Origin of the sequence: Paracidovorax avenae ATCC 19860, assembly GCF_000176855.2 — a bacterium.
Taxonomy (GTDB): domain Bacteria; phylum Pseudomonadota; class Gammaproteobacteria; order Burkholderiales; family Burkholderiaceae_C; genus Paracidovorax; species Paracidovorax avenae.
The window spans coordinates 4,701,150-4,756,635 of sequence record NC_015138.1 but is presented as its reverse complement, the minus strand read 5'-3'; the positions used below and the strand labels follow the sequence as shown (position 1 = coordinate 4,756,635).

52 protein-coding genes and 1 pseudogene (2 of these 53 only partly in view) are annotated in these 55,486 nt (G+C 70.6%); 35 read left to right on the top strand and 18 right to left on the bottom strand.

All coding sequences use genetic code 11. The annotated features are described in order from the left end of the window. Together ACAV_RS20670 and ACAV_RS20665 are read right to left on the bottom strand one after the other, a co-directional pair. A protein-coding gene (locus ACAV_RS20670; protein ID WP_013596530.1) for a RidA family protein crosses the window boundary here: on the bottom strand, positions 1 to 159 show its beginning. It extends 258 nt beyond the left edge of the window; the window shows 159 of its 417 coding nt (coding positions 1–159); the start codon lies at positions 157 to 159; its stop codon lies beyond the left edge, outside the window. Beyond that, on the bottom strand, positions 156 to 1,142 hold the full coding sequence (locus ACAV_RS20665) for a Bug family tripartite tricarboxylate transporter substrate binding protein (protein ID WP_013596529.1): 987 nt from the start codon (positions 1,140 to 1,142) through the stop codon (positions 156 to 158). Before ACAV_RS20665 ends, ACAV_RS20670 begins: the two co-directional genes overlap by 4 nt. A gap of 252 nt (positions 1,143 to 1,394) precedes the next feature. Between ACAV_RS20665 and ACAV_RS20660 the strand changes: the two genes are divergently transcribed. Together ACAV_RS20660 and ACAV_RS20655 are read left to right on the top strand one after the other, a co-directional pair. Then, a complete protein-coding gene (locus tag ACAV_RS20660) occupies positions 1,395 to 2,027 on the top strand; it encodes a flavin reductase family protein (protein ID WP_013596528.1) in 633 nt (210 codons plus the stop codon). Positions 2,028 to 2,041: 14 nt separating this feature from the next. After that, a complete protein-coding gene (locus tag ACAV_RS20655) occupies positions 2,042 to 2,851 on the top strand; it encodes an IclR family transcriptional regulator (RefSeq protein ID WP_013596527.1) in 810 nt (269 codons plus the stop codon). Here the strand turns inward: ACAV_RS20655 and ACAV_RS20650 are convergent. Together ACAV_RS20650 and ACAV_RS20645 are read right to left on the bottom strand one after the other, a co-directional pair. Continuing rightward, on the bottom strand, positions 2,845 to 3,693 hold the full coding sequence (locus tag ACAV_RS20650) for a 3-hydroxybutyryl-CoA dehydrogenase (protein WP_013596526.1): 849 nt from the start codon (positions 3,691 to 3,693) through the stop codon (positions 2,845 to 2,847). The two genes, ACAV_RS20655 and ACAV_RS20650, sit on opposite strands and share 7 nt — an antisense overlap. Positions 3,694 to 3,776: 83 nt before the next feature. Continuing rightward, entirely contained in the window at positions 3,777 to 4,742 is a 966-nt protein-coding gene (locus tag ACAV_RS20645) for a LysR substrate-binding domain-containing protein (protein WP_013596525.1), read from the bottom strand. A 123-nt stretch (positions 4,743 to 4,865) separates the two neighbouring features. Here ACAV_RS20645 and ACAV_RS20640 point away from each other — a divergent pair, with 123 nt between their 5' ends. From ACAV_RS20640 to ACAV_RS20610, 7 genes are all read left to right on the top strand, one after another. Continuing rightward, the gene (locus tag ACAV_RS20640) at positions 4,866 to 5,492 is read left to right on the top strand and encodes an FMN-dependent NADH-azoreductase (RefSeq protein WP_013596524.1); all 627 of its coding nucleotides are present in this window, start codon (positions 4,866 to 4,868) and stop codon (positions 5,490 to 5,492) included. A gap of 48 nt (positions 5,493 to 5,540) precedes the next feature. Beyond that, on the top strand, positions 5,541 to 5,849 hold the full coding sequence (locus ACAV_RS20635; RefSeq protein ID WP_013596523.1) for a YciI family protein: 309 nt from the start codon (positions 5,541 to 5,543) through the stop codon (positions 5,847 to 5,849). Then, a complete protein-coding gene (locus ACAV_RS20630) occupies positions 5,846 to 6,664 on the top strand; it encodes an alpha/beta fold hydrolase (protein WP_013596522.1) in 819 nt (272 codons plus the stop codon). The genes ACAV_RS20635 and ACAV_RS20630 overlap by 4 nt, the downstream gene beginning before the upstream one ends. 138 nt (positions 6,665 to 6,802) lie before the next feature. After that, the gene (purT, locus tag ACAV_RS20625) at positions 6,803 to 8,047 is read left to right on the top strand and encodes a formate-dependent phosphoribosylglycinamide formyltransferase (protein ID WP_013596521.1); all 1,245 of its coding nucleotides are present in this window, start codon (positions 6,803 to 6,805) and stop codon (positions 8,045 to 8,047) included. Positions 8,048 to 8,305: 258 nt separating this feature from the next. Continuing rightward, positions 8,306 to 10,213, top strand: a complete 1,908-nt coding sequence (locus ACAV_RS20620; protein WP_013596520.1) for a S8 family peptidase — start codon at positions 8,306 to 8,308, stop codon at positions 10,211 to 10,213. Between the two features lie 151 nt (positions 10,214 to 10,364). Next, a complete protein-coding gene (locus ACAV_RS20615) occupies positions 10,365 to 12,083 on the top strand; it encodes an Hsp70 family protein (RefSeq protein ID WP_013596519.1) in 1,719 nt (572 codons plus the stop codon). Then, positions 12,080 to 13,840: a TonB family protein gene (locus tag ACAV_RS20610; protein WP_157768799.1), complete on the top strand. Its 1,761-nt coding sequence runs from the start codon at positions 12,080 to 12,082 to the stop codon at positions 13,838 to 13,840. The genes ACAV_RS20615 and ACAV_RS20610 overlap by 4 nt, the downstream gene beginning before the upstream one ends. Here the strand turns inward: ACAV_RS20610 and ACAV_RS20605 are convergent. Further along, positions 13,818 to 14,657, bottom strand: coding sequence for a hypothetical protein (locus tag ACAV_RS20605; protein ID WP_013596517.1), 840 nt, complete (start codon positions 14,655 to 14,657; stop codon positions 13,818 to 13,820). The two genes, ACAV_RS20610 and ACAV_RS20605, sit on opposite strands and share 23 nt — an antisense overlap. Positions 14,658 to 14,993: 336 nt before the next feature. Continuing rightward, entirely contained in the window at positions 14,994 to 15,989 is a 996-nt protein-coding gene (locus ACAV_RS20600) for a LacI family DNA-binding transcriptional regulator (protein WP_041828836.1), read from the bottom strand. Positions 15,990 to 16,281: 292 nt separating this feature from the next. Here ACAV_RS20600 and ptsP point away from each other — a divergent pair, with 292 nt between their 5' ends. Genes ptsP through ACAV_RS20580 form a run of 4 tightly spaced genes read left to right on the top strand, consistent with a single transcriptional unit; the run spans position 16,282 to position 22,526 of the window. Beyond that, on the top strand, positions 16,282 to 18,879 hold the full coding sequence (gene ptsP / locus ACAV_RS20595; protein WP_434799802.1) for a phosphoenolpyruvate--protein phosphotransferase: 2,598 nt from the start codon (positions 16,282 to 16,284) through the stop codon (positions 18,877 to 18,879). Continuing rightward, positions 18,872 to 19,867: a 1-phosphofructokinase family hexose kinase gene (locus ACAV_RS20590; protein WP_013596514.1), complete on the top strand. Its 996-nt coding sequence runs from the start codon at positions 18,872 to 18,874 to the stop codon at positions 19,865 to 19,867. The genes ptsP and ACAV_RS20590 overlap by 8 nt, the downstream gene beginning before the upstream one ends. Before the next feature lie 20 nt (positions 19,868 to 19,887). Next, a complete protein-coding gene (locus ACAV_RS20585; RefSeq protein WP_013596513.1) occupies positions 19,888 to 21,705 on the top strand; it encodes a fructose-specific PTS transporter subunit EIIC in 1,818 nt (605 codons plus the stop codon). Further along, positions 21,702 to 22,526, top strand: coding sequence for a shikimate 5-dehydrogenase (locus ACAV_RS20580; RefSeq protein WP_013596512.1), 825 nt, complete (start codon positions 21,702 to 21,704; stop codon positions 22,524 to 22,526). The genes ACAV_RS20585 and ACAV_RS20580 overlap by 4 nt, the downstream gene beginning before the upstream one ends. Here the strand turns inward: ACAV_RS20580 and ACAV_RS20575 are convergent. Together ACAV_RS20575 and ACAV_RS20570 are read right to left on the bottom strand one after the other, a co-directional pair. Next, positions 22,523 to 22,999, bottom strand: coding sequence for a hypothetical protein (locus tag ACAV_RS20575; protein WP_013596511.1), 477 nt, complete (start codon positions 22,997 to 22,999; stop codon positions 22,523 to 22,525). The genes ACAV_RS20580 and ACAV_RS20575 overlap by 4 nt on opposite strands. Continuing rightward, positions 22,993 to 23,571, bottom strand: a complete 579-nt coding sequence (locus tag ACAV_RS20570) for a peptidoglycan recognition protein family protein (RefSeq protein ID WP_013596510.1) — start codon at positions 23,569 to 23,571, stop codon at positions 22,993 to 22,995. Before ACAV_RS20570 ends, ACAV_RS20575 begins: the two co-directional genes overlap by 7 nt. Before the next feature lie 209 nt (positions 23,572 to 23,780). Between ACAV_RS20570 and ACAV_RS20565 the strand changes: the two genes are divergently transcribed. Beyond that, positions 23,781 to 24,281: a DUF4189 domain-containing protein gene (locus ACAV_RS20565; RefSeq protein ID WP_013596509.1), complete on the top strand. Its 501-nt coding sequence runs from the start codon at positions 23,781 to 23,783 to the stop codon at positions 24,279 to 24,281. 45 nt (positions 24,282 to 24,326) lie between these two features. On the opposite strand, the gene ACAV_RS20560 is transcribed toward ACAV_RS20565, so the two are convergent. Continuing rightward, entirely contained in the window at positions 24,327 to 24,872 is a 546-nt protein-coding gene (locus ACAV_RS20560; protein ID WP_013596508.1) for a flavin reductase family protein, read from the bottom strand. 150 nt (positions 24,873 to 25,022) lie between these two features. Then, the gene (locus ACAV_RS20555; RefSeq protein WP_013596507.1) at positions 25,023 to 26,291 is read right to left on the bottom strand and encodes an acyl-CoA dehydrogenase family protein; all 1,269 of its coding nucleotides are present in this window, start codon (positions 26,289 to 26,291) and stop codon (positions 25,023 to 25,025) included. Between the two features lie 269 nt (positions 26,292 to 26,560). On the opposite strand from ACAV_RS20555, the gene ACAV_RS20550 reads away from it, so the two are divergent. Together ACAV_RS20550 and ACAV_RS20545 are read left to right on the top strand one after the other, a co-directional pair. Then, positions 26,561 to 27,001 carry a MarR family winged helix-turn-helix transcriptional regulator gene (locus ACAV_RS20550; protein WP_085944746.1) on the top strand — a complete coding sequence of 147 codons (441 nt, stop codon included), beginning with the start codon at positions 26,561 to 26,563 and terminating at the stop codon, positions 26,999 to 27,001. A 31-nt stretch (positions 27,002 to 27,032) separates the two neighbouring features. After that, on the top strand, positions 27,033 to 28,025 hold the full coding sequence (locus tag ACAV_RS20545) for a LysR family transcriptional regulator (RefSeq protein WP_013596505.1): 993 nt from the start codon (positions 27,033 to 27,035) through the stop codon (positions 28,023 to 28,025). Between the two features lie 29 nt (positions 28,026 to 28,054). Here the strand turns inward: ACAV_RS20545 and ACAV_RS20540 are convergent, their stop codons facing one another. From ACAV_RS20540 to ACAV_RS20530, 3 genes are read right to left on the bottom strand one after another with little or no spacing between them, the layout of a single operon-like run. Continuing rightward, positions 28,055 to 29,125, bottom strand: a complete 1,071-nt coding sequence (locus ACAV_RS20540; RefSeq protein WP_013596504.1) for a maleylacetate reductase — start codon at positions 29,123 to 29,125, stop codon at positions 28,055 to 28,057. Then, entirely contained in the window at positions 29,122 to 30,006 is an 885-nt protein-coding gene (locus tag ACAV_RS20535) for an intradiol ring-cleavage dioxygenase (RefSeq protein ID WP_013596503.1), read from the bottom strand. Before ACAV_RS20535 ends, ACAV_RS20540 begins: the two co-directional genes overlap by 4 nt. Positions 30,007 to 30,035: 29 nt before the next feature. Then, complete coding sequence (locus ACAV_RS20530; protein WP_013596502.1) at positions 30,036 to 31,019, bottom strand: amidohydrolase family protein; 984 nt, start codon at positions 31,017 to 31,019, stop codon at positions 30,036 to 30,038. A gap of 306 nt (positions 31,020 to 31,325) precedes the next feature. On the opposite strand from ACAV_RS20530, the gene ACAV_RS20525 reads away from it, so the two are divergent. After that, positions 31,326 to 32,666: an MFS transporter gene (locus ACAV_RS20525; protein WP_041828835.1), complete on the top strand. Its 1,341-nt coding sequence runs from the start codon at positions 31,326 to 31,328 to the stop codon at positions 32,664 to 32,666. 38 nt (positions 32,667 to 32,704) lie between these two features. Continuing rightward, a complete protein-coding gene (locus ACAV_RS20520) occupies positions 32,705 to 33,781 on the top strand; it encodes a porin (protein WP_013596500.1) in 1,077 nt (358 codons plus the stop codon). 48 nt (positions 33,782 to 33,829) lie between these two features. On the opposite strand, the gene ACAV_RS20515 is transcribed toward ACAV_RS20520, so the two are convergent. Together ACAV_RS20515 and ACAV_RS20510 are read right to left on the bottom strand one after the other, a co-directional pair. Beyond that, a complete protein-coding gene (locus ACAV_RS20515; RefSeq protein ID WP_013596499.1) occupies positions 33,830 to 35,020 on the bottom strand; it encodes a GGDEF domain-containing protein in 1,191 nt (396 codons plus the stop codon). 28 nt (positions 35,021 to 35,048) lie between these two features. Beyond that, a complete protein-coding gene (locus tag ACAV_RS20510) occupies positions 35,049 to 36,530 on the bottom strand; it encodes an AMP nucleosidase (RefSeq protein WP_013596498.1) in 1,482 nt (493 codons plus the stop codon). 65 nt (positions 36,531 to 36,595) lie between these two features. Here ACAV_RS20510 and dbpA point away from each other — a divergent pair, with 65 nt between their 5' ends. From dbpA to dtd, 6 genes are all read left to right on the top strand, one after another. Further along, entirely contained in the window at positions 36,596 to 38,032 is a 1,437-nt protein-coding gene (gene dbpA, locus ACAV_RS20505) for an ATP-dependent RNA helicase DbpA (RefSeq protein WP_013596497.1), read from the top strand. Positions 38,033 to 38,149: 117 nt separating this feature from the next. Next, on the top strand, positions 38,150 to 38,890 hold the full coding sequence (locus ACAV_RS20500) for a GntR family transcriptional regulator (RefSeq protein ID WP_013596496.1): 741 nt from the start codon (positions 38,150 to 38,152) through the stop codon (positions 38,888 to 38,890). Between the two features lie 23 nt (positions 38,891 to 38,913). Beyond that, positions 38,914 to 39,939: a tripartite tricarboxylate transporter substrate binding protein gene (locus tag ACAV_RS20495; RefSeq protein WP_013596495.1), complete on the top strand. Its 1,026-nt coding sequence runs from the start codon at positions 38,914 to 38,916 to the stop codon at positions 39,937 to 39,939. A 5-nt stretch (positions 39,940 to 39,944) separates the two neighbouring features. Next, complete coding sequence (locus ACAV_RS20490; protein WP_013596494.1) at positions 39,945 to 40,763, top strand: amidohydrolase family protein; 819 nt, start codon at positions 39,945 to 39,947, stop codon at positions 40,761 to 40,763. A gap of 122 nt (positions 40,764 to 40,885) precedes the next feature. Next, entirely contained in the window at positions 40,886 to 41,809 is a 924-nt protein-coding gene (locus ACAV_RS20485) for a cation diffusion facilitator family transporter (protein ID WP_013596493.1), read from the top strand. Beyond that, positions 41,806 to 42,261, top strand: a complete 456-nt coding sequence (gene dtd, locus ACAV_RS20480; protein ID WP_013596492.1) for a D-aminoacyl-tRNA deacylase — start codon at positions 41,806 to 41,808, stop codon at positions 42,259 to 42,261. The genes ACAV_RS20485 and dtd overlap by 4 nt, the downstream gene beginning before the upstream one ends. Before the next feature lie 111 nt (positions 42,262 to 42,372). Here the strand turns inward: dtd and ybeY are convergent, their stop codons facing one another. Beyond that, positions 42,373 to 42,831, bottom strand: coding sequence for an rRNA maturation RNase YbeY (gene ybeY / locus ACAV_RS20475; protein ID WP_013596491.1), 459 nt, complete (start codon positions 42,829 to 42,831; stop codon positions 42,373 to 42,375). A gap of 363 nt (positions 42,832 to 43,194) precedes the next feature. Between ybeY and ACAV_RS20470 the strand changes: the two genes are divergently transcribed. The 4 genes and pseudogenes from ACAV_RS20470 (at position 43,195) to ACAV_RS20460 (ending at position 45,431) form a co-directional block, all read left to right on the top strand. Then, positions 43,195 to 44,085, top strand: a complete 891-nt coding sequence (locus tag ACAV_RS20470) for a DUF6402 family protein (protein WP_013596490.1) — start codon at positions 43,195 to 43,197, stop codon at positions 44,083 to 44,085. After that, positions 44,085 to 44,495 (top strand): hypothetical protein, encoded by a 411-nt coding sequence (locus tag ACAV_RS20465; RefSeq protein ID WP_013596489.1) that lies wholly within the window; start codon positions 44,085 to 44,087, stop codon positions 44,493 to 44,495. Before ACAV_RS20470 ends, ACAV_RS20465 begins: the two co-directional genes overlap by 1 nt. 55 nt (positions 44,496 to 44,550) lie before the next feature. Beyond that, a pseudogene (locus ACAV_RS24240) lies at positions 44,551 to 44,962 on the top strand (hypothetical protein). A gap of 55 nt (positions 44,963 to 45,017) precedes the next feature. Continuing rightward, positions 45,018 to 45,431, top strand: a complete 414-nt coding sequence (locus ACAV_RS20460) for a hypothetical protein (RefSeq protein ID WP_013596488.1) — start codon at positions 45,018 to 45,020, stop codon at positions 45,429 to 45,431. 195 nt (positions 45,432 to 45,626) lie between these two features. Here ACAV_RS20460 and ACAV_RS20455 read toward each other — a convergent pair whose 3' ends face one another. Continuing rightward, positions 45,627 to 46,577, bottom strand: coding sequence for a PhoH family protein (locus tag ACAV_RS20455; RefSeq protein ID WP_013596487.1), 951 nt, complete (start codon positions 46,575 to 46,577; stop codon positions 45,627 to 45,629). 48 nt (positions 46,578 to 46,625) lie between these two features. Between ACAV_RS20455 and ruvA the strand changes: the two genes are divergently transcribed. The 7 genes from ruvA to ACAV_RS20420 all read left to right on the top strand — a co-directional run bounded on the left by ruvA (position 46,626) and on the right by ACAV_RS20420 (position 54,350). Continuing rightward, positions 46,626 to 47,198, top strand: coding sequence for a Holliday junction branch migration protein RuvA (ruvA, locus tag ACAV_RS20450; protein ID WP_013596486.1), 573 nt, complete (start codon positions 46,626 to 46,628; stop codon positions 47,196 to 47,198). 66 nt (positions 47,199 to 47,264) lie between these two features. Further along, the gene (locus tag ACAV_RS20445; RefSeq protein WP_013596485.1) at positions 47,265 to 48,857 is read left to right on the top strand and encodes a trypsin-like serine peptidase; all 1,593 of its coding nucleotides are present in this window, start codon (positions 47,265 to 47,267) and stop codon (positions 48,855 to 48,857) included. A 165-nt stretch (positions 48,858 to 49,022) separates the two neighbouring features. Continuing rightward, positions 49,023 to 50,960: a trypsin-like serine protease gene (locus ACAV_RS20440; RefSeq protein ID WP_013596484.1), complete on the top strand. Its 1,938-nt coding sequence runs from the start codon at positions 49,023 to 49,025 to the stop codon at positions 50,958 to 50,960. A gap of 37 nt (positions 50,961 to 50,997) precedes the next feature. After that, on the top strand, positions 50,998 to 52,059 hold the full coding sequence (ruvB, locus tag ACAV_RS20435) for a Holliday junction branch migration DNA helicase RuvB (RefSeq protein ID WP_013596483.1): 1,062 nt from the start codon (positions 50,998 to 51,000) through the stop codon (positions 52,057 to 52,059). A gap of 230 nt (positions 52,060 to 52,289) precedes the next feature. Then, positions 52,290 to 52,904, top strand: a complete 615-nt coding sequence (locus ACAV_RS20430) for a phage tail protein (protein WP_013596482.1) — start codon at positions 52,290 to 52,292, stop codon at positions 52,902 to 52,904. 165 nt (positions 52,905 to 53,069) lie between these two features. Further along, complete coding sequence (locus ACAV_RS20425; RefSeq protein ID WP_013596481.1) at positions 53,070 to 53,681, top strand: phage tail protein; 612 nt, start codon at positions 53,070 to 53,072, stop codon at positions 53,679 to 53,681. Positions 53,682 to 53,735: 54 nt separating this feature from the next. Beyond that, complete coding sequence (locus tag ACAV_RS20420) at positions 53,736 to 54,350, top strand: phage tail protein (RefSeq protein ID WP_013596480.1); 615 nt, start codon at positions 53,736 to 53,738, stop codon at positions 54,348 to 54,350. 6 nt (positions 54,351 to 54,356) lie between these two features. Here the strand turns inward: ACAV_RS20420 and ACAV_RS20415 are convergent, their stop codons facing one another. After that, positions 54,357 to 55,486, bottom strand: the 3' portion of a protein-coding gene (locus ACAV_RS20415; RefSeq protein ID WP_013596479.1) for a DSD1 family PLP-dependent enzyme. 52 nt of this gene lie beyond the right edge of the window; 1,130 of the gene's 1,182 nt are visible here — the last part of the coding sequence; its start codon lies beyond the right edge, outside the window; the stop codon is at positions 54,357 to 54,359.

Below are 55,486 nucleotides of genomic sequence, written 5' to 3'. Positions count from 1 at the left end.
CACCGCGCCCGTGGCCGGGTCGGTGCCGAGCACGCTGCCGCTCTCCACGAGGGGCCCGATGCGGCAGGCCGCGGGGATGGGGTTCTTGTGGCTGAAGCCTTCCACATAGATGCTCGTGCGTGCCGGGGCGTTCTGCGCCGGCGCCTGTACGGGCGTCATTGCGCCGTGATGCCGGCTTGCCGGATGATCGGTGTCCATCGCTGGTCTTCCTGGGTGAGGTACTGGGTGAATTGCCGGGGCGTGCTGCCGCGAGCCTCGGAGCCGAGCACGCGGAATTTCTCCTGCACCGCGGGATCGGCGAGCACGGCGCGCAGCGCCTCGGAGAATCGGTCCACCACGGCCTGGGGCGTGCCGCGCGGCGCGAGCACGCCGGTGAAGGTCTCGGCGCTGAAATCGGCGAAGCCCGACTCGCGCAGCGTGGGCACGTCGGGCAGTTGCGGCAGCCGCTCGCGCGAGGTGACGGCCAGGGCCCGCGTGCGGCCCGACTGGATGAACGGCTGCGCCACCGAGATCTGGTCGAAATTGAACTGCACCTGCCCGCCGAGCAGGTCGGTGGTGGCCGGCGCGTTGCCCTTGTAGTGCACGGTGAGCCACTTCGCGCCGCTCTCGCGCTGCAGGTATTCGCTCACGAGGTGGTTGGTGGTGCCCGCGCCCGGGGAGGCCATGGTGATGTTCCCGCCGCCCGTGCGCGCCGCCGCGAGCAGGTCGGCCAGCGTGCGGTAGGGCGTGGACGGGTGCACCTGCAGCACCAGCGGCGTGAAGGAGACCGAACCCACCGGCACGAAGTCCTTCTTCCAGTCGTAGGCGTTGCGGCGGAAGATGAGCGGCGAGAACAGGATCGGCCCGTTCGCGCCCATGAAGAAGGTGTAGCCGTCGGGCGGGGACTTGGCGACGGCCTCGCCCGCGATGAGCCCGCCCGCGCCCGGGCGGTTGTCCACGATGAACGGCTGGCCCAGCCGTGCCTGCAACTGCTCGCTGATGATGCGCGCCGCGCCGTCCACGTTGCCGCCGGGCGGGTAGGGCAGTACCAGTTTCACGGGTTTGTCGGGCCATTGGCCGGGCTGCGCCAGCGCGGGGGGCGCCAGCAGCGCGGCGGTGGCGGCGAGGACGGCCGCGCCGCGCAGGATGAGGCGTCTGTGCATGGGTTTGTCTCCTGTCTCGTTGTGGGCGGCCGGTGCCCTCGGGGGTCTTCGCGGCCGTTGGTCCCATCGTAGGAAGCGCTCCCCGCCGCAGCAATGCGCCCGCGTCGCAAGAGTCCGCCATGTGGAACAAACCGGCGATTCGGCCGTGCCGCCGGCGGCTACCCTTTCCACAATGCCGGCAGACCCTGCTTTCGCCGCCCGGGCCGACCAGCCTGGCGGTTTCCTTCACCCGCCTGCCACCGCCGCACCGCCATGACCGACACCCTCGACGCCGCCGAACTCGGCCCCGAAGCCACCTATCGCCTCCTGAGCGGCATCGTCGTGCCGCGCCCCATCGCGTGGATCAGTACGCTGTCCGAAACCGGCGTGGTCAATCTCGCGCCGTTCTCCTGCTTCACCTTCGTCTCCAACAAGCCGCCCCTGCTGGGCGTGAACATCGGGCGCAAGGCCGGGCGGCGCAAGGACACGGCCACGCACATCCTGGCGCGCCGCGAGTACGTGGTGAACATCGGCCACGGCGGGCAACTGCAGCAGATCCACGAGAGCAGCGCCGAGCACCCGCCCGAGGTCAGCGAGGCCGAACTGCTCGGCCTGGCCACGGCGCCGTGCGAGGCCGTCGCGGTGCCGCGCATCGCCGACGCCGGGGTCGCCATGGAGTGCCGCCTGTCGCAGGTGATCCCGTTCGGCGATACGGGCGCGGAGTTCTTCGTGGGCGAGGTGCTGCGCTTCCACGTGCGCGAGGGTCTGCTGCGGGACGGCAAGATCGACACGCTCGCGCTCGATCCCGTCTGCCGCATCGGCGGGCCGAACTACGCCACGCTCGGCCGCGTGGTCACGCTGCGCACCATGCCGCAGACCGCCAAGACCGTGACCACGGCGCCGTGAGCCTGGCGGCGCGCATGGCCGGTACTGCTTCCGCCACCGACGGCCCGCGTGACGGTGCGCAGAGCGTGCGCCGCGCCATCGCGGTGCTGCGCATCGTCGCGGGCGGGCAGGAAGGCGGCGTGCGCCTCATCGACGTCTCGCTCGCCACGGGCCTCAACCGGCCTACGGCGCACCGCCTGCTGCGCGCGCTGGTGGAGGAGGGCGCGGTGGAGCAGGACCCGTCCACGCGCCGCTACCGCATCGGCCGCGAGGTCTCGCTCATGGGGCTGGCGCGGCCCGCGGGCTTTCCGCTGCGCGCGATCGCCGCGCCGCACCTGCGGCACCTGGGCGAAGCGCTGGGAGAGACCGCTTTCCTCACCATCCGCCAGGGCGACGATTCGGTGTGCCTGGACCGCGCCATCGGCAGCTACCCGGTGAAGGTGCTGTCCATCGACGTGGGCGCGCGCCGGCTGCTGGGCGTGGGCGTGAGCGGCGTGGTGCTGCTCGCCGCGCTGGACACGGCGGAGGCCGCGGACATCCTGCAGCGCAACGCTGCCCGCCTGCGCGCCCTGCGGCTCGATGCCGCGGGCGTGCTGGAGCGCTGCGCGCAGGCGCGCGCACTGGGCCATGCCTATGCGCCCGTGGGCGTGGTGCGCGGCACCCGTGCGGCGGCCGTGCCGGTGCGCACGCCCGGCGGCCGTACGGTGGCGGCGATCGCCGTCACCGCGATCTCGTCGCGCCTGACCGAGGCGCGCCTGCCGCAGGTGGTGCAGGCCATGCAGGCGCAGGCCGACGCCATCGGCCGCGAGGCGCAGGCGCGCGGCCTCGGTGGCGCTCCTCAGTAGCCGTACACGCCCTGGCCGGTCTTGCGGCCCAGGCGCCCCGCGGCCACCATCTCCTTGAGCAGCGGGCAGGGGCGGTACTTGCTGTCGCCGAACTCGTCCAGATAGACGTTCATCACCGCCAGGCACACGTCCAGGCCGATCATGTCGGCCAGCGCCAGCGGGCCGATCGGCTGGTTGCAGCCCAGCTTCATGCCGGCATCGATGTCTTCCGGCGTGGCCAGGCCCTCGGCCAGCACGAAGAAGGCCTCGTTGATCATCGGCACCAGGATGCGGTTCACCACGAAGCCGGGCGCGTTCTTCACGGTGATCGGGCTCTTGCCCAGGCGCTCGGCCAGCGCCTTCACGGCGTCGTGCGTGGCGTCGCTGGTCTGCAGGCCGCGGATGATCTCCACCAGCGCCATCATCGGCACGGGGTTGAAGAAGTGCATGCCGATGAAGCGGTCGGGCCGCGAGGTGGCGGCGGCCAGCTGCGTGATGGAGATCGACGAGGTGTTCGACGCCACGATGACCTCGGGCGCGGCGATCGCATCCACCTGCTTGAGGATCTTCACCTTGAGTTCGTGGTTCTCGGTGGCGGCCTCGATGATGAGCTGCGCGGCCTTCAGGTCGTCGTAGTTCGTCGAGGTCCTGATGCGCGCGAGCGCCGCGTCCTTGTCGGCGGCGGTGATCTTTTCCTTCTTGATGAGCCGGTCCAGGCTGCCGGCCACGGTGGCGAGGCCCTTTTGCACGGCCGCGTCGGAAATGTCCACCATCACCGCGTCGATGCCGGCGACCGCGCACGCCTGCGCGATGCCGTTGCCCATGGTGCCCGCGCCGATGATGCCGACGGTGTTGATCGTCATTGGGAATGCCTCCTGAAAAGTGAAAGAAAAAACAAGGGATCGGTGGGAATGTGCCGCCCCGATCCTATCGGGCCCGAAGGTGCTCATCCGGAGTGCTGCGGCAGGCCGGCCACGCCGCCCTGCGCTTCCCCTGAAATTGCCAACGTGTTCGGCAGTGTTTGCGGCAGCGACTGCACGAGGTGGTCGATGAACGCCCGCACGGCCGGCACCACGCCCTTGCGCGACGGGTACACGGCATGCAGCTGGTGCGTGGGCAGCGTGTGGTCGGCCAGCAAGTGCTGCAGGCGGCCCTGGGCGATGCCGTCCGCGCACACATGCGCCGGTAGCTGCGCGATGCCCGAGCCGGCCAGGGCCGCGGTGTGCAGGAGGTGGATGTCGTCGCTCACCAGCACGGGGCGGTATTCCACCTCGGCCCAGTCGCCCCCAGGCGGCTGGATGCGCCAACGCGGCGCGGCGCCGCCGGTGCCCCGCGGCCCCAGGCCGGGTGCGCCGGCCAACTGCGCGAGCGTTGAGGGCCGCGCATGCTCTGCCAGCAGCGCGGGTGCGGCCACCAGCACCTGCGGGCTGGCACCCAGCATGCGCACCACCAGTTCCGAATCGTCCAGGGCGGAGCGGATGCGCAGCGCCACGTCGTAGCCCTCGGCGATCAGGTCCACGCGCCGGTTGGTCAGGTCCAGGTCCACCTGCACGCCCGGGTGCTGCTTCAGGAACGCAGGTAGCAGCGGAGCGAGGAACATGTGCGCCACGCCCACCGGGCTGCTCACGCGGATGCGGCCCGAGGGCCGGTCGGTGGCGCGCTCAGCGACGTCGAAGGCGGCTTGGGCGGCCTGCGTGACCGCCTCGCAGTGCTTGAAGAAGGCGGCGCCCACTTCGGTCACGCTCACCGCCCGCGTGGAGCGCTGCAGCAGGCGCACGCCCAGGCGCTGCTCCAGCTCGGCGACGCGGCGGCTCAGCTTCGATTTCGGCAGCCCGAGCGCGCGCGCGGCGGCCGAGAAGCTGCCATGGGTCACGACGGCCGCGTACAGGCCCAGATCGTTCAGATCCTGCATGGACATCCCCTGGGACAAACGAGCCGGCATTCTATGGATAGGACAAAGCGTCCTGAGAAGGCTCTCTAGCAGGACAGTGGGCTAATCCCTACCGTAGAGGCATTCATCCACAGGACATCCTTAATGCAAATCCTCCACCTCGATTCCAGCGTCCTCGGCGACGCCTCCGCATCCCGCGAACTTACCCGCCACATTGTGGACGCGCTGCTGCAGCAGCACCCCGCCGCGCGTACCCTCTACCGCGACCTCGCTACGGACTCCATTGCCCACCTCACCGGCCCGATCGCCGCGGGGTTCCGCTCGCAGGACCCGCAGGCGTTCGGCGCCGAGGTGCTGGCCGAGCACGAGCGCTCCAACGCTCTGGTGGGCGAACTGCTGGACAGCGACGTGATCGTGATCGGCGCGCCGATGTACAACTTCTCGGTGCCCACGCAACTCAAGGCCTGGGTCGATCGTGTCACCCAGCCGGGGCGCACCTTCCGCTACACCGAGACCGGCCCCATCGGGCTGGCCCAGGGCAAGCGCGCCATCCTCGTCTCCACCCGCGGCGGGCTGTATTCGGAGCCCACGCCCCATCCCATGGACTTCCAGGAAGCCTATCTGCGGGCCGTCCTGGGCTTCATGGGCATCCGCGAAGTCCGGACCGTGCGTGCCGAACTGCTGTCCCGCGGCCCCGAACTCCGCCGCCAGGCCCTGGAAGCGGCGCGCGGCGAGGCCCTGTCCGTGGCCCGCTGGGCACTGGCCGCCTGAAGCGCCTGCCATCCCTCCCTTACGTTTACAACCTCCGAGGCTTCTTCCATGCTCTACGCCGTCACCCTCACCTACATCCGTCCCGCCGCAGAAATCGATGCACACCTCGGCACCCACCGCGACTGGCTGATGCAGCACATCGCATCCGGCCACATCCTCGTGGCGGGCCCCCTGGAGCCGCGCGTCGGCGGCCTGGTCCTGCTGCGCTGCGGCAGCCGGGCCGAGCTGGACCATGTGCTGGCTCTGGATTCGTTCCACATCCATGGGCTGGTCGAGCGCGAGGTACTCGCCTTTGAACCGGCGCTGCGCGCGGCGGCGTTCCCCGCGGATTGGGCGCCTGGGAGCGAGGCGGCATGAGCGGCGCCTGCAAGGCGCGTGGGCGCCTGTGCCGCTGGACCGTGGCCGCGCTCGTCATCGGCGCGACCCTGCCGCAGATGGCCCAGCTTGCGCAGGCCCAGGACATCGGGCCATATGCGGGGCTGGGCGGAAGCGTACGCGACATCGTGCTGGTGCACGGCGCCTTCGCGGACGGGTCGTCGTGGTCGCAGGTCACGGGCATCCTGCAGCGGCGGGGCTATCGCGTGGCCGCGGTGCAGAACCCGCTGACCTCGCTGGCCGATGACGTAGCCGCCACGCGCCGCGTGCTGCGCCGGCAGAGAGGTCCCGTCCTGCTCGTAGGTCATTCCTGGGGCGGTGCCGTGGTGACCGAAGCCGGCAACGACGCTGCGGTGAAGGGCATCGTCTATTTGTCCGCGCTGGTGCCGGATGCCGGCGAATCCGTAGTGGGGCTGCTGTCGCGCCTGCAGGCCCCAATGAAAGGGCTGGCGCCCGATGAGGATGGCTTCGTCTGGTTGGACGACGCCGAGGCCTACCGCCGCATGATGGCGGCCGATGTGCCGATGGCGGCGGTCCGGCTGCTGGCCGCAGCGCAGCCGCCGATGTCGGCCGGTGCATTCAGCGAGCCGGTGGCCGCAGCGGCCTGGCGCGACAGGCCCACGTGGTATCTGGTGACTGGACGGGACCGCGCCCTGGCGCCCGCGGTCCAGCGCGCCATCGCGGCCCACATCGGCGCACGCGTGGCCTCGCTGCAGTCGAGCCACCTGTCGTTTGTGGCGCACCCGCGGGCCGTGGCGGACCTGATCGACCGGGCCGCCCGGGAAGCCGGGCGTTGATCAGGCAACGGTACGGCGGCCGTTGCGGTGCGGGCGGCGCCTATGATGGCGGGCTCCGCCCCGCCCACTGTCCAGAGCGCTGCACGGCGCGCCGACGGGGGCGGCTTTTTCGCGCCGCAACACCTTTCCTGATCTGCCATGCCCATCACCCTCGGCACCCCCCTCTCGCCTTCCGCCACCAAAGTCATGCTGCTCGGCTCGGGCGAGCTGGGCAAGGAAGTGCTCATCGCCCTGCAGCGCCTGGGCGTGGAAACCACGGCCGTGGACCGCTACGACAACGCGCCCGGCCAGCAGGTGGCCCACCATGCGCGCACCATCACCATGAGCGATCCGGCACAGCTGAAAGCACTGATCGAAGCCGAGCGTCCGCACCTGGTGGTCCCCGAGATCGAGGCCATCGCCACGCCCATGCTGGAAGAGCTGGAGGCTGCCGGCACCGTGCGCGTCATTCCCACGGCCCGCGCCGCGCGCCTGACCATGGACCGCGAAGGCATCCGCCGCCTGGCCGCCGAGACCCTGGGCCTGCCCACCAGCCCCTACCGCTTCTGCGATTCGGCCGAGGAACTGCAGGCCGCCATCGACGGCACCGACGGCCAGCCCGCCATCGGCTTCCCGTGCGTGGTCAAGCCGGTGATGAGCAGCTCCGGCAAAGGCCAGAGCAAGCTCGACGGCCCGGCCGACGTGCAGAAGGCCTGGGACTACGCCATGGCCGGCGGCCGCGTGAGCCATGGCCGCGTCATCGTCGAAGGCTTCATCGACTTCGAATACGAGATCACCCTGCTCACCGTGCGCTCCAGGGCCGCGGACGGCAGCATCCAGACCTCGTTCTGCGAACCCATCGGCCACAAGCAGGTCAGCGGCGACTACGTGGAAAGCTGGCAGCCCCAGCCCATGCCGTCCCTCGCGCTGCAGCGCGCGAAGGACATCGCCAAAGCCGTGACCGATGACCTGGGCCGTGGCCTGGACGGCCAGCCTTCCGGCCAGGGCCTCTTCGGCGTGGAGCTGTTCGTGAAGGGCGACGAGGTCTGGTTCAGCGAAGTGAGCCCGCGCCCGCACGACACCGGCCTGGTCACCCTGGGCACGCAGCACCAGAGCGAATTCGAGCTGCACGCCCGTGCCATCCTGGGCCTGCCGGTGGACACCCGCCTGCGCAACCCCGGTGCCAGCGCCGTGATCTATGGCGGCGTGGATGCGCAGGGCATCGTCTTCGACGGCGTGGACGAGGCCCTGGCCGTGCCGGACACCGACCTGCGCCTCTTCGGCAAGCCCGAGAGCTTCGCCAAGCGCCGCATGGGCGTGACCGTGGCCCGGGCCGAGGACGTGGACACGGCGCGCGCCAATGCGCGGCTGGCGGCGGGCAAGGTGAGGCCGCGCGAGGCGTGAGCCCGTGCGCCTGGAAGGGCGTCCGGAGCCTGCGGCTGCCGCCATGAGGAAGTGACATAAAGATTGCCAGGTGCAACAGCCATGTGCAGCTGTTGCAATCCGGGAGAAACCCGATAATCCGCGTGATGGAATTCGTCGCCCGGTGCATGGTGCACCCGGCCGTACGGGCTGCGGCGTTCCCGACTGCGGGGAGTTGCGCGCGGACGATTCGATGAACGGATGTCCATGGCGCGGAACGCGCCGCAAGAGGTATCTCGGATGCTGCAATTCCAATACAACAGGCAGTGGGTGGCATGGGGCGCGGGGCTGGCGTGCGCCCTGGTGGCCGGTGGGGCGATGGCCGGGCCGGACGCCGCAGGCGGCGTGGTGGTCCGGCCGGAAAGCGCCGGGGTGGCGGCGATGGAGGACGGGTCCTTCATCGATCCGCAATTGAAGATGCTCTGGGGGGAGCATCTGCGCCGCGGCGGCAACCTGGTCGTGCCCGCGGAGGCCGCGAGAGGCTTCGTCGGCCCGCGGGTGGTGGCCGGCATGGTGCGCATCGAAGCCCTGTCCCTGGGCGACGATGCCGCACTGGCGGATGACTTGCGCCGGCTGGGCGCCACGGATGTGCGCCAGCAGGGCAACCTGGTGCTGGGCCGGATGCCCGTGGCCGGCCTGGGCGCGCTGCAGTCCCTGCGCACGGCGCGCTTCGTGCGGCCGGCGCCGGAGCCGTTCGGCAGCGTGGGCGGGGTGACGTCGCAGGGCGACGCGGTGCAGGGCTCCGAGCGTGCGCGGCGCAGCCTGGGGGTGGATGGATCGGGCGTCGTCGTGGGGGTGACCTCCACCGGCTACGACACGCAGGGCGGCGCGGCCGCGGACGTGGCGCGCGGCGACCTGCCGGGGCGGGGCAATCCCAATGGCCACCTGCAGCCCGTGCGGGTGCTCAAGGACCGCAGCAGCGGAAGGGACAGCGACGAGGGCCGCGCCATGGCGCAGATCGTCCACGACGTCGCCCCCGGCGCCTCCCTGGCGGTCTACATTCCCGAGAGCGTCCAGGACCACGCCGACGGCCTGCGGGCCCTGGCGAAAGCAGGCGCCAACGTCATCAGCGACGACATGTACTGGACCAACGATCCCTGGTTCCAGGAAAGCCCGATCGGTGCCGTCCAGCGCGAGCTTCTTGCCAGCGGGAACGTGCTCTCCATCAATGCCGCGGCCAACTTCGGCGACTGGTCCGCCGAAGGCCGCTTCCAGCCGCTGCCTGCACGCGGGCTGACGATGGGAGGCGCTACACAGGGCCGCTGGCAGATGCACGACTGGGGCGGGGGGCGCACCACCTTCCCGGTCACCCTGCACCGCGGCGGCCGGGTGCGCATCGTGTTGCAGTGGGACGAGCCTTTCGCCTCGTTCACCCGGTCCCGTGCGGGCTCCGCCTCGGACCTGGACCTGTTCGCATTCACCGACGACCAGGGCGGGAACATCGCCTTCGTGTCGGCCACGCGCAACGTGGGCGGCGACCCGTTCGAGTTCGTCTTCGCCTTCCTGAACCCGGATGCGGCCGACGCGGCCTTCACCATCCACATCGGCATCGGCATGCCCGAAGGCACGGGCCGCCCGCCCGGCCGTTTCAAGCTGATCGCGCAGCCCAGCGACATGTCGCTGGTGGGCTGGCCGCGCGAGGCGGCCTTCCACTCCGCGACCGCCGTGGGCCACAACGCGTCGGAGGGCGCCATCGTCGCCTGTGCCGTGCGCTATTCGCAGGTGAATACGCCGCGCGGCCCGGTGGCCGAGACGTTCTCCTCCATCGGCGGCTTCGCACGCACGCGCGATGCGGACGGTATTGCTCTGGCCCACCCGCTGGACACGCGCAAGCCGGACCTTTGCGCCCCCGACGGGGTGGACAACTCGGTCTTCGGCGTGGACACGGACGGCAATGGCTGGCCGAACTTCTTCGGCACCTCCGCCGCCTCGCCGCACCTGGCCGGCGTCGCCGCCCTGATGCTGCAGGCCTCGGGCATGAAAATGCGCGCCGGCGAAGTGGGGCAGGCGTTGCGCGAGACGGCGCGCGACATGGTGGATCCCGGCGACCCGCTCAGCGCGCCCGGCCATGACGTGCGCTCGGGCCAGGGCTTCGTCAATGCGGAACTCGCGGTGACGCGGGCGATGACCCTGCGTTCCCGGCCCTGAACCGGTATCAATTTGTTAACCTGGCGCGTGACTTTATGGCATGCTCGGGCTTTCGAGCCCGGCAGTGGCATACGGCATCGCGACCGCCGTTTCCCGGGGCTCCGCACACGTTTCGAGCGATGCCTGATCGCCAAAGGACATGGAGCAGAGGATGATCATCGGCATCGACCTGGGAACCACCAACAGCCTGGTGGCGGCATGGAAGGACGGGCGATCCGTCCTGGTCCCGAATGCGCTCGGCGAGATGCTGACGCCGTCCTGCGTCAGCCTGGACGAGGACGGCACGGTGCTGGTCGGGCGCGCGGCCCGCGAGCGGCTGCAGACCCACCCGGACCGGACTGCCGCGAACTTCAAGCGCTACATGGGCAGCGACAAGACCATGGTGCTGGCCGGACGCGCGTTCCGGCCCGAGGAGCTGTCGTCGCTGGTGCTGCGTGCGCTGAAGGCCGATGCCGAAGCGTTCCTCGGCGAGCCGGTGGAGGAGGCGGTGGTCACGGTGCCCGCCTATTTCTCGGACGCGCAGCGCAAGGCCACGCGGGCCGCGGGCGCGCTGGCCGGGCTGCGGGTCGACCGGCTGCTCAACGAGCCGACGGCGGCGGCACTGGCCTACGGACTGCACCAGCAGGACAGCGAGACCCGGTTCCTCGTCTTCGACCTGGGCGGCGGCACCTTCGATGTCTCCATCCTGGAGATGTTCGACGGCGTGATGGAGGTGCGGGCATCCGCGGGGGACAACTTCCTCGGCGGCGAGGATTTCCTGCAGGCCCTGGTGAACCTGTTCTTCGAACGCCTCAAGCTCTCCGAATCCCTGCGTCGGGACAGCCACTTCATGCAGCGGCTCATCGCGGCCGCCGAGCGGACGAAGCGGGCGCTCAGCGAGCAGACACGGGCCGTGCTGTCGGTGGAGCACCAGGGAAAGCCGCTGTCCCTGGAGGTGGACGAGGCCCTGTTCGAAAGCGCCTGCGCCACGCTGCTCAAGCAGCTGCGGCTGCCGGTGGAGCGGGCCCTGCGCGATGCGAACCTGCGCACTGTCATGCTGGACAACATCGTGCTGGCCGGCGGCGCCACGCGCATGCCGATGGTCCGGCGGCTCGCGACGACGATGTTCGGCCGCTTTCCCGCCATCGACTTCAACCCGGACGAGGTGGTCGCCATGGGGGCGGCCATCCAGGCCGGCCTGAAGGCGAAGGACGCGGCCCTCAGCGAAGTGGTGATGACCGATGTGTCGCCCTATTCCCTGGGGGTGGCCGTGAACAAGCGCATGCCCGACGGGAGTTCCTCGCCCGGGCACTTCGATCCCATCATCGAGCGCAACACGATCGTGCCGGTCAGCCGCATGAAGACCTATGCGCCCACCCGGGACGACCAGGTGTTCGTCGATCTGGAGATCTACCAGGGCGAATCGCGCCTGGTGCAGGACAACATCCACCTGGGCAACCTCCGGATCGAGCTGCCGGGCACGAGCCGCGAGGATTCCTCCCTGGAGGTGCGCTTCAGCTATGACGTCAATGGCCTGCTGCAGGTGGAGGCGCAGGTGCCCAGCACCCAGAAGACCTTCAGCGTCGTCATCGAAGGCAATCCGGGCCTGCTGACCGAAGCCGAGATCGCCGAGCGCCTCGCGGCGATGGGCGCGCTGAAGATCCATCCGCGCGATGCGCTGGAGAACCGCACCGCCATGGCGCAGGCGGAGCGCATCTACCAGCAGTTGCGGGGCGGCGCGCGGGAGTGGCTGGCGGAGCAGATCCTGCGGTTCGAAGGGGCCCTGGCCACCCAGGACGGCCGCGTCGTCGCCAAGGCGCGCAAGCTGCTGGAGGACCAGCTGGCCCACCTGGAGCGCACGGGGGCCGTCCTCGCGGACGACGAACCGTGAGCACGGAAAGCCGCATGCCGCCGCCGTTCCTCGCCCACCTCGGCCTCGACGAGTCGGCGGATGACCGGGCGATCCGCCGTGCCTACGCGCGGCTGCTCAAGCAGATCGACCAGGAGAAGGACCCCGGCGGTTTCCAGTCCCTGCGCCAGGCGTACGAGGTGTCCCTGCAATGGTTCGCCCATCGCCAGCAGGAAGAGCAAGAGGATGGGGAGCAGGCGGGCGCAGAACCACCCGCGCCCGCTGAAGCAGCAACGCCCGCCGAGCCACCCGCGCCCGCTGAACCCGTTCTCCCCGCAGAGCCACCACTGCCCGCCGCGCGCGAGCCGGGCCATGGCCCCGGCGATGCGGCCGCGCTCCGGCAGGCCGCCGCCCGGGCCGCGGAAGCCTCGGCCCGCGAGGTCTTCGAGGCGATGCGCGCCATGCTGCCGCAGCGGCGGCGCGGGGCCCACGAGAAAGTGCAGGCCTGGCTGCAGCAGGCGCTCGAAGGCGAGCGCCTGATCGACATGGATGCCCGGTTCCTGTTCGAGGGCGGCGTGGTGTCCCTGCTGGCGAATGGCTGGCAGCCGGGCCACGAGTACCTGTTCGGGCCCGCCATGGAGTGTTTCGGCTGGCGCCGTGACCGGGGCCGGCTGGCCGCGTTCGGGCGCGCGGGGGCGGTGATCGCCTCCGCGATCGACGAGCTCGATTTCTACGATGCGCAGCCGAAGAATGTGCGGGTGGGCCAGCGGGACCTCATCCGCCGCCTGCGGGACGACAGGCGCCCGGGCACGGGGTTCCTGCTGCGGCACCTGCCCCGGGTGCTGCACCTGCGCAGCCTGTTTCCGCACTGGCTGCACGTGATCACCGCGCTGGGCAACGTGGAGCGGTGGAGCGAGTGGGCGGCTGCCGTGCCGCGGTGGCGCCGCTGGCTGACCTATGCGCCGGCCAGGGCGCCCGTGCCCGCGCCTGCGGACGCAGCCAGACCTTTTTCGGTGCCGGAATCGTCTTTCCGCATCGGCAACGGGTGGATCATCTTCGGCGTGGTGATCCTCACGGCCCTGCTGCGGACGTGCCTGCAGAACGATCCGCCGCGATCGGCGCCTTCACCGGCTGCGCCCGTCCACGGCAGCCTGCCGCCAGGGGCCGGGGTGGGCGGCATCTACCCTGGCCTGTCGCCCCGCGAGCCGGCGGGGCCCGTGCCTCCGTCGCTCTCCGCGCGGGCCACCCCGGTCACCCCCCTGCAGCCTGTCTATCCGCCCGAGGCCCGCCGCCGGGGGCACGAAGGGCGTGTCGTCGTCTCCGCCACCATCGGATCGATGGGGCAGGCGCGGGATGTCTCCATTGCGCAGAGCTCCGGCCATCGGGAACTGGACGAGTCGGCCCTGGCCGCCGTGCGCAATGCCACCTTCCACCCCGCCAAGGACAGCCAGGGGTATGCCGTGGACGCCAGCTACCGCATCCCGTTCAACTTCGTGCTGTCGGACAAGCCGGCCGCCGGTCCCGCGGACAAGCCGCGCGACTACGCCCAGCGGATCCGCGATGCCTTCCAGTCGCAGATCATCCTGCCGCAGGGCGTGACCGGCAATCCCGCCTCCGAAGTCCGGTTGCGGCTGAGCGCCCAGGGCGCCATCGAAAGCTACCGGCTGGTGCAGCCCAGCGGCAGCAAGGACTGGGACCAGGCCGTGCTGCGCGCGGTGGCGCGCGTCCAGCGCGTGCCAGCGGACGACAGGGGGCAGTTCCCTCCGGAGATGGTGATCACGTTCCGGCCGAGGCCCTGAGGGGCGGGTGCGCTCCGTCCGCCGCAGGGGCGGGGCCGAAACCCCAGTCCTCCAGCAGCGCACGGGCCCGCTGGTCGGTCACGCCGTTCGCGTGCGCCTGCGCGGCCTCGGACTGCGCGATGGCCGCAGCTTCATCGATGCGGCCCTGCTGCGCCTGCACGAAGGCGCCGGCCGCCAGGTCGGCGGCCTCTTCCTGGGCTGCGGAACCTGCCGGGTCGTGCAGGACCACATAGGCCCGCAGAGGCGGCCATATCCGCTCGGGGCCTCCGGTGGGCGGCCTTTCGTGCAGCAAGGTGTGCCGGGACAGGCCCAGGCGGGGATCACGCAAGGCGTCCAGCAGCAGGTGCAGTGCCTCGTCCTGGCCCAGGCTGCCCATGATCCGGTGTTCCAGCATGCGCGCATAGGCGGTGCGGGCGTCGCCCGCGATGCGCTGGAAACCTTCGTCGCGCGGTGATCCGTCCAGGTGGAGATCGACGGGGGCGTGCTCCACCAGGAAGTTGGTGAATGTCTGCCGGAAGGCGGTGGACCGCAGGGCCTCGGCCACCACGGCATCGACCAGCTCCAGGTCCGCCTGCGCCAGCGGCTGCTCGAGTATCGCGGCCTGGTCCTGCAGGCCGCGGGCCCACCGCTGGAAGGCCTGCGCCGCTGCCGTGTCCACGGCGTGGAGGTCGGCGGCCGACTTCCGCAGGCGTTCGCCATGGGCGCCTCCTTCCGGGCCGGGCGCTGCTGCGGATTTGCGCTGCGACAGGGCCTGGGCAGGTGGCTGCAGGCCCGCGCCCACCCTTCCGCTTTCGGCGTGCATCAGCTGCCACAGCATGGGCCGGTGGCGTGGCTGCTCCTGTGGCCTCGGCGGCGCCTGCCGGGGGGGCAGGTCCCCGGTTGCCGCCTCGGGCTCGCGGAGCAGTTGCCGGAGGGTGATGCCCCGTGGCCTCGTGTCTCTGGCCGCCGGGGCAGGGCCCGGGGTGGGGGCGTCCGGAGCGGCGTGCCGCGCGGACGCATTCGGGAAGGATCGCTGGATACGGAACATGGAACAGGCCAGGTCGCGTGGAGCGGACGTGGCCACTACCGACAGTAGCTGCATGCCCTGCGGTACCGCGCCCGCGGCGCGAAACGGGCCCGCGGCGTGCGAAGCCGGGCGGTGTGCCTGTCCTGTTCAGGCCCCGGGCTTCGCGCTGGAGCCCCGTACCACCAGCTCTCCCTCCAGCACCACGCGCCGCGCGGGCCGCGCCGGGTCCTGCATGCGCTGCAGCAGCAGTTCCGCCGCGGTGCGGCCGATGTCGTAGGTAGGCTGGGCGATGGTGGTCACGTCCAGCGCGGGCAGGGCGGTCCAGTCGTTGTTGTCGAAGCCGGCGATGCCGATGTCCTGCGGCGTGCGCAGGCCGGCGGCCTGCACGGCCTGCAGGGCGCCGAGCAGCAGCAGGCCGTTGGTGGCGAGCAGCGCGTCGGGGCGCTCGGCGGGCGGCGCCGCGAGGCATTGCGCCGTGGCGCGCTCGCCTGCTTCGCGCGTGGGGTCGAGCCATAGCGGCCGCGGCGCGAGGCCGTGCGCCGCCAGGGCGTCCGCATAGCCCGCATGGCGCTGCTGGCCGGTGGTGCTGTGGATGCCGGCGAGCAGGGCGATGCGCCGCCAGCCCGATTGCAGCAGGTGTTCCGTGGCGCGGCGCGCCGCGGCGTGGTTGTCCAGCACCACGCGGTCCACGCGGGAGCTTTCGAGCGCGCGGTCCACGAGCACGAGCGGAAACGGCCAGTCCGCGGGCCGCAGTCGCTGCAGCCCTTCCATGGTGGGCGAGAGGATCACGCCGCTGGCCTGCTCGTCGGCCATCAGCTCCAGGTACGACTGCTCCTTGGCGGGGTTCTCGTCGCTGTTGCAGAGGATGAGCCGCAGGCCGTTCCGGTAGGCCACGTCCTCCACGGCACGGCCCACGTCGGTGAAGAAGGGGCTGCGGATGTCCGAGACGATCAGGCCGACGATCGAGGCGCGGCGCTGGCGCAGCCGGCGCGCCGCGAGGTTGGGCCGGTAGCCCATGTCGGCGATGGCCTGCTCCACGCGCTCGCGCAGCGGGGAACGCACGGCGCCGGGCGTGGTGAGCACGCGCGAGACGGTGGTGGTGGAGACGCCGGCGCGCTGGGCGACGTCCTTGATGCTGGCCAATCCGGACTCCTGGGCAAGGCGGTTGGGATAACGGGGCGGGTACCGGGCACGGGCGCCGGTACAGGGTTCGCTGGATGGTAACGATTCCATGATTCATCTGGCAAGCGGTGCGGCGGCGGTTTTCCATCCCGTGGCTGCCCGTGGCACCGATATGCACGCGGAGATGCCGGGGTTCTGTGATTTTCTAGGTGTTTTCCCTGGTTTCCAGGGGCTCGGGGGGGCGGCGCGGCTTGCCCGGGCGCGAGCCACCGTTCCATAATTGCGTTTGGAATCGATACCAAATTCAGGAGACATGCCCATGTCCACCATTCCGGTCGAGGTCCGCCTCGGGGCGGCCCCGCACAACCGCGAAGATGCCGTGCGCGCCGCCGGCGCACTGCTGGCGCAGGCCGGCCATATCCAGCCCGCCTATGTCGACAGCCTGCTGCAGCGCGAGAAGGTGGCCAACACCTTCCTGGGCGAAGGGCTGGCCATTCCGCACGGCATGGTGGAAGACAAGCACCTCGTGCGCCGCACGGGCCTGGCCGTGCTGCAGGTGCCGGCCGGCGTGCGCTGGGGCGACGACGCCAAGCAGGCGAAGCTGGTGGTGGCGATCGCCGCGGCGTCCGACGAGCACATCCAGGTGCTGCGCCGGCTCACGCGCGTGATGCGCGATTCCGCCCTGATGCAGCGCCTGGCCACCACGGGCGATGCGCAGGAGATCGTGCGCGCGCTCACCGCCGATGCGCCGGAGGGCGGCGCGGGTGCCGGGGCCCAGGGCGCGGCGCTCGAGGATTTCCCGCTCGGGCGCGAACTCTCCCTCAATTACCCCAGCGGCCTGCATGCACGGCCGGCGGGCGAATGGGCCCGCGTGGCCGGGCGTTTCCAGGCGCGGGTGCACGTGCGGTGCGGCGATGCGGTGGCCGATGCCAAGAGCGTGGCCGCGCTGCTGGGCCTGGGGGCCGGGCGTGGCGCGCAACTGCGCCTGTCCGCCCAGGGCCCGGATGCGGCCGCCGCGCTGTCCACGCTGGCCGCCACCATCGTGCGGCTGGGCGAGGAAGAAGCGCGGCAGGCCGAACTGTCGGCCGCGCGGCAGGCCCAGGCGCAGGGCCTGGGCCGCGAACTGGGCGACTGGCAGCCCGCGGCGCGGTACACCTTCACCGGCATCGCCGCCAGCCCCGGCCTGGTCGTGGGCACCCTGGTGCATGCGGAGGCGGCCGCCCTGGACGTGGAGGACCGCTTCACCTCCGTGGCCGCCGAGGCCGCCGCGCTCGACCGGGCCTTCGCCGCCGCGCAGGCGCAACTGGAGCAACTGGCCGCCGAAGCGAAATCCGCCGGCCGGGCCGAGCAGGCCGGCATCTTCGCGGCCCACCAGGGGCTGCTGCGCGATGCGGAACTGATGCAGGCCGTGAGCCGCACCGTGGTGCAGCGCCACGGCGCCGCCTGGGCCTGGCGCCACGCGGTGCATGAGCGCGTGGCCGCGCAGCGCGCGCTGCCGGACGCCACGCTGGCCGCCCGCGCGGCCGACCTGCAGGACGTGGGCGAGCGCGTGCTGCGCCACCTGCTGGGCCTGGGCGGCGAGGCCGCCGGCCCGGATGCGGCAGGGTCCGCCTGGCCCGAAGACGCGATCCTGCTGGCCGACGATATTTCTCCCTCGATGGCCGCGCAGATCGATCCCGGGCGCGTGCGCGGCTTCTGCACCGCGCGCGGCGGGCCCACGGCGCACACGGCCATCCTGGCGCGCGCCCTGGGCCTGCCCGCCGTGGTGGCTGCCGGCCCGGGCGTGCTGCCCGCGCGGGACGGCGCCGGCCCGGCACTGGGCGGCACGCCGGCCATCCTGGACGGCTACCGCGGCCGCCTGTACGTGGCGCCCAGCGAAACCGCCCTGGTGGAAGCGCGCGAGCGCATGGCGCGCCTGGCCCGCCGGCAGGAGGAAGAGGCCCGCACCCGCCGCGAGCCCGCCACCACCACCGACGGCCACACGGTGGAGATCGCCGCGAACGTGAACCGTGCCGACCAGGTCGCGAAGGCGCTGGAGTCCGGCGCCGAAGGCGTGGGCCTGATGCGCACCGAGTTCCTCTTCCTGGAGCGCGACACCGTGCCGGACGAGGAGGCGCAGTACCAGGCCTACCGCGGCATGGTCGAGGCGCTGCAGGGCCGGCCGCTCGTGGTGCGCACGCTGGATATCGGCGGCGACAAGCGCGTGCCCCACCTGGACCTGCCCGTGGAAGAAAACCCCTTCCTCGGCGTGCGCGGCGCGCGGCTGGCGCTGCGGCGCGACGACCTGCTGGTGCCCCAGCTGCGCGCGCTCTACCGCGCCGCGCAGCATGGCCCGCTGCAGGTGATGTTCCCGATGATCAGCACCGTGGAAGAGGTGCGCGAACTGCGTGCGCGCATGGAGGCCGTGCGCGCCGAGCTGCAGGCGCCCGCGGTGCCGGTGGGCATCATGATCGAGGTGCCTTCGGCCGCGCTGACCGCCGACCGCCTGGCCGCCCACGTGGACTTCTTCTCGATCGGCACCAACGATCTCACCCAGTACGCGCTGGCGGTGGACCGCCAGCATCCGGAACTGGCCGGCATGGCCGACAGCCTGCATCCCGCGGTGCTGCGGCTCGTGGAGCGCACGGTGGCCGGCGCGGCGCGCCACGGCCGCTGGGTGGGCGTGTGCGGCGGCCTGGCTGGCGAGCCGCTGGGCGCGGCGCTGCTCGTGGGCCTGGGCGTGCAGGAGCTGAGCATGAGTGCCGGCGACATCGGCACCGTCAAGGCGCTGCTGAGGCGCCATGCCCTGGCCGAGCTGCAGGCGCTGGCGCGCAGCGCGCTCGACGTGGACACGGCCGATGAGGTGCGCGCCCTGGGTGCCGCGCTGCGCCCGGCCCCGCAGGCACCCGGGCAGGAGGCCGACCATGGCTGATCACGCAACGCCCCGGGTCTTCACGGTCACCCTCAACCCGGCCATCGACCACACCGTGCGCGTGCAGGCGCTCGTGCCCGGCAACGTGCACCGCGCGCTCGGTCAGCAGGTGGAAGCCGGCGGCAAGGGCGTGGGCGTGGCGGCCGTGCTCGCGGCGCTGGGCGTGCCGGTGACGGCCACCGGCTGGCTGGGCGCGGACAACGACGCGGTGTTCGTGGCCGCCTTCGCCGCACGCGGCATCGCGGACGGCATGCTGCGCCTGCCGGGCGCCACGCGAACGAACATCAAGATCGCCGACGCCGCGCGCGGCGACTCCACCGACATCAACCTGCCCGGCCTGGCCCTGGAGCCCGCGGCCCTCGCGCGCGCCGAGGCCGGCCTGGTTGCCTCGCTGTGTGCCCAGGTGCAGGCCGGCGACTGGTGCGAACTGGCCGGCAGCCTGCCGCCCGGCGCGGATGCCGCCGTGTGGGAGCGCATCGCCCGCGCCGTGGCCGCGCGCGGAGCGCGCATCGCCATCGACACGGGCGGCGCGGTCCTGCGGCAGCTGCTGCAGGCGCTGGCCGATCCGGCGCGCGGCGCCGTGGTGCCCGTGGACTTCATCAAGCCCAACCGGGCGGAACTGGAAGAACTGGCCGGCCGCGAACTGCCCACGCCTGCCGACGTGGCGGAGGCCGCGCGCATGCTGTGCCGCGCGCACGGGGTGCGGCAGCTGGCCGTGTCCCTCGGCGGCGACGGTGCGGTGATCGCCACGGCCGAAGGCTGCTGGCAGGCCGCGGCCGCCCGCGTGCCCGTGGCCACCACGGTGGGCGCGGGCGACGCGCTGGTGGCGGGCTCGCTCGCTGCACTGTCGCAGGGGCGGGCCATGCCCGCTGCCGCGATCTTCGGCATGGCCTGCGCGGCCGCCCGCATCCAGCGCATCGCGCCGGGACTGCCGCCGCGCGCCGAGGTGGACGCCCTGGCCGCATCCATCCAGGCCACGCCGCTCTAAGCAATCAGGAGACACACACCATGGCCCAACTCATCGCCATCGCCGCGAGCCAGGCCGGCCCGGCGCACAGCTTCATGGTGGCCGAGGCGCTGCGCGCCGCGGCCGAATCGCTCGGCCACCGCATCGCCGTGAGCGTGCACAGCAGCCTGGGCACCCAGGGCGGCTTCAGCGACGGCGAACTCGCGGCCGCCGCGGCGGCCATCATCGCCGCCGACATGCCCGTGGACCGCCAGGACCTGCTGGGCACGGCCGCGGCCCCCGTGCACGAAGCCGCCCCGCAGGAGGTGCTGGCCGACGCGGAACGCGTGGTGCGCGCCGCGCTGGCCCGTGCAGGCGGCGCGTCCGCACCGGCCGCCGCTTCGCTGCCGTCCGCTGCCCCCGCTGCGGCTTCGCCCGCAACCGCCGCGCCCCAGGACGGCCCCCTGCGCATCGTCGCCATCACGTCCTGCCCCACGGGCGTGGCCCACACCTTCATGGCCGCGGAGGCGCTGGAGCAGGGCGCGCGCGCCCTGGGCCACACCATCAAGGTGGAGACGCAGGGCTCGGTGGGCGCGCAGAACGCGCTCACCGCCGGCGAGATCGCCGAGGCCGACCTCGTGGTGATCGCGGCGGACACGCAGGTCAACCGCGACCGCTTCGCCGGCAAGCGCCTCTACGCCACCGGCACCAAGGCCGCCATCCACGATGCGGCGGCGGTCTTCGCCCAGGCACGGGCGCAGGCCCAGGTGTGGGGCGGTTCCGCACCGGCCGCCCCCGCGGCCGGCGGCACGGCGGCGGCCACTCCGGCAGCGGCCGGCAAGCGCGAATCCACGGGCGCCTACAAGCACCTGATGACGGGCGTGTCGTTCATGCTGCCCTTCGTGGTGGCGGGCGGCCTGCTGATCGCGCTGGCCTTCGCGCTGGGCGGCATCTACGTCTATGACGACGCGCACAAGGGCACGCTGGGCTGGGTGCTGTTCCAGGTCGGCGCCAAGGCGGGTTTCGCGCTCATGCTGCCTGCGCTGGCGGGCTATATCGCCTATTCCATCGCCGACCGGCCCGGCATCGCGCCCGGCATGATCGGCGGCATGCTGGCTGGTACCGTGGGCGCGGGCTTCCTGGGCGCCATCGCGGCAGGCTTCATCGCGGGCTATTCCGTGCACTGGCTGAACCGCTTCATCCGCCTGCCGCGGGGGCTGGACGGGCTCAAGCCCGTGCTGATCCTGCCGCTATTGGGCGCGGCCATCGTCGGCGTGCTGATGATGATGGTGATCGGCGCGCCCATGGCCGCCGTGATGGGCGCGCTGACCGACTGGCTCAAGGGCCTGCAGACCGGCAGCGCCGTGCTGCTGGGCGTGATCCTGGGCGCCATGATGGCCTTCGACATGGGCGGGCCGGTGAACAAGGCGGCCTACGTCTTCTCCACCACCCTGATCGCCAGCGGCGTGGCCAACCCCATGGCCGCCGCCATGGCTGCCGGCATGACGCCGCCGCTGGGCATCGCCCTGGCCTGCTGGCTGTTCAAGAGCCGCTTCACCGCCGAAGAGCGCGAAGCCTCCAAGGCCTCCGCCGTGCTGGGCCTGGCCTTCATCACCGAAGGCGCCATTCCCTTCGTGGCGCGCGACCCGCTGCGCGTGATCCCGGCGTGCGTGCTGGGCTCCGCGGTGGCCGGGGGCCTCTCGATGGCCTGGAACATCGGCCTGCAGGCCCCGCACGGCGGCGTGTTCGTGCTGGCCATTCCCAACGCCGTGAACCACGTGGTGCTGTATGCCGCTGCCATCCTGGCCGGCACGGTGGTGACGGCGCTGGCGCTCGGCCTGTTCAAGAAGCGCCTGGCGGCGCCAGGGGCCGCAGCATGACGCTGCGCCTGACCCGGGATACGCAGCTGTGCATGTCCCTGAGTGCGCGGCCCGGCAACTTCGGCACGCGCTTCCACAATTTCCTGTACGAGGAACTGGGCCTGGACTACGTCTACAAGGCCTTCTCCACCACCGACCTTCCGGCCGCCATCGCCGGCATCCGGGCCCTGGGCGTGCGCGGCTGCGCGATCTCCATGCCTTTCAAGGAGGCCGTGATTCCGCTGGCCGACGTGTTGTCCCCGTCGGCGGCGCGGCTGCAGTCGGTGAACACGCTGGTGAACGGCGGCGGCCGCCTCGTGGCCTACAACACCGACTACCTGGCCGTGCGGTCGCTGCTGCAGCGCCATGCGGTGCCGCGCGGCCTGCGGGTGGCCTTGCGCGGCAGCGGCGGCATGGCCCGCGCGGTACTGGCCGCCATCGTCGACGAAGGCTTCGCCCAGGGCGTGGTCGTGGCCCGCAACGAGGCCGTGGGCCGTTCGCTGGCCGCCGCCCATGGCTACGGCTGGCAGGACGAATCGGGCGCCATCGAGGCCGGCCTGCTGGTCAATGCCACGCCCATCGGCATGGAGGGCGGGGGCGAAACCGGAGCGACGGCGTTCACGCCGGACCAGGTGGCCGCCGCGGCCTGGGTGTTCGACGTGGTGGCGATGCCGGCGGAAACCCCGCTGATCGCCGAGGCCCGGCGCCAGGGCCGTCCCGTCATCACCGGCGCCGAGGTGATCGCCCTGCAGGCGGCCGAGCAGTTCGTCCTGTACACCGGCGTACGCCCGGGCGACGAGCAGCTCGCGCGCGCTTCGGCCTTTGCCCGCAGCGGCCGCTAGCGGCGTTTCCGGGCTCCGGCTTCGTTCACGCGGTAGCCGCCCCCCGGCTCCACGCGCACGGTGAACGTGCGCAGCCGGTCGTCCTCGTCGTGCTCGTAGCGGGCCTTCACCGTGATCTCGATCGCCGCGCCGCGCGCGCGGCACTGCACGGATTCGAATCGGTATTGGCTGTGGTCGTCGTTCAGCTCGGCAAAGGCGACGGTCTTCGTGATGCGCGACGGGTCGCCCTGCAGCGGGTCGGTCACCCACTGCACGTAGAGCTCGCTGCCCGCGCCTTCGTTCACGTTCGCCTCCACCACGCGGTAGGTGCCCTGCCGGGACGCTTCCGTCCACTGCCCGCAGGGCAGCACCTGGCGCACCGAGGCGGGCAGGGCCTCCACCTGCGCGCGCATCCAGGATTCGGCGGCCAGGGTGGAGGCCGGCACTGCCGCGAAGCAGGCGAGTGCGAGAAGGGTTGCGTGTCGTTTCACCATTGCGCCGTACTCGCTTCGGTTGCGTTCTTCCAGGAAACCTGGGGATGCCGGTAGATCTCGCGCGTGGAGATGCCCAGCGTGGACGTGAGCTGCGCGGTCAGCCACGTCAGCGAGACCTGCTGCGCGCCCGTCACGGCGTCGAAGGTCTGGCCCTGCACCCCCGAGACGATCTCGATGCCGATGGAGTCGTTGTTGTCCGGGTACCGCTTGGGGAAGGGCTTTTGCTTTTCCACCGTGCCGATCTGGCGGCCCACGGTCTTGCCCTTGAGCGCGGCGACCTCGGCCGGCGTGCACTTGTGCTCCTCCATGCAGCGCGACTTGATGAAACCCACGTGGTGGGTCTTCTGGTAGATGGAAGCCGTCTGGTAGATCGTGCCGTCCTTGTCGATGAGGAAGTGCGCTCCGTTGGGGTTGGCCGTCTTGTAGCTGTTGAATGAAGACTGCGCCGTGGAGGCCCCCGTCTGGTGGACGATGATGCCGTTGATCACCTTCATCTCGCCGCGCTGGATGGCTCCGTGGATCGCGAGCCGCACACGTGGATGCTGCACTTTTCCGGTTTTGTCGATGTCCATGCCTTGCCTGTTCCTCCTTTGGTTTGAACGGGCCATGCTATCGACGGAGCTCGATGTGTAAACATCTGTTTCCTGGCGTTGCATAACCTTGCCGCTGGATACATCGAGGCGCCTTGATCGGTACGCTGGTCGCCGTGTCCGGGATGCGAAGCGGTTACGCTTGCAGCGTGCTTCGGGACCGTTCCCTCCAGCCCTGCATTGGAGCCGCCATGAAATTCCCCCTCTCCCTCGGCTTCGCCGCCGTTTCCTGCCTGATCTCCTTGGGCGCCTTCGCCCAGACCGCATGCCCCTCGGGCGTGGCGGCCGGCAGCGCGCTTTGCGGGCCGAGCGGTGGCGGCGGGGAAGCCCCTCCGCGGCCGACGGGCGAGTGGATCAAGACCTGGGGCGCGATCGCGACCTCCCCGTCCAGCGGGGACATCGGCAGCAGCACCGGAAAATTCTCGGAGGAGGAGGCCCGCCAGGGCGCCATGCAGCTCTGCACCAAGCTCGGCAACTCGGATTGCGTCGTCTCGCACACCTATCGCAACCAGTGCGTCGCGGTGGTCGATAGCTCGAAATCCACTTCCGGGCGCGCGATCGGCAAGATCATCAGTGCAGTGAGCATCCCCGCGGCGCAGGAGCGGGCGCTGGAGGATTGCCGCAAGGCCGGTGGCACCGAGTGCAAGGTGCGCGGTACGGACTGCTCGAAACCCTACTTCCACAAGTATTGATCCAGCGGGACCGGCGGGGTCGGGGCCGGCCCGCGGGATACCGGCTCACGCCGGCTGCGCCAGCGTCCCCGCCAGCTCCCACAGCGACCCCATCTGCCCCGAATGGAACAGCAGCGGCGGCGCGTCGCTGCGCGTGAACCGTTCGATGCGCCCGAGCAGCACGGTGTGGTCGCCCTCCTGGTGGCGCGAGTAGGTGCTGCATTCGAAGGTGGCCACGCTCTCGCGCAGGCGGGGGCAGCCGTTGCCAGCCGTGTCGAAATCGCCCTCGAAGCGCTCGAACTTGTCCGGCGCAGGCTTGGCGAAGTGCCAGGCCAGCTCGCGCTGCGAGGCGGCCAGCACGCTGAGGTTGAAGGATCGCGCCGCCAGGAAGGCGTCGGCGCTGCGTGCGTCGTCGCGGATGCTCCAGAGCAGCAGGGGCGGATCCAGCGAGACGGACGCGAAGGAATTGATGGTCATGCCTTCGCGCTTGCCGTCGGGCGTGGCGGTGGTGACGAGGCACACGCCCGTGGGAAAGGCGCCGAGCGCCTGCCGCAACGCGCGCGCATCGACCGTGTCGGCCGCGTCGCCGGTGATGAGGGCCCAGGAATACATGGCGTGGCTCCGTTCTCTTGTTATTGCGTGTTTTTGCCAAGCGGCTCACAAAACCCAGCGTAGCGGTTCTGGCGAGGCGCCGCATCGCAGGCAGTAGCAGCGCTACGACAAGATGCGGCAACGACGGCAGAAGGGTTTTGTGGGTCGCGCTCAGTACTGCCCTTTGGGCTCCAGGCCCAGCAGGTACTGGCCGACCATCGACGACACCGCGTCCCAGTTCAGGCTGATGTGGCGGGAGATCGCGTTCGCGTCGCGCCACATGCGCTGGATGGGCTGGTCCAGCGCCAGGCCGGCGCCGCCCACGCTGGCGAAAACGGCCTCCACGGCATCGCGCGACAGGCGCGCGGCGAAGGCGTGGTCGCGCCGGTTGCGGATGCGCTGCGCGACGTCGATGGCCTGGCCGTCCATGGCCATCTGCTCGACCTGCGCGGTGTCGCGGTAGATCAGCAGCCGCGCCGCGTCCACGCTGGCCGAGGCTTCGGCCAGCCGCGACTGCACGGGGAAGAATTCGCTCAGCCGGTTGCCGCCGCCCGAGACCGCGCCGCGCGTCACGCGCAAGCCCGCGAGTTCGATCAGCGCGTCCACCGCGCCCTGGGCCGTGCCCAGGATGGGGGAGGTCAGGCACACGGGCACGGCCGAAAGGAACGGGATGCGGTAGATCGGGTTGGTGTTCACGCGCGCGCCGGGCGGCTGGTTGGACGACGCTTCGGCGAAGGTCAGCTTGCGGTGCCCGGGAATGAAGAGCGGCTGGTCGATGACGATGGCCTTGGAGCCGGTGCCCGCCTGGCCGGCGACGTGCCAGTTGTCCTCGATCCGCCAGTCCGCGCGGGGTGCCAGCAGGAAGCCGGCGGAGGGCGGTGCGCCCTTGTCTTCGGGCGGGAACTGCACGCCCAGCAGGGCCCACTGCGAGTTGTCCACGTTGGAGGCGAACAGCCACTTGCCTTGCACGAGGTAGCCGCCATCGACCTTCTGCGCCATCGTGGCCGGCGCATACGAGCCGCACACGATGGCCGACGGGTCGTCGCGCCACACGTCGTCCTGCGCCTGCTCGGGGAAGGTGCCGACCAGCCACTGGTGGATCGCACCCAGCGAGCAACCCCAGGCCGACGAGGTGCAGCCGCGCGCCAGTTCGCTCACCACATCGATGAATGCCGTGAATCCGTATTCATGGCCGCCATAGCGTGCCGGCTGCATGAGCTTGAAGAAGCCCGCGTCGTGGAAAGCGCGGGTCGTCTCGTCGGAGACGCGGCGGTCCCGCTCCGTCTGCTCGGCCCGCGCGCGCAGCACGGGCACCAGATCGCTTGCGGATGCAACGATCGACGCCAGGGAAGGGGCACCCGCCACGGGGGAGTGGCGGCCGGGGGCGGGAAGGTCCACGTGGTTGAGCGCGGCGAATGGATGGGCGGTGGCGGGTTGCATGGTGTCTCCGGATGGAATGGTTGAGTCGTCTTCCGTAACGCCATTGGAGAACTTTTTATTTGCATTTGCAAGTAATTAAGGCTCGGGGTTTTCACGCATGCCTGCGGGAATTCCACGGATGCCCAACAGGCCCGGCAACGGTAAGATGGGTCATGGCCACCCGAAAAAAGACACCGGCGACCGCGAAAACTGCGGCCTCCAAGGCACCCAGGCGCGCAGTTGCAGCGCCTGCTGAAGCCACGGAATCCATTGCAAATGCAGGCAAAGAGGTGCGGCATGACCTGGAGCGCGCCATTCCGTATCTGCTGGCGCGCGCGGGTTCGCGCATGGGCCAGTCGTTCAGCCGCGAGCTGCGGCAGTTCGAGCTGTCGCTGACGGACTGGCGCGTGTGCGTGGCGCTGCACCACCAGCCCCACCAGCGGCTTTCCGACCTGGCGCTGCACACCTCGACGGAGCCTTCCACGCTATCGCGCGTCGTCGATGCGCTGCTGCAGCGCGGCCTCGTGGTGCGTGACCGCTCGGGCGAGGACGCGCGCGCGCTGGCGTTGAGCCTGACGCCGGCGGGGCACGAACTGACGCTGCGCATCATTCCGCTGGCACAGCTGTACGAGCGGGTCTCCCTGGGGGGGCTGACCCATGCGCAGGCCGAGTCGCTGCGCGACATGCTGCGCCTGCTCTACGACAACCTCGCCGCGCTGGACCGGGAATGAGCGGCATGCCCGAAGGCAAGGAGGCGGTGCGGTGAACATCCACTCGATCGACCTGAACCTGTTTCTGGTCTTCCAGGCCATCTTCGCGACCCGCAGTGTCACGCTGGCGGGCGAGCGGCTGGGCATGACGCAGTCGGCGGTGAGCAATGCCCTCAAGCGCATGCGCGAGCGCTTCAACGACGTGCTCTTCGTGCGCTCTGCGGAGGGCATGGTGCCCACGCCGCTGGCCGAACGGCTGATCGGCCCGGTGGAGGAGGGGCTCGCCGCGTTCTCGCAGGCGGTGGACCAGGGCCGCACGTTCGAGGCGGGCACCTCCGGGCGCCTGTTCCGCATCGCGGTCAACGACATCGGGCAGCTGGTGATGATGCCCCGGCTGCTGTCGCTGGCCCGGGGCCTGGCGCCGGGCATCCGTTTCGAGACGGTGGACGTACCGCGCGCCGAGGCGCGCCAGCGCATGCTGCACGGCCAGATCGATGTCGCGCTGGGCAGCTGGGAGCCCATGGGGCCGTCGTTCTACCAGCAGCGCCTGTTCGACGAGACCTTCGTGGTGCTCGTGGCCCGCGCGTCGCCGCTGGGCACGCGCGACTCGATCGCGCTGGACGATTACCTGGCGGCCGAGCACATTGCCTACCGGCCGCGCGGCACCACCGACCACCAGCTGCAGCAGGCCCTGGAGCGCGTGGGCGCGCTCGACCGCCGGCGCGTGGTGCTCACCGCCGCGCATTCGCTGGGCCTGTCGTCCATTGTCGCCACCACCGGGCTGGTGCTGACCGCGCCCCAGCGCCTCGCCCAGGCCATGGTGGCTTCGCGCTCGGACCTGCATATCCTGAATGCACCGTTCGAGGTGGCGCCCTTCGAGATCAGCCAGCAGTGGCACGAGCGCTTCCACCAGGACAGCGGCAACCGCTGGCTGCGCGAGCTGATGTTCGGTTTGTTCCACGAGAAGTCGCGGCGGGCCCCGGAGCCCGGTGCCGGTGCTGTGCCGGATGGCCTGGCCCGTGTGCCGCCGGAACCGGCGGACTGAGGCTATGGACAGGCCCCGGGGCCGGAGCCCTATGCCGGCGGCCTGCCGTGGAACGCGGCGTCCAGCAGCCCGCGCAGCGCTGCCCGCTCCAGGGGCCGGGGATTCGGGTACGGCTGCGCGGCGGCGAGTTCCGCTGCCCGGTCGAGGCCGGACTCCGGCATGCCGATCTCCCGCAGCGACAGGGGCGCGCCGTGTTCCGCGGCGAGGCGATGCAGGCCCAGGGGCGCGTCGTCCACGCCCAGCGCGCGCGCGATGCGCTCCATGGCCTGCGGGGCGGCGGCCGCGTTGTAGCGCATCGCATGCGGCAGGATGACGGAGTGCACCTCGGCATGCGGCAGCCCGAAGCTGCCGCCCAGGGTGTGGCAGAGCTTGTGGTGTAGCCCCATCGAGACGGCCCCGAGCACCGTGCCACAGAGCCAGGCACCGTACAGCGCCTGGCTGCGGGCCGGCAGGTCCCGCGGGTCGGCGCGTAGCGGCTGCAGCGCGCCGGCGCAGGCGCGGATGCCTTCCTCGGCCATCAGGGCCGTGACCGGGTTGCCATCGTGGGCGTACAGGCCCTCGCAGGCGTGGGCGATGGCGTTGAGCGTGCTGGTCACCGTGAGCGGCAGCGGCAGGGTGAGCGAGAGCGTGGGGTCGTACACCACCGTGCGCGGCAGCACGCGGGCATCGCGCCCGGTCTTTTTCAGGCCGGCTTCGGTGATGCCGTAGATCGGCGTCGCCTCGCTGCCGGCGTAGGTGGTGGGCACGGCGACGATGGGCAGGCCGCTTTCCAGGGCGATGGCCTTGCCCAGGCCGATGGTCGATCCACCGCCCACGGCGAGCGCGCAGTCGGCCTCCAGGGCCGCCGCTTCCGCCCGGGCCCGGCGGGCCACCTCGATGGGCACGTGCATCTCGGCGCCGTCGAAGATGCCGGCCACCCGGTCGGGCAGGCGCTGCGCGACGGCCTCGGCCTGCCCGCGCTGGTTCGGCGTGCACATCACCAGGGCGCGCCGCACACCCAGGCGGTCCAGTTCCTCGGGCAGGCGGTCGAGGCTGCCGGCGCCGAAGACGATGCGCGACGGACTGGCCGCGTAGGAGAAGGACAGGGGTGCCGCCGTCATCGCCGTGCCTGCTGCTCTGTGGAGGAGGGGTTCAGCACGAAGTCGTAATCGAGCGTGTGGAAGGGCGTGTCCATGCGGGTGCCGTCGGGGGCCGTGCCGGGATCGTGGGGCTTCCAGTCGGCCACCAGGGACGAGCGCACGCCGAACACCGCGTCCGATTCCAGGTACTCGCCACCCTCGCGGAATACATGGGTGATCAGCGTCTCGTAGCCCGGCGCCTGGATCATGAAATGCAGGTGCGCGGGGCGCCACGGGTGCCGCCCCGTGCGCTCCAGCAGCTGGCCCACGGGGCCGTCGTGCGGAATGGGGTAGGGCACCGCGAGGATGGATCGGAAGTGGTAGCGCCCGTCCGCCCCGCTGGCCAGGCGGGCCCGGCCCTCGGCGTGGTCCAGGCCGGGGCGCTGCACGTCGTAGGTGCCGTCCTCGTCCGATTGCCATACGTCGATGGTGGCGCCGGCCACCGGCTCGCCGCCGATGCCGCGCACCGTACCGCTCACGAAGCAGGGCTGCCCGTGCGCGCCATTGGCGATGTCGTCGCCGTTGCGCACCACGGGCGCATCGGGCACGTAGAACGGGCCGAAGACGGTGGCCTCCGTGCAGCCGCCGGGGCGGCGGTTGTTCTGCGCCGTGACCAGCGTGGACAGGCCCAGCACGTCCGAGAGCAGGATGAATTCCTGCCGCCGGTCGTCGGTGATGTGCCCCACGCGCGTGAGGAAGTCGATGCCCTGCGCCCACTCGGCCTCGGTCAGTTCCACCTCGCGCGCGAAGTCGTGCAGGTGCCGCACCAGGGCGTCGAGCACGCGGCGCAGCCGCGCATCCTGCGTGCCGGCCTGCGCCTTCAGCACGGCCTGGGTGATGGTCCATTCGTCGATGTCGATCATGGGGCGCTTTCCTCGAAGTGCTTCTTCGTTCAGCCCTGCGGCAGCTTGAAGAGCGACAGGGCGTTGGTGCGGCCGATCTTCAGGCGGTCGGCCTCGCTGATGGCGGCGTCGTCGAACCAGTGTGCGGCATGGTCCACGTTCTCGAAGGGCCAGTCGGTGGAGAACAGGATGCGGTCCGCGCCCACTTCGAGCAGCGCATCGATCAGCGTCTGCGTGCGGAAGTTGCCCGAGGTGGTCAGGTAGAAATTCTCGTGGAAATAGTCGCACAGCTTGCGCTTCGCGGGGTAGCCCTTGGGCATGTCCACCCAGGCGTTGCGGTGGTCCACGCGCCACATGTTGTAGGGCAGGCCTTCGCCGAGGTGGCCCAGGATGATCCTGAGTCCGGGGTGCCGGTCGAACAGTCCGCTGGCCATGAGGCGCAGCGCGTGCACGGCGGTCTCCTGCGCGAACGCCCAGGTGGGGCCCATCAGCCAGGGATGGCCCTGGTAGATCTGCGCCCAGCTGGCGATGGGGTTGCGCGGGTGCAGGTAGAACGGCGCGTCCAGCCGTTCCACGGCGGCCCAGAAATCGCCGTACTGCGGCGCGTCGTAATAGACCACGTTCTCGGGCGTGCCGACCTGCGAGAAGCCGTTGACCAGCGCGCCGCGGAAACCCAGGTCCTGCATGCAGCGCTCCAGCTCGCGCGTGGCGAGGTCGGGGTCCTGCATGGGCAGCGCCGCGAAGGCCTGGAAGCGGTCCGGCCGGCGGGCCACCTGCTCGGCCAGGAAGTCGTTGGCGCGCACGGCGATCTCCACGGCCTTCTTCGTGTCGGGAATCGCCTGCACGGCGGGCGCGTTGAGCGACAGAATCATCATCTCCATGCCGTTCTCGTCCATCTCGCGCAGGCGCCGCTCATGGATGTCCAGCAGGCGCAGGCTCAGCTCCTTCCAGTAGTCGCCGGGCACGAAACCGGCCGAATCCTGCAGCGTTTCTGGAATGGCGAAGTGTTCTTCCAGGCCGATCTTTCCCTGCATGTCCTGTCTCCTTTGCGGCGCTGCGCGCGCCCTGTGATGGATGAATGAACGGAATGTAGGGAGCGCTGGCCGGCGGGTCGAACGAAATTCCGTGATAGCGCGCATTCACCAATCGCATGGGGCCCCGGCGGCCGGGCAGGCCGGAGCCGTCCTGTGGGAAGACCCGCCCCATCATTTCCGTGGCGCATACAGGACATCCTGAAAATGCGTTGGACCCGCAGCCCGGCAGTACAGATGATCGGCAGGCAATGCGCTGGCAGCCGCCGTGCGCTGGATTCCAGAAACAACGCAACGGAGACAACGGACGTGCGCCCTATCGACCTCCACCATCTGGCGGACACCGCCCGCTTCAACCGGTTCCACGCACTGGTGCTTTTCTGGTGCGCGCTGATCATCGTGTTCGACGGCTACGACCTGGCCGTCGTCGGCATCGCCCTGCCGTCGATCATGGCCAAGATGGGCGTGGATGCCACCCACGCGGGCTTCATGGTGAGCTCCGCGCTGTTCGGCATGATGTTCGGCGCCATCCTGCTGGGCACCGTGGCGGACCGCATCGGGCGCCGCTGGTCCATCGTCATCTGCCTGGCGCTGTTCAGCGTCTTCACCGCGGGGGCCGGCCTGGCCGAGGGCCCGGTGTCGTTCAGCGTGATGCGCTTCCTCGCGGGGCTGGGCATCGGCGGCGTGATGCCGAGCGTGGTGGCGCACATGACCGAATACGCGCCGAAGAAGATGCGCGCCACCCTGGTGACGCTGATGTTCAGCGGCTATGCGCTCGGCGGCATGCTGGCGGCGCTGCTGGGCAAGGGCCTGCTGGAGAGCCATGGCTGGCAGTCGGTGTTCTTCGCCGCCGGCCTGCCCCTGCTGCTCGTGCCCTTCATCCTGAAGTCGCTGCCCGAGTCCATGCCGTTCCTGCTGGCCCGGGGCCGCACCGACGAACTGCGGCGGATCGCCGCCCGGCTGGATCCCGCCTACACGCCGCAGGACGGCGACCGCTTCACCATCCCCGCCCACGAAAAGGCCGCCGCCGCGCCCATCCGCCAGCTGTTCAGCGACGGCCGGGGCTTCAGCACGGTCATGTTCTGGATCGCCTTCTTCATGTGCCTCTTCATGGTGTTCGCGCTCAGCTCATGGCTCACCAAGCTCATGGCCGGCGCCGGCTACAGCCTGGGCTCCGCGCTGAACTTCGTGCTGGTGATGAACATCGGCGCGGTGGCGGGAGCCGTCGGCGGCGGATGGCTGGCCGACCGGTTCCACATCAAGTACGTGCTGGCCGGCATGTACGCGCTGGCAGCGGTGTCGCTCACGCTGCTGGGGCAGCCGGCCTCCACGCCCGTGCTGTTCGTGCTGCTCGGCCTGGCGGGCGCTTCCACCATCGGCACGCAGATCGTCGCGAACGCCTACGCCGGCCAGTTCTACCCCATGGCGGTGCGCGCCACGGGCCTGGGCTGGGCCCTGGGCATCGGCCGCAGCGGCGCCATCCTGGCACCCATCCTGATCGGCATGCTCGTGGGCATGCGCCTGCCGCTGCAGCAGAACTTCGTCGCCATCGCGATCCCCGCGGTCATCGGCATGGTCGCGGTACTGCTGATACAGCACGGCCGGTCGGCGGCCGACGCCATGCCCCGCGACGCGCTGCTGTCCAAGTGAAGCACCGATCCACCCGACATTCCCCTGGAGACGACGACATGAACAAGCATTCCCTTCCGGCCGCCCTGGCCCTGGCGGCCCTGCAGTGCGCCGGCGCGCACGCCCAGTCCGCCGTGACGCTGTACGGCACCGTCGATGCGGCGGTCACGCGGCGGCAGCTGTCCGGCGAAACCGCCGTGGGCGGCGTGACCAGCGGTGGCCTGTCCACCTCGCGCTGGGGCATCGCCGGCACCGAGGACCTGGGAGGCGGGCTGCGCGCGCAGTTCGACCTGAGTTCCTTCATCCGGGTGGACACCGGCGACGCCGGGCGGTCCGCGACCGAGCCGTACTGGGCCCGTGCCGCCTGGGTGGGGCTCGCATCGGCCACGGCGGGTTCCGTCCGCCTCGGCCGCGTCCCCACCACCGGTTTCCAGCAGGCCGTGCGGTTCAACCCCTTCGGGGATTCGGCGGTGCTCAGTCCTTTCCTGCTGCACAACTACCTGCCCAGCCCATCCCAGTCCCTGATGACATCCGACGGATTCCTGGATTCCGGCTGGAGCAATTCGGTGGCCTACACCAGCCCGTCCTTCGCCGACGTGACGGCCAGCGTGCAGTACGCAGCCCGCGAGGGGTCGGGCGCCGGCCGGCGGCTGGGCCTGGGCGCCATCTACGGCGCGCCCGCGTCGAAGTTCTCCGTGGGGGTCAGCTACGAGAAGACCGGCGGTGCCGCGGCCACGTTCCCGCGCCGCAATCCGGTGTCCGATCCCGCCGCGGGCGTGGTCACCCTGCGGGACTTCACCAATGCCACCGTGGGGGCCAGCTACGACTTCGGTGCCGTCAGGCTGTTCGGCCAGTACCGCCATGCGAGCCTGGAGGGCTCCAGCGGCAAGGTGCGCCTGGAGACGGCCCAGCTGGGTGCCGCGGTGCCCCTGGGCGCCGGCAAGGTGCTGGCCAGCGTGGCGCGCACGGAAAAGACCGAGGCGGGGGCGCAGGACCAGAACCGCACCTCGTTCGCGCTCGGCTACGACCACGACCTGTCCAAACGCACGGACGTGTACGTGGCGACACTGTTCGACAAGGCCTCCGGGCTGGACCGCGGCACCACGCTGGCCGTGGGCATCCGCCACCGGTTCTGAGCGTGCGGCCGCCGTGGCCGCTGCGTCCGTCGTGGCGGCGTGCGGCGCTCAGGCCGGCGCACCCTGTGCCGGAGACTGCACCTGCATGCGCCCGCGCCCTGCGCGCTTGGCTTCGTAGAGGGCCGCGTCGGCACGCGCCATGAGGTCGGCGAGCAGCGGGGCGACGGCCACGGTGCCGGGGTCCGGCGGGGCGGCGTCCAGGGTGGCGGCCCCCGCGCTGTAGCCGACCGGGAATCCCAGGGCCTGCGGGCTGTCGGCGGCCAGCCGCGCACGCAGCCGGCGGTCGAAACTCTCGGCGGCGCGGTCGCCCGGGGCATGCGCGAGCAGCACGGCGAACTCCTCGCCGCCGATGCGGCCCGCCACGTCGCCCGTGCGCGTCGCATCCTGCAGCAGCCGCGCGAAGAATGCGAGCACGTGGTCGCCCGTGCCGTGCCCGTGCGTGTCGTTCACGCGCTTGAAGTGGTCCACGTCCAGCATCACGGCGGTCACGCGCAGGCCGTGCCGCAGCGCATGCGCCAGCAGCGCCCGGCCCCGCACGTCGAAGCCGCGCCGGTTGAGCACGCCGGTGAGCGCGTCCGTCTTGGCCAGGGCGCGCAGCTTGTCCTCCGCCTCGGTGCGCCATGCGACGAGCAGCGCCACCGTGCCCAGCACCAGCGTCACGTTGGCGGCGAGCGCGGCGGCGATGTTCACCGGGTGCGGCGTGCGGAAGCTCGGGTAGGCGTCGGTGAAGAAGGCGCCGAGCACGCCGCGCGCGCCCGTGAAGCCGGCCATCGCGACGAGGCAGGCGCACAGCAGCAGGCGCCAGTGCCGGGGCGACGGGCGCCAGGGCACGAGCGTGGCCCGCGCGACGGTGGCCAGCAGCACGGCCAGCAGCAGGTTGGCCCAGCCCACGCGGAAGGGGTAGCTGCCGAAACCCAGGGTGTAGCCGAGCGGTATCGCGGCGACCAGCCAGGGCAGCCAGCGCCGCCCCGGGCGCGGCCCCAGCCATTCCTGCAGGGCGGTGAACAGCGCCCACTGGGCGGCCGCCGCGCTGGCGATGGAGAGCGTGGACAGCACCTGGTCCCACAGGTGGGAGGACGCGATGATCGCCGCCCAGGAAGTGGCCTGCAGCGCCACGCTGGCCTGCGCGAAGCGCGCGGCACGGCTGACCTCCCGCCCCATGATGAGCGGCAGGGCGATCGAGAGCATGAACAGGTTGGTGGCCGTGACGGCCAGCAGCGTGACGAAATCCAGCGCCATCGTGCGTTGTCGGCGCCGCGGCGCTCCGCTACTGGAAGGCGACTTCCGCGAAGCTGCGCAGCTTGCGGCTGTGCAGCCGGCTCACGCCGCCGGCACGCAGGATGTCGATGGCGCGCATGCCGATGCGCAGATGCTGGTCCACGCGCTCGCGGTAGAAGTGGTTGGCCATGCCCGGCAGCTTGATCTCGCCGTGCAGCGGCTTGTCGGACACGCACAGCAGCGTACCGTAGGGCACGCGGAAGCGGAAGCCGTTGGCGGCGATGGTGGCGCTTTCCATGTCCAGCGCCACGGCGCGGCTCTGGCTGAAGCGCCGCTGGGGCATGTTGTCGGGCAGCAGCTCCCAGTTGCGGTTGTCGGTGCTGGCCACGGTGCCGGTGCGCATGATGCGCTTGAGCTGGTCCTCGGGCACCTGGGTCACGTCCGCCACCGCCTGCTGCAGCGCGAGCTGGATCTCGGCCAGCGCGGGGATCGGCACCCACAGGGGCAGTTCCTCGTCGAGCACGTGGTCCTCGCGCACGTAGGCATGCGCCAGCACGTAGTCGCCCAGCTGCTGGCTGTTGCGCAGGCCCGCGCAGTGGCCCAGCATCATCCAGGCGTGCGGCCGCAGCACGGCGATGTGGTCGGTGATGGTCTTGGCGTTGGACGGGCCCACGCCGATGTTCACCATGCTGGTGCCGCTGCGGTCGGCGCGCACGAGGTGGTAGGCGGGCATCTGCGGCAGGCGCGGCGGCGGGGAGCCGAGGTCGTCGCCCGCCTCGGCGGGCAGGCCGGTGCGGCGCGTGACCACGTTGCCGGGCTCGATGAAGGCGACGTATTCGCTGTCGGGGTTTGCCATCTCGGCATGGCCAAGGCGCACGAATTCATCGATGTAGAACTGGTAGTTCGTGAACAGCACGAAGTTCTGGAACCACTCGGGCGCGGTGCCCGTGTAGTGGCGCAGGCGGTGCAGCGAATAATCCACGCGCGGCGCGGTGAACAGCGACAGCGGCTGCGCCTCGCCCGCGCGCGGCTCCCAGGTGCCGTTGGCGATGCCGTCGTCCATGGCGGCGAGGTCGGGCAGGTCGAACACGTCGCGCATGAGCATGCGGCGCTGGGCCGACAGGGTGCCCTCGATGTGGTCGTGTTCGGCGAACGAGAAGTGGATGGGGATGGGCTGGTTGCTGATGCCCACCTCCAGTTCGACGTTGTGGCTGGCGCGCAGCAGCCGGAACTGTTCGGCGTAGTAGCGCGCGAACAGGTCGGGGCGGGTGAGGGTGGTCTCGTAGCGTCCCGGTCCTTCCACGAATCCGTAGGCCAGCTGCGTGGCCGCGCGCGCCACCGTGGTGGTCTGCACCCGCACGAAGGGATAGAACGCCCGCACGTGGCCGTTCGGCGTCTCGCCGGCCACGAAGCGCTGCATGGCGTTTCTCAGGTGGCCGATCTGCTCCTGGTAGATGCGCTGGACCTGGGCCAGCGCGTCGGCGGGATCGGTGTGGAAGGTGGGCTCTGTGAATTCTGGAATCTGGGCCATGGGCGTATTGTCCACGCCCGCCGCATGGCGTGCCCGGGAAAGGGCCGGGCCGGGATAATCGGGCGATGCAACCCTCCCCTTCCTCCCCGGCGCCCCAGGCCGCCGCCGCGGCATCCGCAGGCTTCGACGCCCTCGGGCTCGCCCCCGAGGTGCTGGCCAACCTGCGCCAGCTCGGCTACGAGCGCATGACGCCCATCCAGGCGGCCAGCCTGCCGCCCGCCCTGCTGGGCCGCGACCTGATCGCCCAGGCCAGCACCGGCAGCGGCAAGACGGCCGCCTTCGGGCTGGCCCTGCTGGAGCGCCTCAATCCGCGCCGCTTCGCCGTGCAGGCGCTGGTGCTCTGCCCCACGCGCGAACTGGCCGACCAGGTGGCGTCCGAGATCCGCCGGCTGGCCCGCGCGCAGGAGAACATCAAGGTCGTCACCCTCTGCGGCGGCGTGCCGCTGCGCGGGCAGGTCGCGAGCCTGGAGCATGGCGCGCACGTCGTCGTCGGCACGCCCGGCCGCGTGATGGACCACCTCGAGCGCGGCACGCTCGACCTCGGCGCGCTGGCCACCTTCGTGCTGGACGAGGCCGACCGCATGCTCGACATGGGTTTCTCCGAAGACATCGCCCAGGTGGCGCGCCGCTGCCCGGACACCCGCCAGACGCTGCTGTTCTCGGCCACCTATCCCGACGGCATCGAGCGGATCGCGCGGCAGTTCATGAAAGACCCGCAGCGCATCGCCGTGCAGGCCCAGCACGCCGAGGGCAAGATCGAGCAGCGCTGGTACGAGGTGCAGGAGCGCGAGCGCCTGCATGCCGTCTCGCAGCTGCTGAACCATTTCCGGCCGGAATCCGCCATCGCGTTCTGCAACACGAAGCAGCAGTGCCGCGACCTGGTGGAGGTGCTGCGCGCCCAGGGGTTCAGCGCCCTGGCCCTGCACGGCGACCTGGAGCAGCGCGACCGCGACCAGGTGCTGGTGCAGTTCGCCAACCGCAGCTGCAGCGTGCTGGTGGCCACCGACGTGGCCGCGCGCGGCATCGACATCGCCGGGCTGCAGGCCGTCATCAACGTGGACGTGGCACCCGACCCGGAGGTGCACATCCACCGCATCGGGCGCACCGGCCGCGCTGATGCGGAAGGCCTGGCCCTCAGCCTCGCGAGCCTGCCGGAAATGGGCCAGGTGGGGCGCATCGAGGTGCTGCAGGGCCGGCCGTCGGAGTGGCATCCGCTCTCCGGCCTCACCCCCGCGCCGGGCGGGCCGCTGCAGCCGCCCATGGCCACGATCCAGATCATCGGCGGCCGCAAGGAAAAGATCCGCGCGGGCGACGTGCTGGGCGCGCTCACCGGCGAGATGGGCTTCACGCGCGAGCAGGTGGGCAAGATCAACGTGAACGACTTCTCCACCTACGTGGCGGTGGAGCGCAGCGTGGCGCGGCAGGCCGCGCAGCGGCTCTCGTCCGGCCGCGTGAAGGGCCGCAGCGTCAAGGCGCGGCTGGTCGAGGACGGCGACGCCTGACGGGTGCCGCACCCCTGGCGTGGCGCCTTGGGGGCGGCCGCCGGGCCTGTGAGGGTTTGCACTGCTTCGGGAAGCGGGCAATCCACTTAGACTTCTAGTCATCTAGAGGAGTAGATGATGTCTGAAGTGATCGCGCTGGATGCCGCTGGCCAGCCGGGCGTCGCGCGGTATGCGGCGCTCGCGGAAACCCTGCGCCGCCGCGTGGTGCGGGGCGAATGGCCCCCCGGCTCCTCGCTGCCGGCCGAGCAGGCCCTGGCGGCCGAGCACGGCGTGGCGCTGGGCACCCTGCGCCGCGCCCTGGAACTGCTGGTGGAGCAGGGGCTGATCGAGCGCATCCATGGGCGCGGAACCTTCGTGCGCAGCGGTATCGCGGGTGCGTCGATGCTGCGTTTCTTCCGCTTCGGCGAAGGACCGGCGGGCGTGCCGGCCTCGCGCATCCTGTCGCGCCAGCGCGCCGAGCCGCCCGGTGCCGTGGCCCGCGCCCTGGGCCTGGCCGCCGGCGAGAGCGCGCTGCGCCTGCAGCGCCTGCGGCTGGTCGATGGCGAGCCCTGCCTGCTGGAGCGGATCTGGCTGCCGCTGGATCTCTTCGGGGCGCTGGAGGAGGGCGATCCGCAGGAATGGGGCGACCTGCTCTATCCCTTCTATGCATCCCGGCTGGGCGTGCACGTGCACCGCGCGGTGGACGAGATCGGCTTCGCCGCCCTCACCGCGCCGCAGGCGCAGGCGCTCGGCCTGCAGGCCGGCCACCCCTGCGCCCTCGTCACGCGGCGCGCCATGGACCTGTCGGGCCGCTGCGTGGAGTGGCGCGCCACGCGCGGCGATGCCCACGCATTCCATTACACCGTCACGCTCGTGTGACACACCTTCCGGAGACTGTCCCCATGACCGATTCCTCCCTGCCGCCTGCCGGCCCCGTTCCTGCCGGGCGGCTTTCGCGCCGCGGCATCCTGCTCGGCGCCGCGGCCGGCGCGCTCTGCGCTCCCTGGGGCGCCAGCCGGGCCGCGCCCGTCGCAGGCGGCCGTCCGGTCGCCCTGGTGGTGTCCTACCCCGCCGGGGGCGGCGCCGACCTCATGGCCCGCATCATCGCGCCGCGCCTGGGCGAGGCCCTGGGCCAGGGCGTGGTGGTGGACAACAAGCCCGGCGCCAGCGGCCAGATCGCGGGGGCTTTCGTGGCGCGCGCGGCGCCGGACGGTGCCACGCTCCTGGTCGATGCCTCGTCGTTCGCCGTGAATCCGTCGCTCTATCCGAAGATGGCCTACGACTCCGACAAGGCCTTCACGCCGCTGGCGGTGCTGGCCACCTTCCCGAACGTGCTCGTGTGCTCGGCGGACTTCCCGGCGCGCACGGTGCTGGACGTGGTCCGCATGGCGCGCGAGCGGCCGGGGGACATCGCCTATGCCTCGTCGGGCAACGGCTCCGCCCAGCATCTGGCCGGCGCCCTGTTCGAGCAGCGCGCGGGCGTGAAGCTTTCGCACATTCCCTACCGCGGCGGCGGCCCGGCCATGAACGACGTGATGGGCGGCCAGGTGCCTTTGTTCTTCGCCAACGTCGCATCCGCCCTGGGCCACATCCAGTCGGGCAGGCTGCGGGCGCTCGCGGTGACGGCGCCGGTGCGCGCCCGGTCGCTGCCCACCGTGCCGACCATGGCCGAGGTGGGCGTGCCCCATTACGAGGTGCTGGAGTGGAACCCCGTGCTGGCGCCGGCCGGGCTGCCGGCGGATACCCGGGAGGCGCTGGTGGGCGCCATCCGCAAGGCGCTGGCCGATGCCGAGGTGCTGGCGCGGGTGCGCGCCCTGGGGGGCGACGTGTTCGCAGATGCCTCGCAGGCGAGCGCCGCGAAGTTCATCCAGGCGCAGCAGGCGCAGTGGGCCCAGGTCGTCCGCGAGCGCGGAATTTCGGTGGGATGAGCCACATGGCTGAACTTTCCTTCCCGGCACCCGGTGCCGCGGAGGCCGGGCGCTGGGATGCGCATGTGCACGTGTTCGATGCCGGGGCTCCCGTGCAGCCGGGCCACTACCGTCCGGCACACCAGCCGCTCGCGCGCATCGAGGCACTGGCCGCCGCCCACGGCGTGGGCCGCCTGGTGCTGGTGCAGCCCAGTGTCTATGGCACCGACAACGGCGTGATGCTCGCGGCGCTGGCCGTGCGCCCCGGCGTGCACCGGGGCGTGGCCGTGGTCGATCCCTCCATCGCCGACGCGGAGCTGGACCGCATGCATGCCCTCGGCGTGCGCGGCATCCGCTTCAACCTCGTGTCGCCCGTGGGCAACGGCCCGCAGGACCTCGACGCGCTCGCGCCGCGCCTGCGCGAACGGGACTGGCACGTGCAGTGGTACGCCCATGCCGTCGATCTCGAGCGCATCGCGCAGTGGCACGAGCGCAGCGGCCTGGGCTGCGTGCTCGACCACCTGGCAGGCCTGCATGCCGAACTGCCGGTGCAGGACGCGGCCTGGAACCACCTGGACCGCCTGGCCGGCCTGGGCGCCTGGGTGAAGCTGTCGGGCTGGTACCGGCTGCGCGCCCAGGCCCCCTACACGGCGCTGCGCGCGCACATCGAGCGCGTGGCGCGCCGCATGCCGCAGCGCATGGTGTGGGGGTCGGACTGGCCGCACACCGCTTTCGCTCCGGACCGGCTGCCGGACTACGCCGGCGTGTGGACCCCGGTCGTGGAAGCGATCGGCATCGATGCCGCCGGGGCGGCGCGGCAGCGGGCCGGGGATCTCTACGCCTGAGAGCTGCCGGCCCGATGACATGCCTCTCGGGCAGAATCCGGGCAGTCTTTCCCGACGGCCATGATCCAGACCCCTTCGCTCCCGCCATGCCGGCGCCGCACCGCCCGCCACGGAGGCCACGCATGAAGCCCCTGCCACCGCGCACGCTGCTCTGGATCTCCGTCGGCGTGGCGTTCGCCACCATCGGCCTCAAGGGTGCCGCCTGGTATCTGACCGGCTCCGTCGGGCTGTTGTCGGATGCTCTCGAATCGTTCGTCAACCTGGCGGGCGCCGTGTTCGCGCTCATGATGGTCGCGGTGGCGGAGCGCCCGGCCGACGGCGACCATCCCTTCGGCCACCACAAGGCCGAATACTTTTCTTCCGGGTTCGAGGGCATCCTCGTGCTGGGGGCTGCGCTGGCCATCCTCTGGGCCTCGGTGCACCGGCTGCTGGTGCCCGCACCCATCGAGCAACTGGGCTGGGGCCTGGCGCTGTCGGTGGCCAGCTCGGCCCTCAACGGCCTGCTCGCCTGGATGATGCTGCGCTCGGCGCGGGCCTACCGCTCCGTGGCGCTGGAGGGCGATGCCCGGCACCTGATCACGGACGTCTGGACGTCGGCCGGCGTGGTGGCGGGCATCCTCGGCGTGATGGCCACGGGCTGGCTCTGGCTCGATCCCGTGGTGGCGATCGCCGTGGCGCTGAACATCATGCGGGAAGGCTCCCGCCTCGTCTGGCGTGCATCGCAGGGCCTGATGGACGAGGCCGTGGAGCCACAGGAGCGCGCGGCCATCGACGCGGCGCTGGCCGCCTTCACCCAACGCCAGCCCGGCGTGCATTTCGACCACGTGGCCACGCGCCGCGCCGGGCGCCGCCGGCATGTGTCCCTGCACCTGCATGTGCCGGGCGACTGGAGCCTGGCCGAGGCCGCGCGGCTGCGGGGCGCGGTGGAGCAGGCGCTGGTGGATGCCGTGCCCGGGCTGCGCGCCACCATCGAACTGCTGCCCACGGGCATGGAAGCCGTGGCCACCCCCATGGAAGACGACGAAACCAGGAGCCTGCACCCATGATGGGACTGCTGCAGCGCGTGCGCGAGGCGCGCGTGGAGATCGACGGAGCCACCGTGGGCCGCATCGGCCCCGGCCTGCTCGTGCTGGTGTGCGCCGAACGCGGCGACACCGAAGCGCAGGCCGATCGCCTCCTCGACAAGCTGCTCAAGCTGCGCATCTTCGCCGACGAAGCGGGCAAGATGAACCGCAGCGTGCAGGACACGGGCGGAGGCCTGCTGCTCGTGAGCCAGTTCACCCTGGCGGCGGACACGCGCGGCGGCAACCGGCCGAGCTTCACGCAGGCGGCCGCGCCGGACGATGGCCGCCGGCTCTACGACCACTTCGTGGCACGCGCCCGCGCCCTGCACCCGGTGGTGGAGACCGGGCGCTTCGCGGCCGAGATGCAGGTGCACCTCGTCAACGACGGGCCGGTGACGATCCCGCTGCGGATCGCCCCGCCGGGCATGGTCTAGAACGGCGCGCAGAACCCAGCGAAGCGGTTCCGGCGAGGCGTCGCATCGCAGGCAGTACGCGCAGTACGACAAGATGCGGCAACGACGCCGGAAGGGTTCTGCGGGCCGTTCTCAATCCGCGTAGGGGTCGGCGAAGCCCAGCTCCTGCATGATGGCCGTCTCGTAGGCCTCCATCTCGTCCGCGTCCTCGGCGCTGGTCTCGTGGTCCCAGCCCTGGGCGTGCAGGGTGCCGTGCACCAGCAGGTGGGCGTAGTGCTCGTGCAGCGCCTTGTTCTGCTCGCGGGCCTCGCGCTCGACCACGGGGGCGCAAAGCACCAGGTCGGCCATGACCACGGGCTCCTGCGCGTAGTCGAAGGTGAGCACGTTGGTGGCGTAGTCCTTGTGCCGGTACTCGCGGTTCAGGGCCTGGCCCTCTTCGGCATCGACGATGCGCACGGTGATTTCCGCGTCGGTGGCGAGCGCGTGGCGGATCCAGCGGGCCACGGCATGGCGGGGCAGCGCGTCGCGGTGGGCCTGCACCCCGGCGAACCGGGCGAACTGCAGTGAAAGGTTGAGCTGGTTCAGGGCCATGGGAGCCTAGCGTCGTCGTATGGGTTGAATGGTTCGCTATTTGATGCGAAAGCCGCCGACGGAACTCGGCGCAGCGGTGCTGGCGAGGTGCTGCATCGCAGGCTGCGCGGCGGAGTGCGCCGGCTGTCCCCCCGGCTGTCGCGGGTGTGCCCAAGCGCGTCCAGCCATTTTGCCCCCGTGCCGCTGAAAAATATCGATAGTTTGCTATGAAGAAAGAAGCGATTCTCGGCATGGCCGATCCCACCCATCGGCGCGGCTGCCCGGCACCGTTACACGCCGTCACCACGCCGCCGCTCCATCCCTCCGATCCCGGGCGCTTTTGCCCGGAGAATCCGGCCCCGAAAACGAGGAGAGGGAAGGGTGATGGATCCTATTGTTCAGGTCGATAGAGAGGAGCTTCGCGCGGAACTCGAAAAGAAACTGCCGCCCAGGGTTCGGCGCTTCCGGCTCGATGAGATTCCGGGCGTGATGCGCTCGCGCCTGGGGTGGCCGGTGGCGGCGGCGCTGATGGAGCGGTGGTTCAGGGGCGTGGGGTTTGCGATCAGCCTGCCGATCAAAATCAGCAAGTCGCCAAACAAGCTACACCAGTTGCCCGCCTCGCAACTGGAAGAAAACGTGGTTACCATGGACTGGGCCTTGGGCTTCTCCCGTGTGCAAGCCGCCGTGTCCCAATTGCAGGCACGCTGGAACAGCCCAGCGGGAATGGTGGAGCTAAAGAAGCGTGTTGAACAGCAGACGGGAGGACAAATCCGGCCCTGGCGTTTCGGCGATCTGAACCAGTCGGCCAAGATCCTGGACGACACCTGCCAGGTGAATTTCCTGAACGTAGGCCGATTCGGCGATCCCCTGGACGACTTCTATGGGGCCATGGGCGAGGCGACGCTCAAGATCGCGGTGTCGGGCCTGGTGACGCCCGCAGGGCCCAGGGGATCGGGCAAGGTATCCATCGCGATCGACGAGTTGGCCTTCTACCTGCGCGACTCCTATGACTTCAACGACGATTCCTTCCTGTCGCAGCCGCTGGGCTTCTGGGGGCCTCTCGGCGTGAAGCGTTCCCCCCGGTCCGTAGTGGACATTCCCCTCGACGATCAGTGGATATACGCCGATGCCGACGACGCGAGCCGCCAGAGCTATCTGGTGCAGAACCGGCATTTCCGGCAATGGCGCGCCCTGCATGGCCGGGGCGGGGATTTCATGGTCGTCTCCGATGTGCACCGCGTGCGCCTTGCGTTCCCGATTACGCTGGAGTGGTGATGAAACTGTCCCGACTCAAGAACGTGCCCTGCATCGTCTGGTGCCTGGCGCTGCATGCCTGCGTGGCGCTGGGCTGGTATGCGACCCGGCCGACGCTTTTTACCATCGACAACAGCCCCCACGATGTGTATCGGCTGGAGACTTACCACGCATCGCTGTGGCAGCGCATCGTGCATTACGACCAAAAGTACCCCGCCATCTTCCGCCTGTACCGGGTCGAGCCCAAAGAACTGCTGGGAGAAAGCGAGGTGGTCGATCTCATCGGCGGCGGTGACATCAGTTGGCATCTTGATCCGCCCGTGCAATTCAACACAGTCTATGCCGGGAGCGTCATGTTTGAAAACATCCCGCCGGAATGCACGGAGGCGGCGCGGATACCGAGTTGCCCCCGCACCCAGCCTTCGGAATGACCGCTTACGCAAAGCGCCCTGCGCGCCTTGCGTTCCCGATCCCGCTGGAGTGGTGATGAAACTGTCCCTACTCAAGAACGTGCCCTGCATCGTCTGGCCTGGCGCTGCATGCCTGCGTGGCGCTGGGCTGGTATGCGACCCGGCCGACGCTTTTCAACAGCTACAACAGCCCCCACTATGTATATCGGCTGTAAATTTACGATGCATCGCCGTGGCAGCGCATCATGCATTACGACCAAGAGGATCCGGCCATCGTCCGCCTGTACCGCGTGGAACCCAGGGAACTGCTGGGCGAAAGCAAGGTGGTCGATCTTATGAACGGCAGCGGGATCCAATGGCAACTCGACCCGCCCGTGCAGTCCAACACAGTTTATGTGGGTGGGAGTGTCGCGTTTGAAAATATCCCACCGGAATGCACGGAGGCGGCGCGGATACCGAGTTGCCCCCGCACCCAGCCTTCGGAATGACCGCTTACGCAAAGCGCCCTGCGCGCCTTCCTCTTCCTATTCCGATGGAGTGCCGATGAAACTGCCCCGACTCAAGAACGTGTCCTGCATTGTCTGGTGTCTGGCGCTGGATGCCTGCGTGGCGCTGGGCTGGTATATCACCACGCCGACACTGTTCAACAGCTACAACAGCCCCCACCATGTGTATCGGCTGGAGATCTACCACGCATCGCCATGGCAGCGCATCGTGCACCGCGACCAGAAGGCTCCGTCCGTCGTCCGCCTCTACCGGATCGATCCCGGGGAGCGGCTGAGGGAAAGCCAGGTGGTCGATCTGGCGGCCGGCCGTGAGATCCGCTGGCAGCTCGACCCGCCCGTGCAAGCCAACAAAGTCTATGTGGGCAAGGAGGTTGTCTTCGAGAACATACCGCAGGAATGCACGGAGGCGGCGCAGATACCGGGTTGCCCCAATACGGAGCCTCCGGCATGACCGTCCCCGATAGGCGCCAAGTGCACTGCGTGCGCCTTCCGTTTCCGATCGCGCTGGAGTGGTGAGGAAGCGGTCTCATCGCCGCGGTTCTGGCGAGGCGCTGCATCGCAGGCAGTCCACGCCTGAATGACAAGATGCGGCAACGGCGCCGGAAGGGTTTCGTTGGACGCTCTTTTATCTGTAGCGATCCGCCGGTCATGCCGCGCCGGAGCGGCTGCTGCGCTGTGCATCGTAGGCATCCACGATGCGCGCCACCAGCGGGTGCCGCACCACGTCCGCGGTCGTGAAGCGCGTCACGGCGATGCCCTTGACGCGCTTGAGCACGCGCTCGGCGTCGATCAGGCCGCTCATCGCGCCCTTGGGCAGGTCGATCTGGCTCACGTCGCCCGTCACCACGGCCCGGGCTCCGAAGCCGATGCGCGTGAGGAACATCTTCATCTGCTCGGGCGTGGTGTTCTGCGCCTCGTCGAGGATGACGAAGGCGTTGTTGAGCGTGCGCCCGCGCATGAACGCCAGCGGCGCGATCTCCAGCGCATTGCGCTCGAAGGCCTTCTGCACCTTGTCGTAGCCCATCAGGTCGTAGAGCGCGTCGTAGAGCGGGCGCAGGTAGGGGTCCACCTTCTGGGTCAGGTCGCCGGGCAGGAAGCCCAGGCGCTCGCCCGCCTCCACGGCCGGGCGGGTGAGCACGATGCGCTGCACCGCGCTGCGCTCCAGCGCATCGACGGCGCATGCCACGGCCAGGTAGGTCTTGCCGGTGCCCGCCGGACCGATGCCGAAGGTGATGTCGTGGCTGGCGATGTTGTCCAGGTACACGCTCTGGGTGGGCGTGCGCGCGCGCAGGTCGGCGCGGCGCGTGTTGAGCACCACGGCCCCGTCGGCTGCCTCCCGCATGGCGCCGTCGCCGGCCAGCATGAGCTGCACCTGCTCTTCGGTGACGGGCCGGTCGGCGATCTCGTAGATCGCCTGCAGCAACTCCATCGCCTGGGTGGCCCGGGCCTTGGGACCGTCCACCTTGAACTGCTCGTGGCGGTGCGCGATGCCGACGGACAGCGCTGCCTCGATGGTGCGCAGGTGGGCATCGGCCGGGCCGCACAGGTGCGTGAGCCGGGTGTTGTTGTGGGGAGTGAATGTGTGGCGCAGGATCACGCGGATAATTCCGGTTGGACGTCAGCAGGACAAAAAGACAGGACGAAGATGATAGGCAAACTCACCGGCACGCTGCTGGAGAAAAACCCGCCCGAGGTGCTGGTGGACTGCCATGGCGTGGGCTATGAAGTGCAGGTGCCGATGAGCACCTTCTACAACCTGCCCGCCGTGGGCGAGCGCGTGCAGTTGCTCACGCAGTTCATCGTACGCGAGGACGCGCAGTTGCTCTATGGCTTCGGCAGCGCCCCGGAGCGGCAGGCGTTCCGCGAACTCATCAAGATCTCCGGCGTGGGGCCGCGCACGGCGCTGTCCATCCTCTCCGGCATGGGCGTGGACGACCTGGCCCAGGCCGTGTCGCTGCAGGAGGCCGGACGCCTCGTGAAGGTGCCCGGCATCGGCAAGAAGACTGCCGAGCGCCTGCTGCTGGAGCTCAAGGGCAAGCTGGGCGTGGACATCGGCGCCCGCCCCGAGGCCGCGAACGACGCGCAGGCCGATATCCTGCAGGCCCTGCTGGCGCTGGGATACAACGATAGGGAAGGCGCCTCCGCGCTCAAGGCATTGCCGAAGGACGTGGGGGTCAGCGAGGGCATCAAATTGGCGCTCAAGGCACTGGCGAAGTGAAGTTGGCCCGTCCCGGCATGCCAGTGCCGGACGCTGGGGGAGGGGCGAGAAAAAGTGAACCACAACATGAAAAATCAAAGGGCTTCCGAATGGAAGATCGCGCGCCGGGGCGGCGTGCTCGCCGGCATCGCGGCAGCATTGCTCATCGCAGGATGCGGTGGCGGGGGCGGCTCGACCGCCACGGCCTCCTCGTCCGGCGAGACCGTGCTGCGGGTGGAATCTGCGGTCCAGCCCGCGGATGCGGCCGTGCCGTCGCGCACCGCAGCACGCTCCGGGGCCGGGCCGCAACCTGTGCGGGTGGCGCTGGCGGCATTGCAGTCCACCCGGGCGGAGGAAACGGGGGGGCACGGCGGCCCGCGCAAGGTGGGCACCCTGCGCACCGTGCCCGGTACGGCCTCGGCCGCCGGACTGGCCGGCCGCCTGCAATGGACGCCGGCGGCGGACGGCGGCCTGCGGGCCGCCATCAGCTTCACGGCCGAGGATGCCTATGGCGTGCGCCTGGGCGTGCTGGTGCGCCGGCTGCCCGAATCGGCGCGGCTGCGCGTGTACCGGCAGGACCGGCCGGATGCCGCCTATGAGACACGGGGCGGCGACGTCCTGCAGATCCTGGCCCGCAACGCGGCTGCCGGCGACACGTCGGATGCGGCGAAAACCTGGTGGACGCCCGATACCGGCGGCAGCGAGGCGACGCTGGAGATCGACCTGCCGGCCGGCACACCTGCCGATGCGCTCGACATCGCCATTCCGTCACTGGTGCACATCCAGGAAGACCTTTCGCTGTCTTCCGGCAGCGAGGATGCGCTGGTCACCAAGAACGTCGGCGACGCCGTGGCCTGCAACCTGGACTCCACCTGCTACGACGACTATGCGCAGCAGCGCAACGCGGTGGCGCGCATGGTCTTCGTGGACTCCACGGGGGCGCATTTCTGCACCGGCACGCTGCTCAACGACCGCGACGGCACGCGCACGCCTTACTTCCTCACCGCCAACCACTGCATCCCGTCCCAGACGGTGGCGTCCACGCTGCAGACCGACTGGTTCTTCCGGTCTTCGTCCTGCAACAACCGTACGCTATCGCCGGGCGCGGCGACGCGCACGGGCGGTGCCGTGCTGCTCTACTCGGGCGCCGACACCGATACGGCCTTCCTGCGCCTCAACGACGCGCCGCCGCCCGGCGCCGTGTTCGCGGCGTGGGATGCGGGCCCGCAGGCCGAGTCTTCGGCGATCGTCGGCATCCACCATCCGCGCGGCGACCTGCAGAGGATCAGCTTCGGCAGCATCATGGGCACGCTTGCCTGCTCCGGCGACCTCGAGAGCCTGACCTGCGACTCCGCGACGGGTGACACGGCGAACTACTACGATGTCAGCCTCGACCGCGGCACGATGGAGCGCGGCAGCAGCGGCTCGGCGCTGTTCCAGGGCGGCCGGGTGATCGGCACGCTCTACGGCTTCTCGGGCGACGGGCAATGCTCGGTGGACGGGGTGCGGGTGTACGGCCGCTTCGACCATGCCTACCAGGCGGCGCTCAAGGAATGGCTGTCCCCGGCGACCCCCGCCCGCCACCGCGGCCACCAGCCACGCGTGCTTCCCCACCACGGCCACAGCGGCCATGGCACGCCGGCGGCTCCGCAGGAGGCCGCCTCCGTGGCGCAGGGGTGATGCGCGCCCGGCCGCCGGCCGGGCCGGCGTGTGCCGCCCGCAACGGAACGGCCGGGCAGGATCGTTTTGCCGCGGCCGCGCTCGCCCAGGGCGACGCGGCCGTGGCACATTGACGGGCAGGCGGCGGGCGCGGTGCCCGCCGCAGCCACAACAGGAGCAGAGGCCATGGATTTCAGGCTGCGAAGTGTTCGAGCGGTGATGGTGCTGGGGGCTGCCGCGCTCCTGGCGGCTTGCGGGGGCGGTGGCGGCAGCGGTGCCGAGGCGGGTTCTTCCGCCTCCGCCACGGCCCAGCCCAGGGCGGTGGTGCTGAGCGTGGAGTCGCGCGAGCAGCCCGCCACGGCCGCGCAGGATGTCGTGCGGGTCAAGGACCTGGCCGCGCGGCCCGCGCTGGCGCCCGCGCGGGTCTCGCTGGGCGCCCTGCTGGAGTCGCGCGCCGAGGCGGCCGCAGCCGCCGTCGGCCCGCGCCAGATCGGCGCCGCGCGCTCCGTGGAGGCCACGGCCACGCCCGCCGCGCTGGCAGGGCAACTGCATTGGACGCCCACCGCGGCCGGCGGCCTCGCCGCCGCCATCAGCTTCACGGCGCAGGACGCGCACGGCCTGCGCCTGGGCGTGCTGGTGCATGCCCTGCCGGGCGGCGCGCAACTGCGTGTCTATCGCCAGGACCGCCAGTCCGCGGTGTACGAGATTTCCGGCCAGGAAGTCCTGCAGGCCATCGACCGCAACATCGCGGCCGGCGACACGTCGGACGCGGGCCGCACCTGGTGGACGCCCGATACCGGCGGCGACGAGGCCACGCTCGAGATCGAGCTGCCGCCCGGCACCCCCGCCAGCGCCCTGGACATCGCCATCCCGCGGGTGTCGCATATCTACACCAACCTCTCCCTGCCGACGGCGGACGAAGGCGAGCAACTCAAGATCGGCGAGTCTGCCTCGTGCGGGCTCGATTCCACCTGCTATGACGCCTATGCCAGCCAGCGCAATGCCGTGGCGCGCATGGTCTTCGTTCTGGGCGACGGCAATACCTATCTCTGCACCGGAACGCTGCTCAATGACCGCGACGGCACGGGCACGCCGTATTTCATCTCGGCCAGCCACTGTTTCTCGTCGCAGACCGCGGCTTCCAGCCTGCGCACGGACTGGTTCTACCGTTCACCGAGCTGCAACAGCAATGCGCTGTCGTCCAGTTCCGTGACCCGCACCGGCGGCGCCACGCTGCTGTATTCCAGCACCAGCACCGACACGCTGTTCGTGCGACTGAACGAGACGCCGCCTGCAGGGGCGGTGTTCGCCGCGTGGAACGCCGGCACCCAGTCGCTGGGCAGCGCCGCCGTAGGCATCCACCATCCCATGGGCGACCTGCAGAAGATTTCGTTCGGCAATGTCACGGCCCTTATCTCCTGCAGCATTCCCAGCGATGGAAGCAGAACTTTCTCCTGCACTGGTGCCGCGGGCAACTTCTACCGCGTGAGCTGGAACCAGGGCTTGACGCAAGGCGGCAGCAGCGGTTCAGGCCTGTTCGTGAACGGCGCACTGGTGGGAACGCTCTCCGGCGGCAACATCACCTGCACTTCCCGCAATGGCCTCGACGTGTACGGCCGATTCGACATTGCCTACGGCGCGGCGCTGCAGCAGTGGCTCTCGCCCGCCGTCAGCACCAGCGGGCGCACCGCCATCTACCGCTTCTTCAACGGCAGCACCGGGGCGCATTTCTACACCTCCAGCGCCAGCGAGCGCGATTTCGTGATCGCCACCTACCCGGCATTCAGCTACGAGGGCGTGGGCTTCTATGCCTATGGCGGAGCCACGGACGGCCAGAGCGCGGTCTTCCGCTTCTTCAACACCTCGACGGGTGCCCACTTCTATACCATCAATGCCGGCGAGCGCGATTCCGTGATCGCCAACTACCCGGTCTTCAAGTACGAAGGCCCCGTGTGGTACGCCCAGACGGGCGCCGGCAACGGCTCCACGGCGATGTACCGCTTCTTCAACACGAAAACCAGCACGCATTTCTACACGATCAGCCAGGCCGAGCGCGATTTCGTGATCGCGACCTACCCGGTCTTCAAGTACGAAGGCGTGGCGTACTACGCCTGGACGAACTGACGTCCCCGGCCCTCCTCCCCGACACGCACCCGCGCCCATGAGCATCCAGACCGACGATTTCGCACCCGCGCCGCCCAAGCGCGTGGTTTCCGCCGCACCCGCCTCCCCGCAGGAGGAGGCGCTGGAGCGCGCGCTGCGGCCCAAGCTGCTGCAGGAATACGTCGGCCAGGCGAAGGCGCGCGAGCAGCTCGAGATCTTCATCGGGGCCGCGCGCAAGCGGGAGGAGGCGCTGGACCACGTGCTGCTGTTCGGCCCCCCCGGGCTGGGCAAGACCACGCTGAGCCACATCATCGCGGCCGAGCTCGGCGTGAACCTGCGGCAGACCAGCGGGCCGGTGCTGGAAAAGCCCAAGGACCTGGCCGCGCTGCTGACCAACCTGGAGAAGAACGACGTCCTCTTCATCGACGAGATCCACCGCCTCTCGCCCGTGGTGGAGGAAATCCTCTACCCCGCGCTGGAGGACTACCAGATCGACATCATGATCGGCGAGGGGCCGGCGGCGCGGAGCATCAAGCTCGACCTGCAGCCCTTCACCCTGGTCGGCGCCACCACCCGCGCCGGCATGCTCACCAACCCGCTGCGCGACCGCTTCGGCATCGTCGCGCGGCTGGAGTTCTACACGCCCGAAGAGCTGTCGCGCATCGTCACGCGGTCGGCCGGGCTGCTGAACGCGCCCATCGATGCGCAGGGCTCCTTCGAGATCGCGCGCCGCTCGCGCGGCACGCCGCGCATCGCCAACCGCCTGCTGCGCCGCGTGCGCGACTATGCCGACGTGAAGGGCGACGGCCGCATCACGCAGGACATCGCTCAGCGCGCGCTGGCCATGCTGGACGTGGATCCGCAGGGCTTCGACGTGATGGACCGCAAGCTCCTGGAGGCCGTGGTGCACCGCTTCGACGGCGGCCCGGTGGGACTGGACAACATCGCCGCGAGCATCGGCGAGGAGCCCGGCACCATCGAGGACGTGATCGAACCCTACCTCATCCAGCAGGGCTACCTGCAGCGCACGCCACGTGGCCGCATCGCCACCCTGGCGGCGTTCCGGCACCTGGGCGTGGCCCCCTCGCGCCAGCACACGGACCTGTTCGGCGCTGCCTGAGCCGGCCGCGCATAGCGGTTTCCGCCTTCCATCCTGGGGCCACCCCGGCCCTCCCGCAAGCGTTCCGGAAACGGTGTTGCCGCAAGGCGTCATTCGGGGAAATCCCGTGCGCTTTGCCATGCGCATGGTGTCTACTGCGATAACCAGCCGCTATGCGATGCATTGAAAACAATGCCTCGCACTAAGGCTGGGTTCAAAGCAATCGACGAACGGATGAGAGGGAAATTACGATGGATCCGATCCTTGGACAGATCATTCTGTGGGCCACGCCGTGGATTCCGCGCGGCTGGGCGATCTGCGACGGCACCTTGCTGAGCATCCAGCAGAACGCGGCGCTGTTCTCGCTGATAGGCACTGCTTACGGCGGCAACGGGGTGAGCACCTTCGCGCTGCCGGACCTGCGCAACCGGGTGCCCGTGGGCTCGCAGAACGCGGCGAACGTGGCCATCACCAGCGGTGCGGCCACGGCCTCCACCACCGCCAGCGTCACGCTCGCGGCGAGCCAGCTGCCGCCCCATACCCATGCGGTGGCCGCCGCCGGCAATGGCAAGCTGAGCGTCGCCATTCCGGCGAATGCCGGCGCGGCCGCCGACACCAATGCACCGGCCAACGGCCTCGTGCTCGGCAAGGGCACGGCCGGCAACTTCCCCACGAAGATCTACACCGCCGCGGCTTCCGATGCCACGCTCAAGCCCTTCGACGTGGACCTGCCCGTGCTCACGGCGCAGGCTTCCAGCACGCCTGCTGCACCCGTGAGCATTCCCGTCACGGTGAGCACGCTGCAGCCGGGCATCACGCTGAACTTCATCATCGCCACCACGGGCATCTACCCCTCGCGCAACTGAGGGGCCGGCGCACGCGCCTTTCCGGCCCGGCCGGAGGCGGCGGTGCGCCTCTTCGAGACCAATCGCCGGTTCCAGCCCCCTGCGCGGGGCTGCGGAGCGGTGCGTCCCGCGGCATGCACGCGGGTCCATTCAAAGCAGAGTCACCAACCGAAAGTGAGGGAAACCATGGATGAAGCATATATCGGCACGATCGTGCTGTGGGCCGGCAGCTGGGTGCCGCGGAACTGGGCGCTGTGCGACGGAACGCAGCTGAAGATCATGGACTATCAGGCGCTGTACTCCCTCATCGGCGTGCGCTACGGCGGCGATGCGCGCACCAACTTCAATCTCCCCGACCTGCGCAACCGGGTGCCCATGGGGCTGCAGGCGGCGTCGCAGACGCCCGGCACCACGGGTGCGGCGTCGCAGGTACTGACCGTGACCGGCGCCGCCACCGGCATGATCGCCGCCAACCAGCTGCCCCCGATGAGCGGCAAGGCATCGGTATCGATCCCCGTGAACAACGCGCCGGTCGCGGCGAACCTCACCGACGTGCCGGGCCCCACCGGCGTGCTGGCCAAAGGGACGGCGGGCAACTTCGGCGCGAAGATCTACACGAGCGATGCGGCCAATACCAACCTGAAGCCCTTCGACGCACCCGTCACCATCAGCCCCGGTTCCGCGCAGCAGCCCCTGTCGCTGCCGGTGTCGCTGTCGGGCCCGGTGAGCACCATCCAGCCCTCGCTGACGCTGAACTTCATCATCTGCCTGCTGGGGCTGTACCCCGACCGGCCCTGATCCGTCCGCCATGCCCGCGGACCGTTCCAGACATCTTGAGGAAAGAGGGAAATCATGGATGAGAGTTACATCGGCACCGTCCTGCTGTGGACGGCGGCCTTCGTGCCGCGCGGCTGGGCGCTGTGCGACGGGTCGGTCCTGAACATCGCGCAGAACCCGGCGCTGTTCGCGATCCTGGGCAGCCGCTTCGGCGGCGACGGGCGCACCACCTTCCAGTTGCCCGACCTGCGCAACCGCGTACCCATGGGCCTGCAGACGGCCGACCAGCCGCCCGGCCCGACCGGAGCTGCGTCGCACTCCGTGGCGCTCAGCGGGGCGGCGGTGGGCATGGTGTCCGCCAGCCAGCTGCCGCCAGTGGGCGGCAAGGCATCCCTGGGCATTCCGGCGAACAGCGCGCCGACGCTGGCCAACGTGAGCGAAACGCCCGGTCCCGGGTCCGTGCAGAGCAAGGGCAAGGGGGGCAATTTCGACGTCAAGGAATGGACGAGCGATGCAGCGAATGCGAACCTCAAGCCGTTCGACGCCCCCGTGACCGTTGCCCCCGTGGGCGCCCAGCAGCCCCTGGCCCTGCCGGTGGCGGCGGCCGGGACGATGGGCACCCTCCAGCCCTCGCTGACGGTGGCCTTCATCATCTGCGTGGAGGGGCTGTTCCCGCCCCGGCCCGACTGAGGAGCTTCAGGTCACCGCGCCGCGCGCATCCACGCGCAGGATGCGCTCGACCACGCCGTGCGCGAGCCCGCCGCGCACGCCGATGAGGTGGCCGTGCAGGTTCACCGTCGGGTCGCAGTGCCCGGGAACGAGCCAGAGCATGCGGCCGATGGCGGGCAGGCGGGCCCGGTCGCCGTCCGCGAACAGCAGGCCGTGCTCGTCGCCGCCGTTGGCGTAGCGCAGCGCGCGCTCGGGCGGCAGGAAGGCGACCTGCGGCAGGCCGGAGTCGATGGCATGGCTCTTGTGGCCCGCATCGCAGACGGCGTGCGTATCGCGGCTGGAGATGACCTGGGTCTTGATGAACAGCGCATGCTCGAAGGCCGGCTGCGCGGGCTCGCGTTCGTTGGCGGCGTAGTCCGCATCCATGAACAGGAAGGAGCCGGCCTGCAGTTCGCCGTACACGCCGCTCGCGGCCTCGTGCACCAGGGTGCCCGTGCCCGCTCCGGTGACGAGGGGGACGGGCAGGCCCGCCGCCTGGATGGCATCGCGCGTGGTGCGGGCGGCTTCCACGGCGGTGGCGATGGCATCGCGCCGTTCGGCCGCGCCGCGCAGGTGCTGGGCCCGGCCATGGTAGGCATGCAGGCCGGCGAAGCGCAGCCGAGCATGGCCGGCGACCGCCTGCGCGAGCGGCACCGCCGCCTCGCCCGGCGGCACGCCGCAGCGGCCCTGGCCGACGTCGATCTCCACGAATACGTCGATGCCGGCGCCATCCGGGCCGGCCGCGTCCATGGCCTCGGCCAGGCGGGCAATGCCCTCCGGGCTGTCCACGGCGATGGCTAGGCGCCCGCCCAGGCCGGCGAGCTGCCGGGCCAGGCGCGCCACGCGCTGCAGCTTGGCCGGCGCGATCACTTCGTTGCTGATGTAGATGTCCGTCACGCCGCCGGCGGCGAGCGCCTCGGCCTCCGAGACCTTCTGCACGCAGGCGCCACCGGCGCCGGCCTGCTGCAGGCGCAGCGCCAGTTCGGCGCACTTGTGCATCTTCGCGTGCGGGCGCCAGCGCACCTGGTGCTTGCGCGCGAAATCAGCCATGCGCTGGATGTTGCGCTCCATGGCGTCGAGGTCCACGACCGCGACGGGGGTGTCGATCAGGTCCACCC

Coding starts and splice junctions, on each gene's coding strand:
- ACAV_RS20665 (WP_013596529.1), bottom strand. CDS start 1,142: ATGCACAGACGCCTCATCCTGCGCGGCGCGGCCGTCCTCGCCGCCACC.
- ACAV_RS20660 (WP_013596528.1), top strand. CDS start 1,395: ATGACCGACACCCTCGACGCCGCCGAACTCGGCCCCGAAGCCACCTAT.
- ACAV_RS20655 (WP_013596527.1), top strand. CDS start 2,042: ATGGCCGGTACTGCTTCCGCCACCGACGGCCCGCGTGACGGTGCGCAG.
- ACAV_RS20650 (WP_013596526.1), bottom strand. CDS start 3,693: ATGACGATCAACACCGTCGGCATCATCGGCGCGGGCACCATGGGCAAC.
- ACAV_RS20645 (WP_013596525.1), bottom strand. CDS start 4,742: ATGCAGGATCTGAACGATCTGGGCCTGTACGCGGCCGTCGTGACCCAT.
- ACAV_RS20640 (WP_013596524.1), top strand. CDS start 4,866: ATGCAAATCCTCCACCTCGATTCCAGCGTCCTCGGCGACGCCTCCGCA.
- ACAV_RS20635 (WP_013596523.1), top strand. CDS start 5,541: ATGCTCTACGCCGTCACCCTCACCTACATCCGTCCCGCCGCAGAAATC.
- ACAV_RS20630 (WP_013596522.1), top strand. CDS start 5,846: ATGAGCGGCGCCTGCAAGGCGCGTGGGCGCCTGTGCCGCTGGACCGTG.
- purT (WP_013596521.1), top strand. CDS start 6,803: ATGCCCATCACCCTCGGCACCCCCCTCTCGCCTTCCGCCACCAAAGTC.
- ACAV_RS20620 (WP_013596520.1), top strand. CDS start 8,306: ATGCTGCAATTCCAATACAACAGGCAGTGGGTGGCATGGGGCGCGGGG.
- ACAV_RS20615 (WP_013596519.1), top strand. CDS start 10,365: ATGATCATCGGCATCGACCTGGGAACCACCAACAGCCTGGTGGCGGCA.
- ACAV_RS20605 (WP_013596517.1), bottom strand. CDS start 14,657: ATGCTGTGGCAGCTGATGCACGCCGAAAGCGGAAGGGTGGGCGCGGGC.
- ptsP (WP_434799802.1), top strand. CDS start 16,282: ATGCCCATGTCCACCATTCCGGTCGAGGTCCGCCTCGGGGCGGCCCCG.
- ACAV_RS20590 (WP_013596514.1), top strand. CDS start 18,872: ATGGCTGATCACGCAACGCCCCGGGTCTTCACGGTCACCCTCAACCCG.
- ACAV_RS20585 (WP_013596513.1), top strand. CDS start 19,888: ATGGCCCAACTCATCGCCATCGCCGCGAGCCAGGCCGGCCCGGCGCAC.
- ACAV_RS20580 (WP_013596512.1), top strand. CDS start 21,702: ATGACGCTGCGCCTGACCCGGGATACGCAGCTGTGCATGTCCCTGAGT.
- ACAV_RS20575 (WP_013596511.1), bottom strand. CDS start 22,999: ATGGTGAAACGACACGCAACCCTTCTCGCACTCGCCTGCTTCGCGGCA.
- ACAV_RS20570 (WP_013596510.1), bottom strand. CDS start 23,571: ATGGACATCGACAAAACCGGAAAAGTGCAGCATCCACGTGTGCGGCTC.
- ACAV_RS20565 (WP_013596509.1), top strand. CDS start 23,781: ATGAAATTCCCCCTCTCCCTCGGCTTCGCCGCCGTTTCCTGCCTGATC.
- ACAV_RS20560 (WP_013596508.1), bottom strand. CDS start 24,872: ATGTATTCCTGGGCCCTCATCACCGGCGACGCGGCCGACACGGTCGAT.
- ACAV_RS20555 (WP_013596507.1), bottom strand. CDS start 26,291: ATGCAACCCGCCACCGCCCATCCATTCGCCGCGCTCAACCACGTGGAC.
- ACAV_RS20540 (WP_013596504.1), bottom strand. CDS start 29,125: ATGACGGCGGCACCCCTGTCCTTCTCCTACGCGGCCAGTCCGTCGCGC.
- ACAV_RS20535 (WP_013596503.1), bottom strand. CDS start 30,006: ATGATCGACATCGACGAATGGACCATCACCCAGGCCGTGCTGAAGGCG.
- ACAV_RS20530 (WP_013596502.1), bottom strand. CDS start 31,019: ATGCAGGGAAAGATCGGCCTGGAAGAACACTTCGCCATTCCAGAAACG.
- ACAV_RS20520 (WP_013596500.1), top strand. CDS start 32,705: ATGAACAAGCATTCCCTTCCGGCCGCCCTGGCCCTGGCGGCCCTGCAG.
- ACAV_RS20515 (WP_013596499.1), bottom strand. CDS start 35,020: ATGGCGCTGGATTTCGTCACGCTGCTGGCCGTCACGGCCACCAACCTG.
- ACAV_RS20510 (WP_013596498.1), bottom strand. CDS start 36,530: ATGGCCCAGATTCCAGAATTCACAGAGCCCACCTTCCACACCGATCCC.
- dbpA (WP_013596497.1), top strand. CDS start 36,596: ATGCAACCCTCCCCTTCCTCCCCGGCGCCCCAGGCCGCCGCCGCGGCA.
- ACAV_RS20500 (WP_013596496.1), top strand. CDS start 38,150: ATGTCTGAAGTGATCGCGCTGGATGCCGCTGGCCAGCCGGGCGTCGCG.
- ACAV_RS20495 (WP_013596495.1), top strand. CDS start 38,914: ATGACCGATTCCTCCCTGCCGCCTGCCGGCCCCGTTCCTGCCGGGCGG.
- ACAV_RS20490 (WP_013596494.1), top strand. CDS start 39,945: ATGGCTGAACTTTCCTTCCCGGCACCCGGTGCCGCGGAGGCCGGGCGC.
- ACAV_RS20485 (WP_013596493.1), top strand. CDS start 40,886: ATGAAGCCCCTGCCACCGCGCACGCTGCTCTGGATCTCCGTCGGCGTG.
- dtd (WP_013596492.1), top strand. CDS start 41,806: ATGATGGGACTGCTGCAGCGCGTGCGCGAGGCGCGCGTGGAGATCGAC.
- ybeY (WP_013596491.1), bottom strand. CDS start 42,831: ATGGCCCTGAACCAGCTCAACCTTTCACTGCAGTTCGCCCGGTTCGCC.
- ACAV_RS20470 (WP_013596490.1), top strand. CDS start 43,195: ATGGATCCTATTGTTCAGGTCGATAGAGAGGAGCTTCGCGCGGAACTC.
- ACAV_RS20465 (WP_013596489.1), top strand. CDS start 44,085: ATGAAACTGTCCCGACTCAAGAACGTGCCCTGCATCGTCTGGTGCCTG.
- ACAV_RS20460 (WP_013596488.1), top strand. CDS start 45,018: ATGAAACTGCCCCGACTCAAGAACGTGTCCTGCATTGTCTGGTGTCTG.
- ruvA (WP_013596486.1), top strand. CDS start 46,626: ATGATAGGCAAACTCACCGGCACGCTGCTGGAGAAAAACCCGCCCGAG.
- ACAV_RS20445 (WP_013596485.1), top strand. CDS start 47,265: ATGAAAAATCAAAGGGCTTCCGAATGGAAGATCGCGCGCCGGGGCGGC.
- ACAV_RS20440 (WP_013596484.1), top strand. CDS start 49,023: ATGGATTTCAGGCTGCGAAGTGTTCGAGCGGTGATGGTGCTGGGGGCT.
- ruvB (WP_013596483.1), top strand. CDS start 50,998: ATGAGCATCCAGACCGACGATTTCGCACCCGCGCCGCCCAAGCGCGTG.
- ACAV_RS20430 (WP_013596482.1), top strand. CDS start 52,290: ATGGATCCGATCCTTGGACAGATCATTCTGTGGGCCACGCCGTGGATT.
- ACAV_RS20425 (WP_013596481.1), top strand. CDS start 53,070: ATGGATGAAGCATATATCGGCACGATCGTGCTGTGGGCCGGCAGCTGG.
- ACAV_RS20420 (WP_013596480.1), top strand. CDS start 53,736: ATGGATGAGAGTTACATCGGCACCGTCCTGCTGTGGACGGCGGCCTTC.